Raw genomic sequence first — 48,621 nt, 5'->3', positions numbered from 1 at the left:
GGTAAAAACCTTGAAGCAGCATCCGCGCAAGAACAAAACGGCCATCAACATCGAATACATGAAAGCCAGCATCCGTGCCAGGGTGGAGCACCCGTTTCGCATCATCAAGCGGCAGTTCGGCTTCGTGAAAGCCAGATACAAGGGGCTGCTGAAAAACGATAACCAACTGGCGATGTTATTCACCCTGGCCAACCTGTTTCGGGTGGACCAAATGATACGTCAGTGGGAGAGATCTCAGTAAAAACCGGAAATANCGCCAGAAATGGTGGAAAAAATAGCCTAAATAGGCTGATTCGATGTGTTTGCGGGAAAAAAATCGGCCCAGATCCGCGAAATTTTAATCAGCGAGTCAGCTTGGGAAGAAATGACCTGCTTATTCGCACCTTCCTTAGTGAAAAACCTGCTAAAGCATGCAACTGGAGAGCACAGCTTCATGGAGATCGTGCAGGCTAGCCCGGAAATCCGCGCATCATTGTCTGTAGAGGAAATTACCGCTGCCTGCGAGCCGCTGTCATATATCGGGGCTAACGACGCGCTAATCGCTGAAACTATAGCTGAGTTCGATCGCGTGAAAACCGCAGAGATAGCTTGATTCGTCATGTTGCCAGGAGTGAGAATACTTCTGGCGGCTGGCGGAGCTAAGTGTTGTGTGCTGATGCAGAAAACGTTTCGAAAAAGACAAATAATTCCTCCAGTTGCGCAAAATTCCCCTCGTTATCTCCTTTCTCGTAAGCCAAATGCAATATGAGTTCGATAAAAAAGAAGCCGAGTATACGGCTTTGAAAAATGGACTGTACGTCGCTGGGAAGAACAAACTGCAGATCGCAGAACTTGCCGTAAGGGTTCGCTTCTGAATTGGTAACCAGTACCACGACGGCATTCTTTTTTCTGAACCACTTTGCAATATTGAGGGCAACCCGATTAAATCGATAGTAGGAGAACACAATCAGGACATCCTCTTCCTCAATATTGATGAGACATTTGGGGAGTTCGCTGATGTCCGTCGGTAACAGGGTGATGTCACTGCGAAAGTACTTTAGCAGTGTACAAAAATGCGTTGCCATTGCATGAGATGATGACGGGCCGACGACATAAATATGACGTTGATTGTTCAGTACCAGATCGATAAACGCATTAAGGCTTTCAATATCGATATTATTTTTAAATTGATTAAATAATTCTGATACTTTATGGGTGAAATCAGTAACGATACTTTCAGTGGTAATGCTGGGATTGTTACGTAGTTTGATGTTTTTCTCAAAAGGTGCGGATATTTTATTTTTTGACAGCGTAATGTCTAATGCTTTGCGAAAAGCGGCGTAACCCGTAAACCCAATCTTATTTAAAAATCGGCCAATGGTTGCTTTGCTTACCATCGCATTTTGCGAGAGGTCAACAATGCCATGATAGGGAAGTTCATTGAAGTGTTTATTAATGTACTCATTGAGTCGGCACTCAGATTCAGTTAGATCACCCATATTAAGAGTAAGTAAGTTATACTCATCCAGACTTAACGTGTTTTTTTTGTACATGGATAACATCCGATGACTATTGTATATCAACGTTGTTATAGGGTAATACACTTTCGACGTCAATCATAGAATGAATATGTTGGAAACCCGCACCCAGCCTTTTCTGAGGTCTGCGACTACATTCAGATGTAGTTGCGATCTTACTCACAAAAAGAGGTGGGAAAACACCTTTCCCGTATTTTACAACCACACAACCCATTACAATTAAATCTCAATATTTGAGTATGTAATACGATAGATTTACGTACATATTATAGCTGCTTATATATGGGGGTGATTTTTTACTATCCTATATAAGCTATGATGATATGACAGGTAACCCTACCCGATTTGTATGGCATAGGAATTGTTATTATGACGGCGTTTATTATAGCAATAGTGATAACAGTTATTGCTGCATGGTTAATTGTGAAAAATTATCAGCCGCAAACTGTTTTATTACTCGCAGGACTGGCATTATTGACCATTACCGTACTGTTTTATCCTGAAAACAGCATTCTCTACGATAAAGCAAAATCCACGGGGTCAACCTGGTTGGATATCTTTAGCTTTGCAAAAGAATCGCTCACCACACAAATTGCAGGTATTGGTCTTATCATCATGGCTGCGGGTGGATTTGCCAGCTATATGGATCACATTAAAGCGTCGAATGCGATGGTCAATATGTGCATTCGACCGCTGCAGGTGATTAAAGCGCCTTACCTGATCCTTGCGCTGGGGTATATCTGCGCACAGCTTCTGCATGTGGCAATTTCAAGTGCGGCGGGGCTGGCGATGTTGCTGTTGGTGACATTCTTCCCGGTTCTGGTTCGTCTGGGGGTCAGTAAAGCCTCTGCGGCCGCGATGATTGGTCTGTGCGCGTTTATGGATCTAGGGCCCGCGGTAGGTACTGCGAATCTGGCGGCTAAACATGCTGGCATGGAAAGCGCGATCTACTTTGCGCATTACCAGATGCCGGTGGCGGTGGTGGTGATGCTGGCCGTTGCGGTGGTGATTTACTTTACCGCGAAGTATTTCGACAAAAAAGATGGCTTCGTACCGGGAGCGCAAAGCGTGGCGCAAGCGGAAGAAGAAGGCCGAAAGGTACCCGCTATTTACGCGCTGTTACCCGTCCTGCCTGTCGTACTGGTGCTGGTCTTTAGCCCTTTGGTTATCAAGTCCATCAAAATAGACGTGGTCACGGCGATGATCCTTGGCGCTGTCGTCGCATTTTTCTTTGAACTGGTGGCTACTCGGGATTTCAAAAGCTGTTGCAAAGGAATACAGGTCTTTTTCAAAGGAATGGGTAGCATGTTTACCAGCATCGTTTCCTTGCTGGTGTGTGCGGATATCTATGCCCAGGGGCTGCAGAAAATTGGCGCGGTGGACTACCTGTTACAGTCAGTGCAAAACGCAGGACTGGGCTTTACCAGTATGACGCTGGTGATGACCGCGCTGGTGGGCGTCACCGCCGTCCTGACAGGCTCTGGTGTTGCCGCCTTTTTCTCCTTCTCCGGCCTGGCCCCCTCCATTGCGGCAAAATTTGGTGAGAGCGCCGTTAATATGATCCTGCCTATGCAGTTAATGGCGGGAATGGGGCGCTCAATGTCTCCGGTGGCTGGAATCATTATTGCGGTGAGTAAAGCAGGAGAATGTTCGCCGTTTATGATCGTCAGAAGAACGCTGCTTCCAGCGCTGGCCGGTATCGCGGCGATGCTGGTTGCCAACTATGTCCTGATTTGAATCCCGGGAGCCTGCTAATGCAGGCTCTTATTTTTTATCTGGTTGTAATTTATGGATGGCAACGTGACAAACGATGTTTTATACGTCCCGTTTACGGGGAAGTTACTGCTTGAATCTCCGTTATTAAACAAGGGAAGCAGCTTCACGCAGCAAGAAAGGCATGACTTTAACCTGAGTGGGCTACTGCCTTGTGCCATTGAGAATATTGATGAACAAGCCGAACGGGCGTATCAACAATATCTTGAGGCTGAATCCCACAACGCTCGACATATTTACCTGCGTAATATCCAGGATACTAACGAAACGTTATTTTATTACCTGTTGAAAAAGCATCTTCCAGAGATGCTGCCCATCGTTTATACCCCGGTAGTCGGGGCCGCCTGTGAAAAATTCTCGTGGATATATCGTCGTGCACGCGGTGTCTTTATCTCCTGGCCCGATCGTGATCGTATTGACGATATTTTGCATGATATTCCACGGCACGATATCAAGGTCATCGTCGTCACCGATGGTGAGCGCATTCTGGGGCTAGGTGACCAGGGCGTTGGCGGTATGGGGATTCCTATCGGGAAACTGTCGCTCTATACCGTCTGTGGCGGGGTAAATCCGGCGAATACGCTACCTATTTTACTGGATGTCGGTACGAACAATACGCGACTGCTTGACGATCCGCGCTATATCGGCTGGCGACATCCGCGCATAACTGGTGAAGACTACTTCGCATTTATTGGAATGTTTATTGCTGCCGTAAAACGGCGCTGGCCTAACGTTCTGCTGCAGTTTGAAGATTTTGCCCAGCATACTGCGGTGCCGCTGCTGGACCGTTATCGCGATGAGATGTGCTGTTTTAACGATGACATTCAGGGCACGGCGTCGGTGGCTCTGGCGACTCTGGTTGCGGCCTGCCGAGGCAGCGGTCGTGACTTCCGTCAGCAATCAATCGTAATTGTGGGGGCGGGTGCTGCAGGATGTGGGATCGCCCGGCATATTATTGCCTGCCGCATCAGTGAAGGAATGAGCGAGGCCGAAGCCAGACGGACCATTTTTATGGTGGATCGCGACGGTCTGGTGATGACCACCAATAATGCCTTAGCTGATTTCCAGCAACCGCTGGCGCAGTCTCCCGATGCTGTATCTGACTGGCAGTATGAGGGGCTGGCACCGTCGCTACTGGAGGTTATCCACAATGCCAAACCCACGGTGATGCTGGGTGTGTCGGGTCAGGCTGGATTGTTCTCGCAGGAAGTCATTAGCACGATGTACCAATACTGCGGCCGCCCGATCGTTATGCCGTTGTCGAATCCCACTTCGAGAATGGAAGCGCGACCAGAAGATATCATTCGCTGGACCGAAGGGCAGGCCATCATCGCGACCGGCAGTCCCTGCGATGCGGTTGAATTTAATGGACGCTCCATTCCGGTGGCGCAGTGCAATAACGTGTATGTTTTCCCGGCCATCGGTCTGGGGGCCATCGCCAGTGGCGCGACACGCGTAACAGAGGCTATGCTGATGGCGGCAAGCCGTGCGCTGGCCGATGCTTCCCCGTTAGTGCGTATCGGGGAAGGCGCTCTGTTGCCGGAGATTGGGACAATCGGTGAGGTGACCCGCAGCATTGCCTTTGAGGTCGGTAAGGCAGCGCAGCTGTCGGGCGTGGCAGAGAAGATGAGCGACGACGCGCTGTTGCAAAGCATAAAAGATAACTTTTGGTTACCACACTACCGTCCTTATAAACGCAGGGCAATTTAGCCGTTGTGACGAGTAAGCGGTACTCGGGTCTTGGTTACCTTCATGATTAAGGTGTATTATTTATGCAACTTAATTGTGGAGGCATCATGTCCGGCAAACGCATTGCACGTGAAAAAATGACGATCCAGAGAATGCTTTCGCTCTACGAGAGCCAGTGCCCGCAGGCTTCAGACGAGCCGGGGCATTACGATGCGTTATTTGCCTATGCGCAAAAGCGCCTCGACAAGTGCGTATTTGGTGAGGAAAAACCGGCCTGTAAACAGTGTCCAGTGCACTGTTATCAACCGGCTAAACGCGAAGAGATGAAGCAAATTATGCGTTGGGCTGGGCCGAGAATGCTCTGGCGTCACCCGATTCTGACCGTACGTCACCTGATTGATGACAAACGTCCAGTGCCGGAGTTACCCGAGAAGTACCAGCGGAAAAAATAAGGTCGCTGTGCGCCGGATGGCGGCTGCGCCTTATCTGGCCTACGAGAATAAGTGCATCTGCCGCGTAGGCCCGATGCGCATTGCGCCATCGGGCAACTTAGCCATGCGGTGATGAATGGCGATTACGCTTTGGTGGCAATCAGAATAGCTGAGGCTTTGATCAGCGCAACAACACGGCTTCCCTGACTCAGTTTCATCTCTTGCTGACTTTCGTTGGTGACGACGGCAACAATCTCGAAGCCTGCGTCAGTTTTGATATGTACCGTGGCGTTGACTGCGCCTTCTGTGACCTGGGAAACACTGCCAGCAAACCGGTTGCGCGCAGAGAACTTCAGACCACAGTCTTCAGTTGCCAGCGTCACCCATGGCGCTTTAATCAGAGCAATTGCTTCTTTCCCTTTCGCCAGACCCAGCGCCTGCTGGCTGCTATGGGTTACAATCGCGACCAGTTTTGCGCCGCCAGCCAGCGTCAGTTCAACTTCATCATTCACTGCGCCCGTAGCGACTGCGCTCACCGTTCCGGTTAATTGATTACGTGCTGATACCGCCATACTGCCTCCTTTCGTTGAGATATCACCCAGTATAGCCACACTAGCTAAACCAGTGCATCCTTATCAATACCCAATCTCTTCATGCGTGAGAGTAACGTTGTACGTTTCAGCCCCAGCCTTTGTGCCGCGCCTTTGGGACCGGCAACCACCCCGTTGGTTTCTTTCAGTACGCGCATAATCAACTGGTATTCATCTTCACCGTCCTGTGCAACTTCGGTTGCCACCGGAGGCGTAGACGGCGTCAAAGGGGCAATATCCGGAAGGGACAGTTGCAGTACGTTGCCCCGGGTAAGCAGAACCGCACGTTCCACCACGTTTTCCAGCTCACGCACGTTACCCGGCCATTCCATACAGCTCAGCGTGCGCAGAGCCTCGGCGGGAATACTGTCGATATTGCGTCCCATCCGACGAGCAATTTTAAAGGTGAAGGCTTTTACCAGCAGCGGAATATCTTCCGGGCGCTCACGCAGCGGCGGCAGATGGATCGGGAAGACGTTCAGTCGGTAATACAGATCGTTACGAAATTCGCGATCGGCAACCATCTTCTTCAGATCGCGGTTGGTCGCGGCGATCAAGCGAACGTCGGTCTGGATCAGCTTATTACTGCCCAGACGTTCAAATTCCTGCTCTTGCAGAACCCGCAGTAGCTTAGGCTGAAGCTCCAGCGGCATATCGCCAACTTCATCGAGGAACAGCGAACTTTTATCTGCCAGCTCGAAACGACCAATCCGCTGCGTGCTGGCACCGGTAAACGCGCCACGCTCGTGACCAAACAGATCGCTTTCCAGTAATCCGGCAGGCATTGCCGCGCAGTTCATCTTCACCATCCGACGGGCGTTACGTCCGCTCAGGTTGTGAATGGCTCGTGCGATCAGCTCTTTACCCGTTCCGGTCTCACCCAGAATCAAGACGGTGCTGTCGCTTTGCGCCACCATTTCGACCTGCTTGAGTACGCTGTACATCGCTTCGCTGCGACCAATGATTTCGCCGAACTCACTCTCTACGTTGTTGAGTTGTTCAGTCAACGCCAGGTTTTCATCGACCAGACGTTCCTTTAGGCGGTGGATCTCCTGATAGGCGAGGGCGTTATCCACGGCAATTGCCACACGCTCAGCAATCTGGCGCAATAGCTTGAGGTTGGCGGTAGTGAAAACTTTCTCTTCGCACTGTGCCAGTTTGAGTACGCCGAGCATAGTATTGCCGGACATCAGCGGTAGCAGACACAGGGTTTGTAGCTGGTTGCCCCAGGTTTCGAACAGCATCCGTTCGTAAGGGGCAAGGATGTCACGTTCGCTCAGGTTAATCAGCAGCATCTCTTTGCTTTTGAAGACCCGTTCAGAGAGCGTTCCCGCTTCGTCCACTTCACTCTGTTCGTGTGCCGGATGATGTTCATCCAGATAGTGGGTGGAATAGATACTGAGTTTATTTTTGCGATCGCTGCGTAACACGATGCTGATGGCATCGATGTCGAAGTAGTGGTGGATCTCTTTGGCGACTTCGCTGACCAGCTCATCAATATCCAGTCGGGAGAGCACGGCATTGGTGATGGCGACCAGGATGCGAAAGTTGTCACGCTCACGACACAGCAGATCGTAATCGACGTTGTTGCTGACTCTGCTTTGAATTTGTTCAGCAACGACGCCGACTATCTGAGTGAAGGTCTGTAGACGGTTATATTCTTTTTCACTCCACGGACGGTCTTCGTTACGGATGAATTCGCAACCGCCAAAGATGCGCCCATCTGCCGCCAGCGGCAGCAGGCAGTAGTGGCCAAATTCAGAATACAGTCCACCTGAAGCCAATTGTGGCCATGTTTCCGTAAACTCATGATAGTTGCAGTGCAACGCATCAGGGCGAGACAAAATACGGCGTACCGGACCATGTGCCAGCACCGTTTCGTCTTCATAATCGATGGGTTTACCATTTTCACGCGTTGCAAAATAACGCGCACGTTGCGTTTGTGCCTGCCATAAGACAATAGCCGCGCAGTCGGCCAGCGCTGAACGCTTGACCAGCTGCGAAAGCGCCTCGCTAAGAGACGGGAGATCGGGCTGCTGTAATAATGTACGAGTAATATCGAACAGGCCTTGCTGTCCGAGGTCACTCATCGGTGTATACGACATATTGCTTTTCCAGGGAAAGCACCGCAGAACGGTGCGAAAACGGTAAATGAATTATAGGTATAAGTCGTAAATTATTGCCGGATGGCCTGCCACTGAACTGGCCAGGATATACAATCCGTTGGCCCGATCAGCAAAGCGGTATCAGGCATAATGCAGCATTAACGCCGGATGTTGACGCTAATGCGTCTTATCCGGCCTACAGCATGCTGCCAACCGGCTGCTAGCATATACGAGGTAATGGTTCGGCGTGTGGTAAATCGAGGGTTCGTTTCACGCCGTAGAGTCCGGCAAGACGAACACCTTTGCGTTCGACCACTTCACCAATCATTGCAGCATCGCACCCTAACGGATGCGCGCGCAGCGCGGCAAGTACGGTTTCAGCGGCCTGGCGTTCAACGGCAATCACTAGTTTGCCTTCGTTAGCAAAGTTGAGCGCATCCAGACCCAGCAGCTCGCAAACGCCACGCACCGCAGGCTTCACGGGCAGGGCAGCTTCAGACAGCTCAATACCAAATCCGCATGCAGCGGCAAATTCATGCGTGACCGCATTCACGCCGCCACGGGTGGCGTCACGTAGCGCCTTCACGCCAGGAATATCACGCAGCGTCTGGATAAGCGGCGTTAATACCGCGCAATCGCTGACCAGTTCGCCATCCAGACCTAGCTGTTCACGTAGGTTAAGGATAGTTGCGCCGTGATCGCCAAGAGAGCCACTTACCAGCAGCACATCACCCACACTGAGAGTCTGTGCACCCCAGTGAATGTTGGCGGGAATTGCCCCCATTCCGGCAGTGTTAATGAACAGCTTGTCTGCTGCACCACGCTGCACGACTTTGGTATCGCCAGTCACGATGGCGATACCTGCTTCGCGCGCGGTTGCTGCCATGCTGTTAACAACGGTTTTCAGTGTCTCCATCGGCAGGCCCTCTTCGAGGATAAAACCGCAGGAGAGGTAGCGTGGAATAGCTCCGCTGACCGCCACGTCGTTAGCCGTACCGCAGATGGCCAGCTTGCCGATATTGCCGCCGGGGAAGAACAATGGATCGATAACGTAGCTGTCAGTTGAAAACGCCAGACGGTCGCCTTCTGCCACCAGTTGTGCCAGTTCCAGACGCGCTTGATCTTCTTGTTCCGCCAGCCACGGATTCGCGAAAGCCTCCATAAACAGACTGTTGATCAACTGCTGCATAGCCTGACCGCCGCTACCGTGGGCGAGTTGTACGCTGTTCATGCTTCACACTCCTGCTGACGATACTGATACCAGGCGGCACATGCGCCTTCTGAGGAGACCATCAGGGCGCCAAACGCGGTCTCCGGGTTACACGTTTTGCCAAATAACGGGCACTGATGTGGTTTACATCTGCCCGTCAGCACTTCCCCACAACGCGCGCGCGGATCGTCATACACCTGCTGCGGCGCTGGCTGGAAATGTGCTTCGGCATCAAAGCGCTGATAGTCCGGCGTCAGGTGAACGCCAGAAGATTCGATAACGCCCAGACCGCGCCATTCGCTGTCACCATTGACGCAGAACACCTCGGCAATGGCCTGTTGCGCTAACGCGTTACCGGCATCCGGTACCACGCGGCGGTACTGGTTTTCTACCTGGCTTTGGGCTGCAATTTTCTGCTCAATTAACATCACTACGCCTTGCAGGAGATCAAGCGGTTCGAAACCGGCGACCACCAGCGGGCGATGGAAATCTGAAGCAATGAAGTTGTAGGCGTCGGTGCCAATCACCATGCTGACGTGGCCCGGTGCTAAAAAGGCGTCGATACCGTTGTCCGGCTGTTCCAGCAGGCTACGCAGCGTAGGGATAAGCGTGATGTGCTGGCAGAAAAAGTAAAAGTTCTGCACGTCACGCTGCTTTGCCTGTTGCAGGGTGATAGCGGTCGTTGGCATTGTGGTTTCAAAACCCAGGCCAAAGAACACCACTTTACGCGTTGGGTTTTCCTGTGCCAGCTTCAGTGCATCCATCGGTGAATAGACAATACGGATATCCGCACCGCGCGCCTTGGCTTGCAGCAGGGAGCCTTGCTTACCCGGGACGCGCATAGCGTCGCCAAAGGTGCAGAAAATCACTTCTGGATGGCTGGCAATTTCTACACAGCTGTCGATTCTGCCCATTGGCAGAACGCAAACCGGGCAACCCGGACCATGAATAAACTCCACGTTTTCCGGTAACAACTGGTCGAGCCCGAATTTGAAGATAGCGTGGGTATGACCACCACAAACTTCCATGATTCGCAGCGGGCGTTCAGCCGTGTAGGAGAGGTGGGCGGCACGTTCACATAGGTGCTCTATCAACTGCATCACCTGCTCTGGTGCGCGGTATTCGTCAACAAAACGCATTTATTTTTCCTCGCCGTACAGCAACGCGCCGACATCCGGCTCAACGTCAAACATGTTTTGCAGCGCGTCGAGCGTATCGCGCGCTTCAGCTTCATTAATGATGCTCATGGCAAAACCGACGTGGACCAGCACCCACTGGCCGAGGCGCGGTTGGCCATGTTCATCACAGCTACCGACCAGCGTCAGGTCAACGTCGCGCTGAATACCGCAAACGTCGACTTTGGCCTGGTTGCCATCAATGGTGCGGATTTGACCCGGAACACCTATGCACATCGCTGCGTCTCCAGCCAGGAGAGCCATTGATCCATCCCTTCACCACTGGTGGCGGAAATTAGGATAATCTCAATCCCCGGGTTCACTTCCCGGGCGCTGGCGATGCATTTTTCAACGTCAAAATTGAGGTACGGCAGTAGATCCACTTTGTTGAGCAGCATCAGCGATGCGGCGGCAAACATATGCGGGTATTTCAGCGGTTTGTCTTCACCTTCGGTTACTGAAAGCACGGCCACTTTATGGCGCTCGCCGAGGTCAAAGCTGGCCGGGCAGACCAGGTTGCCGACGTTTTCAATGAACAGAATACCGTTATCGTCAAGCGGCAAACGCGGCGCGGCGTCAGCAATCATTTGTGCGTCAAGGTGGCAACCTTTACCGGTGTTGACCTGAATGGCGGGTGTGCCAGTGGCGCGAATACGGGCGGCATCGTTCACCGTCTGCTGGTCACCTTCAATAACGGCGCACGGCACGCTATCTTTCAGCTTCATCAGCGTTTCGGTCAGCAGGGTGGTTTTACCAGAGCCCGGGCTTGAAACAAGGTTCAGCACCAGATGCTGACGGGCCGCAAAGCGGGCACGGTTGCGCTCGGCGAGGCGGTTGTTTTTGTCCAGTACGTCAATTTCCACTTCCAGCATACGGCGTTGACTCATACCTGGTGCGTGGGTTCCTGCCTCACCGTGACCGTAGTGCAAATCGCCTTCTTCGGTCTGGCTCGGTGTGAAATTTGAGGTCTTCACACCGGTAATATTCAGCGCCGGACGAGCCGCTGGGGCAAATGGCGCGCTGCGAAACGCCGAGTGGGGATTATGCTCATCACCCTCTATATATAGGTTGCCTTCAGCGCAACCACATGTCGTACACATCGCTCACTCCTGATCTTTTTACTTGCGATACATCTGTTGCCGGATGGCTGCGTTGCCTTATCCGGCCTACAAACGAGCTCTTTCTGTAGGCTGGATAAGACGCTTAAGCGTCGCCATCCGGCGCTGGAGTTTCATCTATTTCAATACGTCGAATCTGTAAGCCGTCATCGGCCACAATTCTCAGCATATCGCTGTTGCATTGCGGACATCGGCGCACGCGTTGCGTCAGTAACGTGACGTATTGCTGACAAGATTCGCACCAACATTCGGCTTCTTGTTCTTCGAGGTGGAGTTTACAACCTTCTGCAAGGGTCCCGCGGCATACCAGATCAAAACAAAAGGAGAGAGCGCTGGTTTCTACGCAAGAAAATGCGCCAATTTTGAGCCAGACCCCAGTTACTCGCTGAGCACCGTGTTGCGTGGCCTGTTGTTCAATCAATTCCAGTGCCCGTTGGCAGAGGGTTATTTCGTGCATACCGCCTCCTGTGAAGTTGCCGTGTTAAAAGCAATAAGCATGCCAGGTTGAATTTTTTCATTTGTGACAATGACGACGATGACGAAATGACATGTCGTCACCCGCCTTTGATTTTTTATCTATATGAAAATTAAGTGATTTAATTTTGGCATGAAATGTGCTTAAGGCTGTTCATCTCTGCTAAACGGGTAACCTGACATGACTATTTGGGAAATAAGCGAAAAAGCCGATTACATCGCTGAACGGCATCGTCGCCTACAGGACCAGTGGCGTATTTACTGCAACTCGCTGGTTCAGGGGATCACCCTGTCAAAAGCGCGTTTGCATCATGCGATGAGCTGCGCGCCGGACAAGGATCTCTGCTTCGTCCTTTTTGAACACTTCACTATCTACGTCACGCTGGCGGACGGCTTTAACAGCCATACCATCGAATACTACGTCGAAACGAAAGACGGTGATGATAAACAGCTGATTGCACAGGCAGAATTGACTATCGACGGTAAGGTCGATGAGCGTATTAGCAACCGCGATCGCGAGCAGGTGCTGGATCACTATCTCGAAAAAATCGCCACCGTCTACGACAGCCTGTACACCGCGGTTGAGAACAATATGCCGGTGAATTTAAGCCAGCTGGTTGAGGGACATAGCCCGGCTTAAGCCTCGGGTGCTGCCCACTTTGTCATGGTGCGGTCTACATACTGCATCACGACGTTTTAGGGAATGGGCATGTCGAAAAATGTCGAAATGACATTTGGTAGACATGTTTTCGTCAAAAATGACTATCACCTGAGGAATGCCTGGTGAATCGTTTTGTAATTGCTGACTCCACTCTTTGTATTGGCTGCCACACCTGTGAAGCCGCCTGCTCAGAGACACATCGCCAGCATGGCCTGCAGTCAATGCCGCGCCTGAAAGTGATGTTAAATGAAAAAGAATCCGCGCCGCAGCTTTGCCACCAGTGTGAAGATGCGCCTTGCGCCACCGTGTGTCCGGTTAATGCCATTAACCGCGTTGATGGCGCCGTACAGCTGAACGAAAGCTTGTGCGTAAGCTGCAAACTGTGCGGGATCGCTTGTCCGTTTGGCGCGATAGAGTTTTCCGGTAGCCGTCCGCTACATATTCCGGCAAACGCCAATACGCCAAAAGCGCCTCCGGCTCCGCCAGCGCCTGCTCGCGTGAGTTCGCTGTTGGACTGGGTTCCCGGCGTTCGTGCCATCGCGGTGAAATGCGATCTGTGTAGTTTTGACGAGCAAGGTCCTGCCTGCGTGCGCATGTGTCCGACCAAAGCCCTGCATCTGGTGAGCAACATGGATATCGCCCGCGCCAGCAAACGTAAGCGTGAGCTGACTTTCAATACCGATTTCGGCGATCTCACCTTGTTTCAGCAGGCTCAGAGTGGGGATGCAAAATGAGCGCAATTTCACTGATTAACAGCGGCGTAGCCTGGTTTACAGCGGCTGCGGTTCTGGCATTTCTGTTTTCATTTCATAAATCGCTGAGCGGCTGGATTGCTGGAGTTGGCGGTGCGGTCGGCAGCCTGTGTACGGCAGCCGCGGGTTTTACCGTTCTGACTAATGCGCTGGCGGTGAGCGGCGTGATGCCGTTTATTGGTCACAGTCTGCAAATTACTCCGCTGAATGCTATCTGGCTGATTACGCTGGGCCTGTGCGGCCTGTTTGTCAGCCTGTACAACATTGACTGGCATCGTCATCCGCAGGTGAAAGCTAACGGCCTGCTGGTGAATCTGCTGATGGCCGCGGCGGTATGTGCGGTGGTTGCCAGCAACCTCGGTACGCTGGTGGTGATGGCGGAAATCATGGCGCTGTGTGCCGTGTTCCTTACCGGATGCAGTAAAGAAGGCAAACTGTGGTTTGCACTGGGGCGTATTGGTACGCTACTGCTGGCGGTCGCCTGCTACCTGGTGTGGCAACGTTACGGCACTCTGGAGCTGCGTCTTCTTGACCTGCGCACCCAGGAGCTGCCGCTCGGGTCTGACATCTGGCTGCTGGGCGTGGCAGGTTTTGGCCTGCTGGCCGGCATTATTCCGCTGCACGGTTGGGTGCCACAGGCACACGCCAATGCCAGCGCACCGGCTGCGGCGCTGTTCTCTACCGTCGTCATGAAGGTTGGTCTGCTGGGTATTCTCTCCCTGTCGTTGCTGGGCGGTAACGCGCCGCTGTGGTGGGGGATTACGCTGCTGGTGCTGGGCATGATCACCGCGTTTGTTGGCGGTCTGTATGCGCTGATGGAACACAACATCCAGCGTCTGCTGGCGTACCACACGCTGGAAAACATCGGCATTATTCTGCTGGGTCTGGGCGCTGGCGTGACCGGAATTTCCCTGAATCAACCGGCGCTGATTGCGCTGGGTTTGACCGGCGGTCTGTATCATCTGGTTAACCACAGCCTGTTCAAAAGCGTTCTGTTCCTGGGTGCAGGCAGCATCTGGTTCCGTACCGGTCATCGTGATATCGAAAAACTGGGCGGTATCGGTAAACGTATGCCGGTTATCTCGCTGGCGATGCTGGTTGGTCTGATGGCGATGGCCGCGCTGCCGCCGCTGAACGGTTTTGCCGGTGAGTGGGTTATCTACCAATCCTTCTTTAAGCTCGGCAATAGCGGCGCATTTGTCGGTAGCCTGTTAGGACCGTTGCTGGCGGTAGGGCTGGCAATTACCGGCGCGCTGGCGGTGATGTGTATGGCGAAAGTCTATGGCGTTACGTTCCTTGGCGCACCGCGCACGAAGGAAGCTGAAAATGCCTGCTGCGCGCCAATCCTGATGGGGGTGAGCGTCGTCGCGCTGGCTATCTGCTGCGTGATTGGCGGCGTTGCTGCGCCGTGGCTGCTGCCGATGATCTCCTCTGCCGTTCCGCTGCCGTTGGAAACCGCGAACACCACCGTTTCTCAGCCAATGATCACGCTGCTGCTGATCGCGTGTCCGCTGCTGCCGTTCATCATCATGGCCATTTTCAAAGGCAACCGTCTGCCATCGCGTTCACGCGGTGCGGCGTGGGTGTGTGGTTACGATCACGAGCAGTCAATGGTGATTACCGCGCACGGTTTTGCCATGCCGGTGAAAGAAGCCTTTGCCCCGGTACTCAAACTGCGTAAATGGCTGAACCCGGTATCACTGGTTCCGGGCTGGCAGAATGCGGCTGCACCGGTGCTGTTCCGTCGCCTGGCGCTGATTGAGCTGGCGGTGCTGGTGGTGATTGTGGTTTCACGAGGAGCCTGAGAATGAGTGTTTTATATCCGTTAATTCAGGCGCTGGTGCTGTTTGCCGTTGCGCCGCTGCTGTCCGGTGTTACCCGCGTGGCGCGTGCGCGTTTGCACAATCGCCGCGGTCCGGGCGTTTTGCAGGAATACCGCGACATTATCAAACTGCTGGGCCGTCAGAGCATTGCGCCTGCGGATTCCAGCTGGGTTTTCCGCCTGACGCCGTTTGTGATGGTGGGCGTGATGCTGACTATCGCCACTGCGTTGCCGGTAGTGACCGTTGGCTCGCCGCTGCCACAACTGGGCGATCTGATCACCTTAATTTACCTGTTCGCCATCGCCCGTTTCTTCTTCTCTATCGCGGGACTGGATACCGGTAGCCCGTTTACCGCCATTGGCGCCAGCCGTGAAGCGATGCTCGGCGTGCTGGTTGAACCTATTTTGCTGCTGGGACTGTGGGTAGCGGCACAGGTTGCGGGTTCAACCCATATCAGCAATATCGCCGATACCATTTACCACTGGCCTGCTGCGCGCAGCATCCCGCTGATTCTGGCACTGTGCGCCTGTGCTTTCGCCACCTTTATCGAAATGGGCAAACTGCCGTTCGATCTGGCGGAAGCAGAGCAGGAGTTGCAGGAAGGTCCATTGACTGAATACAGCGGCAGCGGTTTTGCCGTGCTGAAATGGGGCATTAGCCTCAAACAGCTGGTCGTTCTGCAAATGTTCGTTGGCGTGTTCCTGCCGTGGGGACAGATGGAAACCTTCACCGCCGGCGGGCTGCTGCTGGCGCTGGTGATTGCCGTCGTCAAGCTGGTCCTCGGCGTGCTGGTCATCGCCCTGTTCGAAAACAGCATGGCGCGTCTGCGTTTTTGCGCCACTTCACGCGTGACCTGGGCCGGTTTTGGGTTTGCGTTTTTAGCGTTCGTCTCCTTGCTGGTGGCGTGATTTAAGAGAGTTTGAGCATGTCTGAAGAAAAATTAGGTCAACAATATCTCGCTGCGCTGCACCAGGCCTTTCCGGGCGTGGTGCTGGATGAAGCCTGGCAGACCAAAGATCAGCTGACGATCACCGTCAAGGTGAACTACCTGCCGGAAGTGGTTGAGTTCCTGTACTACAAACAGGGCGGCTGGTTATCTGTGCTGTTTGGTAACGACGAACGTCAGCTGTGCGGTCATTACGCCGTTTATTACGTGATGTCGATGGAGCAAGGCACCAAGTGCTGGATAACCGTCCGCGTTGAAGTCGATGCCAATAAACTGGAGTTCCCGTCCGTCACGCCGCGCGTTCCAGCAGCGGTCTGGGGCGAGCGTGAAGTGCGCGACATGTACGGTTTGATCCCGGTTGGTTTACCGGATGAGCGCCGTCTGGTGTTACCGGATGACTGGCCGGATGAACTCTATCCGCTGCGTAAAGACAGTATGGATTATCGTCAGCGCCCGGCGCCGACTACCGATGCTGAAACCTACGAGTTCATCAACGAACTGGGCGACAAGAAAAATAACGTGGTGCCGATTGGCCCGTTGCACGTCACCTCCGATGAACCCGGTCACTTCCGCCTGTTCGTTGACGGCGAGAACATTATCGACGCCGATTACCGTCTGTTCTATGTCCACCGCGGCATGGAGAAACTGGCGGAAACCCGTATGGGTTATAACGAAGTGACGTTCCTGTCGGATCGCGTGTGCGGCATCTGCGGCTTTGCGCATAGCACCGCTTATACCACCTCCGTTGAGAATGCGATGGGCATCGTGGTGCCGGAACGTGCGCAGATGATACGCGCCATTCTGCTGGAAGTTGAGCGTCTGCATTCGCACCTGCTCAACCTCGGCCTGGCCTGTCACTTCACCGGTTTTGACTCCGGCTTTATGCAGTTCTTCCGAGTGCGTGAAACGTCGATGAAGATGGCGGAGATCCTCACTGGGGCACGTAAAACCTACGGTTTGAACCTGATCGGCGGTATTCGTCGTGACCTGCTGAAAGAAGATATGATCCAGACCCGTCAACTGGCGCAGCAGATGCGTCGTGACGTGCAGGAACTGGTCGATATGCTGCTCAGCACGCCGAACATGGAACAGCGTACGGTTGGTATTGGTCGTCTGGATCCGGAAATTGCCCGTGACTTCAGTAACGTCGGCCCGATGGTTCGCGCCAGCGGCCACGCACGTGACACCCGCGCCGATCACCCGTTTGTCGGTTATGGTCTGCTGCCGATGGAAGTTCACAGCGAGCAGGGCTGCGACGTTATTTCTCGCCTGAAAGTCCGTATCAATGAAGTCTACACCGCGCTGAATATGATCGACTTTGGTCTGGATAACCTGCCGGGCGGCCCGCTGATGGTGGAAGGCTTTACCTATATTCCTCACCGTTTCGCACTGGGCTTTGCTGAAGCGCCGCGTGGAGATGACATCCACTGGAGCATGACCGGCGACAACCAGAAACTGTATCGCTGGCGCTGCCGTGCGGCGACCTACGCCAACTGGCCGACGCTGCGCTACATGCTGCGTGGCAATACCGTTTCCGATGCCCCGCTGATTATCGGTAGCCTCGATCCTTGCTACTCCTGTACTGACCGTATGACCGTGGTCGATGTGCGTAAGAAGAAGAGCAAAGTCGTGCCGTACAAAGAACTTGAGCGCTACAGCATCGAGCGTAAAAACTCGCCGCTGAAATAAGGAATCGCCATGTTTACCTTTATCAAAAAAGTCATCAAAACCGGGGCGCCGACGTCGTCGTATCCGCTGGAGCCGATTGCGGTCGATAAAAACTTCCGTGGCAAACCGGAACATAATCCGCAGCAGTGCATCGGCTGTGCGGCCTGTGTGAATGCGTGCCCGTCGAACGCGCTGACGGTAGAAACCGATCTGGTCACCAATGAGCTGGCGTGGCAGTTCAACCTTGGGCGCTGCATTTTCTGCGCCCGCTGCGAAGAAGTCTGCCCGACAGCGGCAATCAAGCTGTCGCAGGAGTATGAGCTGGCGGTGTGGAAGAAAGATGATTTCCTGCAGCAGTCTCGTTTTGGGCTGTGCAATTGCCGCGTATGTAACCGTCCGTTTGCGGTGCAAAAAGAGATTGATTACGCCATTGCGCTGCTTAAGCACAACGGTGATACCCGCGCGGAAAATCACCGTGAAAGCTTTGAGACCTGCCCGGACTGTAAGCGCCAGAAATGTCTGGTGCCGTCTGACCGTATTGAACTGACTCGCCATATGAAAGAGGCCAGCTGATGAGCAATTTATTAGGCCCACGTGACGCCAACGGTATTCCGGTACCGATGACGGTGGATGAATCCATTGCCAGCATGAAAGCGTCGCTGCTGAAAAGCATTAAGCGTTCAGCGTATGTTTACCGCGTGGACTGCGGCGGCTGCAACGGTTGCGAAATCGAAATCTTTGCCACGCTTTCTCCGCTGTTTGATGCCGAACGTTTTGGCATCAAAGTCGTACCGTCACCGCGCCATGCGGATATTCTGCTGTTTACCGGCGCGGTAACTCGTGCCATGCGCTCTCCGGCGCTGCGTGCCTGGCAGTCTGCGCCAGATCCGAAAATTTGTATCTCTTACGGTGCCTGCGGTAACAGCGGCGGTATCTTCCACGACTTATACTGCGTATGGGGCGGCACGGACAAAATCGTACCGGTGGACGTGTATATTCCTGGCTGTCCGCCGACGCCTGCGGCAACGCTGTACGGTTTTGCCATGGCGCTGGGTCTGCTGGAGCAAAAAATTCACGCGCGTGCGCCGGGTGAACTGGACGAACAGCCGGCGGAAATTCTGCATCCGGACATGGTTCAGCCGCTGCGCGTGAAAGTGGATCGCGAGGCTCGCCGTCTGGCGGGATACCGCTATGGTCGCCAGATTGCTGATGACTATATGACGCAGTTAGGGCAGGGCGAGCATCAGGTGGCGCGTTGGCTGGAAGCGGAAAACGATCCGCGTCTGACCGAGATCGTCACGCATCTTAATCATGTTGTCGAAGAGGCGCGTATCCGATGAGTGAAACGGTGGTGTTCAGTCAACTGAGCCGTAAGTTTATTGATGAGAACGATGCGACGCCCGCTGAGGCGCAGCAGGTTGTCTATTACAGCCTGGCGATTGGTCACCACCTTGGGATCATCGATTGCCTGGAAGCGGCGTTAACTTGTCCATGGGACGAATATCTGGCATGGATTGCTACCCTTGCTGAGGGAAGCGAAGCCCGCCGGAAAATGGAAGGCGTGCCAAAATACGGCGAGATCGTTATCGATTTCAACCATGTGCAAATGCTGGCGCGCGCGTTCGATGATGCGCGTGCCGTGCAGACCCCGCAGCAGCAGGAGTGGAGCAAGCTGATGCTTAGCATGCTGCACGACATACACCAGGAAAGCGCCATCTATCTGATGGTGAGGAGACACCGTGACTGACGTTTTATTATGTGTGGGTAACAGCATGATGGGCGATGACGGCGCGGGCCCGCTGCTGGCTGAAATGTGTGCTGCAAATCCTCAAGGCAACTGGGTTGTCATCGACGGCGGTAGCGCGCCGGAGAACGATATTGTCGCCATCCGCGAGCTGCGCCCGCAACGTTTGTTGATTGTTGATGCCACCGATATGGGGCTGAACCCAGGCGAAATCCGCATTATCGATCCCGATGATATTGCCGAGATGTTCATGATGACCACCCACAACATGCCGCTGAACTACCTGGTAGATCAGCTGAAAGACGATGTTGGTGAGGTAATTTTCCTCGGCATTCAACCGGACATCGTCGGTTTTTACTACCCGATGACACAGCCGATCAAAGATGCGGTTGATACCGTCTATCAGCGATTAGCCGGTTGGGAAGGACTCGGTGGATTCTCCGAGCTGGAAGCGCCAGAAGAGTAAACCGTATCAGTGCCGGATGTGAACGACATCCGGCCTGTTTTCCCAGTGTATCCTCGTCATTCAATTGCCTGCTCAATAATTAACTTCCCCTGCATCACTGATACATTTACTGCCGTACCGGTCGGAAATCCAGCTTGTTCCAGCCAGTCGCCGTTCAGCGTGAGTGAGGCGTGACGACTGATTCGTCGCGTGTAACCCGTTTTTGGATCTTCATGGCGTTTTCTGACATAGCTGACTTTCAAGCGACGTACCGGTTTGGTGATTGCCACTGTTGTTTTACCCTTTTTATCAAACATGCACGCTTCCTTGTGGTGAATGGCCAGGATTAAAAACTACTGAATAAAATGCCAGTAAAAAAGGGGGAGGGCAAACCTGAAACTGGAAGGACGATTCCAAATCCGGAATGTAATAAATGAAATGAAAATATGTACTTTTGCCGGAAGGCTGTAACCCCCTCCGGTAGATCCGTCATGCCAGATCGGCACCGTTACTGGCGATGACTTTTTTGTACCACCAGAATGATTTCTTGCGTGTACGTGCCAGCGTGCCGTTGCCCGCATCATCGCGGTCAACATACACAAAACCGTAGCGTTTGCTCATCTCACCGGTTGAGGCAGAAACCAGATCGATACAGCCCCATGTGGTGTAACCCATCAGCGGCACGCCATCTTCAATCGCGTCTGCCATGGCGCGAATATGTTCGCGTAAATAGCTGATGCGATAGTCGTCATTGATCTCACCGTTAGCATCGATTTCATCTTTCGCTCCCAGCCCGTTTTCCACCAGAAACAGCGGTTTTTGGTAGCGGTCATACATCATATTCATGGTGATGCGCAGGCCGAGCGGATCGATTCCCCAGCCCCATTCGCTGGCGGCAATGTACGGATTACGCAGCGACTTCACCACGTTGGCAGCACTGGTATTGCCCGTGTTCATTTCAGCGGAGGCGCAGCGCGATGCGTAATAGCTGAACGAGACGAAATCGACGGTGTTTTTCAGGATGTCGTCGTCTTCCGGGGCTTTTTCGATTACCACGCCTTTTTCGCGAAACACGCGGGCAGAGTAAGCCGGGTAGGCCCCGCGCGCCTGCACATCAATAAAGAACAGGTTTTCACGGTCTTTTTCCAGTGCGGTCCACACATCTTCCGGCTTACACGAGTAAGGATAAAAATTACCGCCAGCCAGCATACAACCGACCTGGTTTTGCGGATTAATTTCATGGGCTATTTTAGTCGCAAGGGCGCTGGCTATCAGTTCGTGGTGAGCGGACTGATATTTCACCTGATCCTGATTTTCACCTTCTTCAAATACCAGCCCAGCGCCTGAAAAGGGGCTGTGCAGCATGATGTTGATTTCGTTGAACGTCAGCCAGTACTTCACCAGACCGTCAAAGGCCTCGAAGCAGGTACGGGCGTAGCGGGTAAAGAACTCCACCATTTTGCGGTTACGCCAGGAGCCGTACTCAGTGACCAGATGCATAGGCACATCGAAGTGACACAGCGTGACTAATGGCTCAATACCGTATTTTTTACACTCGGCAAACACGGCCCGATAAAACGCGATTCCGTCTTCATTCGGCGTCAGCTCGTCGCCGTTAGGGTAGAGGCGGCTCCAGGCAATGGAAGTACGAAAAACCGTAAACCCCATTTCCGCCATCAGCGCGATATCTGCTTTATAGCGATGATAAAAGTCGATCGCCTGATGGCTGGGATAAAATTCGTCATCCCGCAGCGTAAAGCGCCTTTCCTGACCCAGTTTGACGGGCATGCGGTGTGTGCCGTGGGGGATCATATCGACGGTAGTCAGCCCTTTGCCGCCTTCCCGGTATGCCCCTTCAGACTGGTTGGCGGCCAGTGCGCCGCCCCATAAAAATCCTTGCGGAAAAACAGACATAATTAACCTCAGTTCATACCAGTCAAATGCTGGCTCCATTGATATTGCCCGGTTGTGCGGCCTGGTTTTTTCTGGCCTGCGCGGCTGCATCTTCGACAGGAATATCTTCAAAGCCGAGAATCAGCGTTAGTACAAAAGAAAGCACTACCGCCAGCGCCATCACGCCAAATACCCAAACGATGGTCATCGGATTGGCCGGATCGAAAAACTGGACGCTGGTGAACAGACCTGGAGCCGCCATGGAGTGGCTTGCAAGCCCGGCCATTCCGGCAACAGCACCGCAGATAAAACCGCTGATAAGGCTCGCAATCAGCGGACGTTTCAGGCGGATTGCCACGCCATACAGCGCGGGTTCGGAAATGCCCGCCATGATGGCTGAGGCGGCGGCCGCTAACGCCGTCTGGCGCAGCTCCGGGTTTTTGGTTTTCCATGCCACTGCCAGCGATGAACCACCTAACGACAAATTGGCGCCAATTTCCGATGGCATTACCATGCCTTCTTTTCCGGTTTCGGCAATGGTCTGAATAATGGTTGGCGTAAAGACACGGTGCATACCGGTCATTACCAGCAGCGGCCACAGTGCGCCCATAATGGCTACCGACAGCCAGCCGAGATAGCCGTGGATGGTATAGACCAGCGCTGAAATCGCGCTACCGATCCAGATACCGATCGGGCCAATGATGACGATGGCTAGCGGGGCGGCGATCAGCACGATCAGCATCGGTTTGAGGAAGTTTTTGGTCACCGCCGGAGTTATACGATCGACCCAACGTTCGATGTATGACAAGCACCAGGTCATGACCAGCGCCGGGATCACCGTGTAGGTGTATTTCACCGCCGTCACCGGGATCAGGGCAAACTCAACGTGCTCACCCTGCGCGGCCTTCGCCATCAGGTCGATAAAGCTGGGATGCACCAGTACGCCCGCGATGGCGATAGCCAGCGACATGTTGGTTTTGAATTTGATAGCGGCCGACGCGGCGACCATCAGCGGCAGGAAGAAGAATGCGCCGTCACCGATAACGGTCAGAATGGTGAGTGTGGACGATCCTTTCACCAGCACGCCAGTCATTTCCAGAACCATCGCCAGCAGCTTGAGCATTGATCCGCCGATAATCGCCGGGATCAACGGCGACATAGTGCCGATCAGCGCATCAAGGATCCCCGCGCCAATCCGCTTCAGCGTCAGTTGGGGTTTGATTTGCGGCTCAGCAGGCTGCATGTTGGCAGGCAACAGGCTGACCACTTCACGATACGCCTGCGAAACGGTGTTGCCGATAATCACCTGACACTGGTTCTCGTTACGCACCACGCCGAGCACGCCAGTGAGGGTTTTCAGCGTAGCACTGTCGACCAGCGAGTCATCTTTGAGAACGAAACGCAAACGGGTCATACAGTGGGTCACTGCTGTGATGTTGTTGACGCCTCCCAGAGCCGTCACAACGGAGCGCGCCAGCGCCGCATAATTCTTGGACATCGGATTTAATCCTGTTTTATCAGTAGAGTACGTTATGTTTTATCCGTTTACGTGGGTCGCTTTTCTGAGTTGATGAAACGCAGATAGGAAACCGGTTCCACAAAATCATGTTTAAATTGCATTAATTGATCAAGGTTTAATTTTGATCATTTTTTGTAATTGTGACTCCGATCACCAGATGTCAGCGTCTGTGATTTAGCAGCAAGGACAGCGGCAAAACGGTGAAGTACACTGCGTCACATTGAGAGAAAAGGGATGAGTAATATGACCACGATGCTGGAGGTGGCGAAGCGTGCCGGGGTGTCGAAAGCGACGGTTTCCCGGGTGCTTTCCGGAAACGGCTATGTCAGCCAGGAAACCAAAGACCGCGTGTTTCAGGCCATTAAAGAGAGTGGTTACCGCCCAAATTTGCTGGCGCGCAGTCTGGCGGCGAAAACCACGCAGACGCTGGGTCTGGTGGTAACGAATACCCTTTATCACGGCGTCTATTTCAGCGAGCTGCTGTTTCATACCGCGCGGATGGCGGAAGATAAAGGACGCCAGCTGTTACTGGCTGACGGTAAGCACAGCGCTGAGGAAGAGCGCCAGGCGATCCAGTACCTGCTCGACCTGCGCTGTGACGCGATTATGATTTATCCGCGTTTTCTCAGCGTGGATGAGATAGACGATATCATCGATGCCCACAGCCAGCCGATTATGGTGCTTAATCGACGCCTGCGGAAAAACAGTAGCCACAGCGTATGGTGCGATCAAAAGCAGACCAGCTTTAACGCCGTTACTCAGCTCATTGCCGCCGGGCATAAAGAGATTGGTTTTATTACCGGCTCGATGGATTCGCCAACCGGCGTGGAGCGACTTTCAGGCTATAAAGACGCGCTGGCACATCATGGTCTCGCGCTAAATAATGATCTGATTGTTAAAGGGAAATGGACGCCAGCCTGCGGCGCTGCGGGTGTGGATACTTTGCTTTCGCGCAAGGTCAATTTTACCGCATTGGTGGCCAGCAATGACGATATGGCGATCGGCGCGATGAAGCAGTTGCACGGGCATGGTGTGAGCGTTCCCGCACAGGTGTCGGTGATTGGCTTTGATGATATCGCCCTCGCGCCATACACTATTCCGGCGCTTTCCAGCGTTAAAATTCCGGTAACAGAAATGATTCAGGAAACGATTGGGCGCCTGATCTTTATGTTGGGTGACGGGGCGTTTACGCCGCCAAAAACTTTCACCGGTGAACTCATTGCGCGCGACTCAGTTGCGCCTCCCGCTTCGCGCTGACGGCTGTCATTTGTCATCGTCACTAGTGACGATGACACACCCTTCTTGCGTACTTCAAAACAAAATTCCTTTAATAACAGCAAATTAAATTCTGGCACGATTTGTGTATGTTTCGGCAGATATTCTGTCATTGCTGGAGAAATTGATGAACCGTTTCATCATTGCAGACGCCAATAAATGCATTGGTTGCCGTACCTGTGAAGTGGCCTGCGTGGTATCCCATCAGGATAACCAGGACTGCGCATCGCTGACCCCTGAAACCTTTTTACCCCGTATTCACGTCATCAAAGGCGTTAATGTCTCCACGGCGACGCTGTGCCGCCAGTGCGAAGACGCGCCGTGCGCTAACGTCTGTCCAAACGGTGCGATCAGCCGTGATAAAGGTTTTGTTCATGTAATGCAGGAACGTTGCATTGGCTGTAAAACCTGCGTTGTGGCTTGTCCTTACGGCGCAATGGAAGTGGTCGTGCGTCCGGTCGTGCGTAACAGCGGCGCAGGTCTGAACGTCCGTGCAGAAAAAGCGGAAGCCAATAAGTGCGACCTGTGCCACCATCGTGAGGCCGGTCCTGCCTGTATGGAAGTGTGCCCGACTCACGCGCTGATTTATGTGGATCGCAATAAGCTTGAGCAACTGAGCGCGGAAAAACGTCGTCGCGCTGCGCTGGATTCCACCGCATCTTTGCTGTTCTGATATCTGAAAATCCGCGTAAAATACGGTAGTACTTATGCCGGATGGCGGCTTCGCCTTATCCGGCCTACTGTTCGCATCCACGTAGGCCTGATAAGCGTAGCGCTATCAGGCAAACCGGGATAGATGACTGCGGGAACGACTTAATGACAATAAACAACCACTCCGGCGTACAGCTGCGTATTCGCGGTAAGGTACAGGGCGTCGGATTTCGCCCCTACGTCTGGCAACTGGCGCAGCGGTTACAACTGCATGGCGATGTGTGTAACGACGGTGACGGTGTGGTTGTGCGCTTACAGGAAGATCCAGCGGAATTTATTGCGCAGTTGCATCAACACTGCCCACCGCTGGCGCGCATTGACAGCGTTGAAAGCGAACCATTCGCCTGGACGCAGCAGCCTTCCGATTTCTCGATTCGTCAAAGTGCTGGCGGTACGATGAATACGCAAATTGTTCCGGACGCCGCGACCTGTCCCGAATGCCTTGTTGAAATGAACACCCCCGGCGAACGTCGTTACCGATACCCCTTTATCAACTGCACCCACTGTGGTCCGCGTTTTACGATTATCCGCGCCATGCCTTACGATCGTCCGTTTACCGTAATGGCGTCATTCCCTCTCTGCGCACAATGCGATCAAGAGTATCGCGATCCGTACGACCGTCGCTTCCACGCCCAGCCAGTGGCTTGTCCGGCATGCGGCCCTCATCTGGAGTGGTTCTGTGCGGGTGAGCGAGCGGAGAAAGAAGAGGCGCTGCAGGCGGCGGTATCGCGGCTGAAAGCAGGCGGTATTGTGGCGGTTAAAGGCATTGGTGGGTTTCATCTGGTGTGCGATGCGCGAAATGATAGCGCCGTAGCGCTACTCAGGCTGCGCAAACACCGTCCGGCGAAACCTCTGGCAGTGATGCTGCCCTCTGATGAAGGATTGCCTGAACCCGCTCGTCGTTTGCTGACTACCCCTGCTGCGCCGATCGTGCTGGTGCAGAAACGCTATGTCGCTGCATTGAGCGAGGGTATTGCGCCAGGGTTAACGGAGGTTGGCGTCATGCTGCCAGCGAATCCGTTACAGCATTTGCTCTTACAAGAGATGAATTGTCCGCTGGTGATGACCTCTGGCAACCTCAGCGGCAGGCCTCCGGCCATTACCAACGCCCAGGCGCTGGAAGATTTACACGACATTGCCGACGGTTTCCTGCTGCATAATCGCGAAATTGTGCAGCGGATGGATGACTCCGTGGTGCGCGACAGTGGGGAAATGCTGCGTCGTTCCCGAGGATATGTGCCAGATGCGGTCGCACTACCGCCAGGATTTCGCGACGTGCCGCCAATGCTGTGCTTAGGGGCGGATCTGAAAAATACTTTCTGTCTGGTGCGCAGCGAGCAGGCGGTTATCAGCCAGCATTTGGGCGATCTCAGCGATGACGGCATTCAGCAACAGTGGCGTGATGCGCTACGCCTGATCCAGAACATTTATGACTTTATGCCGCAGCGTATTGTGCATGATGCACACCCTGGCTATGTTTCCAGTCAGTGGGCCAGTGAAATGGAGCTGCCAACTGAAACGGTGCTGCATCACCATGCGCATGCCGCTGCGTGTCTTGCGGAGCACGGCTGGCCGCTCAATGGCGGTGATGTGATTGCCCTGACGCTAGACGGTATCGGTATGGGGGAAAACGGCGCGCTGTGGGGTGGAGAGTGTTTGCGGGTTAACTATCGTGAATGCGAACACCTTGGCGGCTTACCGGCGGTAGCGCTGGCGGGCGGCGATCTGGCGGCAAAACAGCCGTGGCGTAATCTGCTCGCGCAGTGCCTGCGTTTTGTTCCTGACTGGCCGCGTTATCCGGAAACATCGGTGCTGCAACATCAAAACTGGAACGTGCTGGCGCGCGCGATTGAACGGGGAATTAACGCTCCGCTGGCGTCATCGTGCGGACGACTGTTTGATGCCGTTGCCGCCGCGTTGCAATGTGCACCGGAATCATTGAGTTATGAAGGTGAAGCGGCTTGTGCGCTTGAGGCGATGGCATCGCAATGTGATGGCGTTGATCACCCTGTCACGCTGCCGCTTGATGACACTCAGCTGGACTTAGCGGTTTTTTGGCAGCAATGGCTGAACTGGCAGGCCAAACCAGCAGAAAGGGCATGGGCGTTTCACGACGCGCTGGCGTGTGGGTTTGCCACTCTGATGCGAAAGCAGGCTGAAGTGCGCGGGCTCAAGACGTTAGTATTCAGTGGTGGCGTGATGCATAACCGCTTATTGTCGGCCCGTCTGGCGTTTTATCTGCGTGATTTTACCTTACTGTTCCCGCAGCGTTTACCGGCGGGCGACGGCGGGTTGTCATTGGGGCAGGGCGTGATTGCCGCGGCGCGAGCGTTGGCGCAAAAATAAAAAAAGCCCCGGGACTGGCGGGGCAAGAAAAACATGTCGGGGCATACCGACAAGTGGCAACGCACATCCATGTGCGTGAGGTTAATAAATCAGTAGCAGCGTTGCCGGGCAAAGTCGTAGGCCGGAGGCGCCATTCGGCATCCCAGACTTACACAGGCAACGTTTTCAGTAGCGCAAAGGCCTCTTTCATGCGGTCTTCACTGACGACAAACGCACACAGCTGGCCTTCGTCGTTCATCCCTCTGGCGACCATTCCCTGCGCTTCGGCGGCGATGTGCCAGTTCAGATCGCGGCGCTGGGTTTCCCCGGCCAAATGCAGAGGCAGTTCTGGCGTTTTGACTTTTACCAGCATGGCTGGCAGTTTCAATGGCGCATTGCCGCCGAGCAGGTTTTTCGCCAGATACATGGCACTCAGCTGAATCGGCTGCAGGAACGGGAGCACCTGACCGTTAATCTCCGCACAGTCGCCGAGAGCATAAATATCTGGGTGGCTGGTTTGCAGGTAGCTATCGACGCAGACACCACGATTGATGTTCAATCCGGCGCGACGCGCCAGTGCGGTCTCCGGGCGTAAGCCGGTGGCGGCGATCACCGCATCGACTTCCACGCTGCGGCTACGATCGAGCGTGGCACGAATACCTGGCGCCGTTTTCTCCAGCCCCTGAAGCTGTGATTTCAACAACAGGTGTACGCCCATATCGGTCAGACGATGCTGTAAGCGACTGCTGACTTCCGGCGGCATCAGTGAAGCCAGAATGCTGGCGGCGTTGTCGATAAGCGTCACCGCTTTACCGGCACGACAGAAATCCATCGCCAGTTCACTGCCAATCAAGCCGCCGCCGACAATCAGCACCCGCTGGGCGTCACGCAGCTGTGTTTCACAAGCGCGATACTCTTGTTGGCTGTTCAATGTGAGCATTAACTCACGTCCGGTAACCGGCGGTACAAAGGCTGAAGCGCCCGTCGCCAGCACCAGCTTGTCGTACTGCCACTGCTGATCCTGGCTTTTCACTACGTGGGCATCAGCATCGATGTCGGTTACCCAGGTGTGCGGGAACAGGCGCAAATTAAACTGTTCGGCAAACTCCCCCGCCGACTGGCGGGTGAGGTCGTCTGCACGCTGTGACTGACTGATAACATGGCTGAGATCGGGCTTGTTGTACTCATCCATGCTGTCCGCAGCAATCAAGGTCAGCGGGACATTTGCATCCTGCTTACGGATATTTTTGACTAACTGGCGGGCGGCGAAGCCCGAACCAATAATGACAATTCCGCGGCTCATTTTGCCTCCGTTGCCAGTACGTCGAAGACGTCTTTACCTAATGAACATTCTGGACACAGGAAGTTATCCGGCACGTCGCTCCACGGTGTACCCGGCGCGACATCCTGCAGCGGTTCACCTTTTGCTGGGTCGTAAATCCACTGGCACACGCTGCACTGCATGCTAGGGCCAAGATCGGCGGCAGCCGCAGCGGCGCAAGCGCACTCTTCTTCTTTGGAAGCTGCTTTCACGGTTGCTTCCGGCAGTGGAGCAAGCGCCCACTGACGAGCGATTTCACGGCCGTGCTGGCGGCACAGTTCCAGCGCATCCAGGTCCGGACGCCATTTTGCCTTCAGGCTCAGCGACATTTCGAAACCTGCATCCTGCAAACGCGTGGACAAACGGTCTACTGCACCGCCGCTCCAGCCGTGTGAACCAAAGGCGCTGGCGCGTTTGTTACGAAAACGCAGGCCGGTCATCTCTTCCACCAAACCAGCGATTTTTGGCATCATCACGTTGTTCATCGTCGAAGTACCGACCAGCACGCCTTTAGAGCGGAAGACGTTAGTCAGAACTTCGTTCTTATCGCTACGGGCGACGTTAAAGATTTTCACGGCCACGTTCGGGTCAACTTCGTTGATGCCCTGGGCAATGGCGTCGGCCATCATGCGGGTGTTGTTGGACATGGTGTCGTAGAAAATGGTGATGCGGTCTTCCTGATAATCCGCCGCCCATTTCAGGTACATCTCAACGATTTGCGTTGGGTTGTCGCGCCATACCACGCCGTGAGAAGTAGCAATCATATCGACCGGCAGGTTGAAGCCGAGGATCTCAGTGATTTTCGGTGTAACCAGACGGCTGAACGGCGTCAGGATATTGGCGTAGTAACGCTGGCACTGTTCGAACAGTTCGGTCTGGTCAACTTCGTCGTTAAACAGACGTTCGTCGCAGTAGTGCTGACCGAAGGCGTCGTTACTGAACAGCACCGCGTCGCCGGTCATGTAGGTCATCATGCTGTCAGGCCAGTGCAGCATTGGCGTTTCAACGAAGATCAGCTGTTTGCCGTTACCAATGTCCAGTGAATCACCGGTTTTCACCACGTTGAAATTCCACTCCGGGTGATGGTGATGCCCGTTGATGGAGTCAATGGCGTTGGCTGTGCAGTAAATCGGCGTGTCCGGGATGCAGGACATCAGCTCAGTCAGCGCCCCTGCATGGTCTTCTTCCGCGTGGTTAATAATGATGTAGTCGATATCCGCGAGGTCAATTTCACTGCGCAGGTTCTGCACGAATTCACGGCTAAACTTGTGGTCTACTGTATCGATCAGGACATTTTTTTCTTCACGGATGAGATAGCTGTTGTAGCTGCTGCCGCGCAGCGTTTTGTATTCAGTCCCGTGGAAATCACGAACTTCCCAGTCACGTTGGCCAACCCAATGAATGTTATTTTTAACCAGAATAGACATAGCAACCTCAGTAATTAATTCAGCGTTTTTCTAAAAAAGATGTTTTGCTTATTGCAGGTTGCGTGCCAACTTTTTATTTTATTGATTTTAATGGTTTTATTGTTTTCTGCTTATTAAGTGGTAGTCAAAATGACTATTCATTTTATTGTCAATATGACAATATGAATTGTCAAAATGACAATGAGGTAGTTATGAGCTTTTCCGTAGACGTGCTGGCGGGCATCGCCATTGAATTACAAAGCGGTATTGGACATCAGGACCGTTTTCAACGTCTGATAACCACCTTGCGTCAGGTGCTGGAGTGCGACGCGTCGGCGCTATTGCGCTACGAGTCGCGACAGTTTATTCCGCTGGCGATCGATGGGCTGGCGCAGGATGTCCTCGGCAGGCGCTTTACTCTGGAAGGGCATCCGCGTCTGGAGGCGATTGCCCGCGCCGGAGACGTGGTTCGTTTCCCTGCCGACAGCGATTTGCCAGACCCATATGATGGTCTGATTCCGGGGCAGGAGAGTCTGAAAGTGCATGCCTGTATTGGGCTGCCGTTGTTCGCCGGTCAAAATTTGATTGGTGCGTTAACCCTGGATGGCATGGAGCCCGATCAGTTCGATGTTTTCAGCGATGAGGAGCTTAGGCTGATTGCCGCGCTGGCGGCGGGCGCGCTGAGCAATGCGCTGCTGATTGAACAACTGGAAAGCCAGAATATGCTGCCAGGCTCATCAACGGCTTTTGAGCAGGTGACGGAAACCCAGATGATTGGCCTGTCGCCCAATATGATGCAGTTGAAAAAAGAAATTGAGATTGTGGCGGGGTCCGATCTCAACGTGCTGATTAGCGGCGAAACAGGGACCGGGAAGGAGCTGGTGGCTAAAGCTATCCATGAAGGTTCGCCGCGCGCAGTGAATCCACTGGTGTATCTGAACTGTGCGGCGTTGCCGGAAACCGTAGCCGAAAGTGAGCTGTTTGGTCACGTAAAAGGCGCATTTACCGGGGCTATCAGCAATCGTAGCGGTAAGTTTGAAATGGCCGACAATGGGACGCTGTTTCTCGACGAGATAGGCGAACTCTCGCTGGCGCTACAGGCTAAGCTGCTGCGCGTATTGCAGTACGGCGATATTCAGCGCGTGGGTGACGATCGCAGCCTGCGTGTGGATGTGCGGGTGCTGGCGGCGACGAACCGTGATTTACGCGAAGAGGTGCTGGCCGGGAATTTCCGCGCGGATTTGTTCCACCGTCTGAGCGTCTTCCCCCTTTCTGTACCGCCTCTTCGCGAGCGCGGCGAAGATGTGGTGCTGCTGGCCGGCTATTTTTGCGAGCAATGCCGACTGCGGCTGGGTCTTTCCCGCGTGGTGCTAAGCCCCGGCGCGCGTAGTCATCTGCTGAATTACGGCTGGCCCGGAAATGTGCGCGAGCTGGAACATGCCATTCACCGGGCGGTTGTTCTGGCAAGGGCTACCAGGGCAGGTGATGAAGTGGTGCTGGAGACGCAGCATTTTGCCCTGCAGGACGAAGGTCCGACTCCGCAGGCGGCGGAAGTTGTTGCGGAGATCCCGCAACATCACAATCTGCGTGAAGCAACAGAGTCGTTCCAGCGGGAGATGATCCGCCGGGCATTGGTGCAAAATAATCACAGTTGGGCGGCAAGTGCGCGGGCGCTGGAAACAGACGTCGCCAACCTGCACCGGCTGGCGAAACGTCTGGGTCTGAAGGATTAGATAATACCGGCCTGATAAAAATCCTGCAGGTTGATAGCACCGGTGAGTTTACCGTTTTCATCGACCACCGGTGCGGCAGTGATTTTACGCTTCATCAGGATCTCTTTGGCGTCAATCGCGCGGCTCTGCGCCTGTAGCGTAATGCCATTCTGAGTCATAGCTTCGCTAACCTGGGTGGTAAGCGCTCCGCCGCCAACCAGCCAGCGGCGCAGGTCGCCGTCGGTAAAGACCCCTTTCACCAGTGACTGATCGTCGCAGACCGCGACCAGGCCAAGACCCGTGCGGCTGAGTTCCAGCATCGCGTCCATCACGCTGGTGGCGAGCTTCACCTGAGGTATGGCATCGTCACGGCGCATCAGATGATGCACTTTATTTAACAGACGAGCGCCCAGCGCACCTGCCGGATGCGAGCGGGCAAAATCTTCTTCGTTAAAGCCGCGCGCCTGCATCACGGCGATCGCCAGCGCGTCGCCCATCATCAACGTATTTACGGTGCTGGACGTCGGTGCCAGGCGCATCGGACAGGCTTCGCGCTCAACGGAAATATCCAGCACGGCTTTGGCTGCCAGACCCAACGGTGAGGTCGGTTTTCCGGTCATTGCCAGCAGTGCGACGGATTTGTCTTCCAGGCGTGGGATGATGAGATCCAGCTCTTTCGCACCGCCGGAGTAGGAGATAAACAGCATGACATCACGGCTTTCGATCATCCCTAAGTCGCCGTGCAGCGCTTCCGCCGGATGCACAAAAAAGGCGGGTGTGCCGGTACTGGCGAGGGTCGCCGCAATTTTTTTGCCAATATGACCTGATTTACCAATACCGGAGACAATGACTTTGCCTTCACAGTGGATAATCGTATTGGCGGCGCGGACAAAATCATCGCCCAGGCGTTCTGGCAGTCGGCTGGCTTCCTGTAGTTCTAGCATTAACGTCTGACGGCCCGCGTTCAGTAGTGCATCACTCATTGGTTTCTCCGGTTATGATCACTTCAATCCCTTTTGCTTCCAGCGCCTGACGAAACGCAGGGTCGATGCCCGCATCGGTAATCAGCTTGTCGACGCTTTCCAGACTGCATACAACATTAGGGCTTTTGCGCCCAAATTTTGACGAGTCAGCCATCAGAATCACTTCGCGAGCGGCATTGCACATCGCTTTACTGACGCTAAACACCTCATTAAAGGTGGTCACGCCGGCATTGAGGTCAATGCCGTCGGTGCCCATGAAGAGTTTATCAAAGCTGAACTGCTCAAAGGCGTTTTCTGCCAGCTGACCGTGAAATGACGCAGATTTTTTGCGAAAGGTCCCGCCGGGCATCAGGATAGTTTGCTCGTTGTCCAGCTCCGAAAGGGCGTTAACAATGTGCAGACTGTTGGTCATGACGGTGATATTGCTAAAGCGGGTGAGCATCGGCACCATCTGCAATACGGTGCTACCCGCATCCAGAATAATAGAGTCGCCATCGTGTATAAAACGGACGGCGGCTTCGGCAATCTGCTCTTTTTTATGCGTATTGATTAGCGTTTTATGATCAATTGGCGGGTCGGATTCGTCTTTATTTAATACTACGCCGCCATAGGTACGAATGACGGTTCCGGCATTTTCCAGAATGACCAGGTCTTTGCGAATGGTCGTGCCGGTCGTGTCAAAGTAGTGGGCCAGTTCTTCAACCGAGCATTTTCCCTGCTTTTGCAGATGCTCCAGTATGGCAGCCTGACGCTGACGAGGTTTCATAGGCGTGATTACCCTGACTTAATAGGTTGCAAAATGATAATTTCGCAAGCTATTAGCATTCACAACGAAATTACCCATGTTTCAGTTTAAGCGCCAATGATAGTGCATTCTGCGCTAATGGATCATGGGGAAAGATCACATCAGGCTGTAAATCATCAAGATGTTTGCCCATTATTGTGGCAATTTTGCCGGGTCTGGCGAATACCGTAAGACCTTTCATAAACAACGTATCGGTAACCCGTTGCTGCTCATCCAGCGCAATGGCTACCACCACGCGCGGTTTAAAACGCCCACCGGAGCGACCAACACCAACCCGACCTTGCTGGCAGAGTTGATCAAACGCCCGGTTAAAGCGGGATATTTGCCAGCCACCAAGCGCCAGTTGCAGGCACCAGGCGATAGCGGCGACGGTAATCAGTGCGGAAACCATTATGTACTCCTTTGATTTTGCCGGATAAGCGCAGCCGCCATCCGGCAATTCAACATTAAAACATCACCTGACCGCCGGTCACGTTGATGGACTGCCCGGTGCAGTAAGAGGCTTTTGGACTGGCGTAAAACAGCAGCATGTTCAGTACGTCCTGATAATCGCAGCCGCGCTTGAGCGGAACCTTATCAATGTAATACTGCTCAACTTCGTCTGGCTTAAGGCCAAGCTTGGTCGCATATTGCGGCAATAACGACTGAAACATCGGTGATTTCAGCAGATTACCGAGCATCAACGAATGCACGGTAATCCCGTATTCCGCCAGATCCAGCGCCAGCGACTGGGTTAAGCCCACGCCGCCAAATTTTGCCGCGCTGTAGCCTGAATTGTGTTTGCTGCCCACTTTCCCTGATTTTGAGTTGATCTGGATAATGCGTCCCTGCACGCCATCGCGGATCATCAGGCGTGAAAATTCACGTGCACAGAGGAAGTAGCCGACCAGATTGACCTGCAGCGAGCGGTCGAAATCCCCAAGCTGAAAGTCGCTGATAAACGCGGCTTTAGCGATACCCGCGCTGTAAACCAGCAGATCGACACGACCGAATATTTCATCCACTCCGCGCGACAGCGCCAGCACGCTCTGTTCGCTGGTGGCATCTGCGCCAAAACCGTACGCGGTACCTTCGCCAAACTCGGCGTTAATTTCTTGCGCGACGTTGGCAGCTTTATCGCTTTGAATATCCACCACCGCGACGCGGTATCCTTCTGTCGCAAGCCCACGGCAAAGGAATGCCCCCAGGGTCTGGCCTCCACCAATGACAACGGCAACCTGATTCATTTTTATCTCCTTCAATCTTAAGCAACAAACTTCAAAATACAGCCCGGGGCGATACCGTCCGGGACGGGGCCCGCAACGTGTACAGTGCCGGGGAATTCCGCTTCGCTCTGCCCGTCAAAGCGCAGGGTTATATGCCCGAGTTCACGTAAGTTTTGTTCCGCAACGCTGCCAACGGCGGTGACCGGGTAGTGGTGCTGGCCCAGTTCAAACTGGATCCCTGCTTGTAAAGAGCCGCTCAGCTCTCCGTGGCAATGGATGAAACAAAACTCTTCGATATCCGCTGGCGCGCCTTCACGAAAGGTAATCAGCATCTGGTCGCACAGTGCATCCGGGGCGCTCTGGCCGATACGGGTAATGGTGGTTTGATAAATTACGGTCATTTTTGAGTGCCCCTTATTGGTAAATAAAGCCAGAAACAAACCAGGCGATGAGAACGGTAGGCGCGCCGGTCAGAAAACGGCTCACCAGTACGGATGGCACGCCGACGCGGACCGTGTCCTGACGCGCTTCGGCCAGCGACAACCCAACCGGAATAAAGTCACATGCAGCCTGGGCGTTAATGGCGAACAGGGCAGGTAGCGCCAGATGTGGAGGAATGTTCCCCAGACCAATCTGTACACCGATCAGCACGCCGATAACCTGGGCGATAACCGCACCGGGGCCGAGGAAAGGCGACAGCAGCGGGAAAGAGCAGATCAGCGCCAGAGTAACCAGTCCCAACGGATGGCTGGCCAGCGGCGCGAGTCCATGGGCAATCCAGTCTCCCAGACCCGAAGCCATAATGATGCCGATCAGTGCCGAGACGAACGCCATAAATGGCAGAATAGTTTTCAGGACGGTATCGATGGTGTCGCGCCCGGACTGGAACAGAACCGCAACGGCTGAACCCATGCCCATTCCCACTTTTGCCAACAGGCCGTCGCTTTGTTCGGTAATCTTTTTACTGGTGTCGTAATCGCGACCGATAGTGCTGCTTGCAGGTTGCGGCGCAGCGGATGCATCGCCGACAATCGTGATGTTTTCTTCTTTCACGCCAGAGACATAGATATCTTCGACAATGTACTGAGCCAGCGGGCCGGATTTACCAGTAGCGTGAATATTCACCGTCGGTATACGGCGTTTGGGATAGATCCCACAGCGCAGTGTGCCGCCGCAGTCGATGATCGCCACACCAATTTCGTTCTCCGGCGGCTCGCCTTCTTTGAAGCCATCAATAGCCTGCCAACCGGTCAGGCTTGCTATCCTGTCGACTATTGCGGGGCGAGTTCCGGCGGTGATATAGACAATTTTCTTGCCCGGTTCGGCATCTAGTTCAAGCGGGCCGCCCCAGCCGCCGGTGCCTTTTTCAATACGAATACGCGTCATGATGTTGCTCCCGCCAGATGCACTTTCTGCTCAAGTTGAATGCCCATTTTTTTCTCAAAGATGGCGGTGGTGAAATCAGTCACCCAGCCGCGGAAGAAGTTGGTCACCAGACCGACCAGCAAATAGCTCACCGCTAGCGGGCCAAGCGGAAGCCCCAGCGTGGTCAGTCCGCTGGCGATCCCCAGATAGACGAACAGTTCACCAGGGTTGATGTGTGGGAATAAGCCGTTCATGGAATGGCAACTGTATGAGGCGGCGGCGTAGTAGCTGGGCTTGTACTTTTCTGGCATAAAGCGGCCCAGGCTCAGCGTCATTGGGTTACAAAACACAAATGTGCCGATGCACGGCAGCAGCAGATAGCGGGACAGCGGGTTTCCGGCGCAGCGCTGGGCAAAACGTTCAATGCGCTGCTGACCGATAAAGTTAATTAGCGCATTCATGATGACCAGCAGACTGATCAGCAGAGGCAGAATACCGGTTACCATGCCGGTAAAGACCTCTCCGCCTTTCTGGAACAACCCGATAAACCACTCAGCACCGAGTGTGATGGTGTCGATCATTATTCTCTCCTGTAGAGTTTTTAGTTATCTTGCCAAACGGTAACTAATTTTAATCAGATCGAAAGATTTAAAAGTGTTATTTTGATCTCAAAATGAAAGATAAATATTTTAATTTGAAAGATTGTGCGTAAGAGATCGCAAATGTGCCGGCCGGGGGGCAAGAGGGGGGAAATTCTGTGAAGGAGAGTGACTACTACTTCCTTGTATGGAGGAGGATGCTTTACCATACTTCTCCCAGGCTGAATTTGTTTAATGGATGTCTCATGTTCAAGCGTCGTTATGTAGCGTTACTCCCCCTTTTCGTACTGCTCGCTGCCTGTAGCAGCAAACCTAAACCTTCAGAGACTCAAACGACTACGGGGGCGCCATCCGGCGGCTTCCTGCTTGAGCCACAGCACAACGTCATGCAAACGGGCGGTGATTTTGCCAATAATCCGAACGCGCAGCAGTTCATCGAGAAAATGGTGAACAAGCACGGCTTTGACCGCCAGCAGCTGCAGGAGATCCTGTCGCAGGCCAAGCGTCTGGACTCGGTATTGCGTTTGATGGATCGCCAGGCACCGACGACTCAGCCGCCAGCCGGTCCTAACGGTGCATGGCTGCGCTACCGCAAACAGTTCATCACACCTGACAACGTGCAAAATGGCGTGGCCTTCTGGAATCAATATGAAGATGCGCTGAACCGTGCGTGGCAGGTCTATGGTGTTCCGCCGGAAATTATCGTTGGCATTATCGGCGTTGAAACGCGCTGGGGCCGCGTGATGGGCAAAACCCGTATTCTGGATGCGCTGGCGACGCTGTCGTTTAACTATCCTCGTCGTGCGGAATACTTCTCTGGTGAACTGGAAACCTTCCTGCTGATGGCGCGAGATGAAAGCGACGATCCGCTCGATTTGAAAGGTTCTTTTGCCGGCGCGATGGGTTACGGCCAGTTTATGCCGTCTTCCTATAAACAATATGCCGTTGATTTTAATGGTGATGGCCACATTAACCTGTGGGATCCGGTTGATGCCATCGGTAGCGTGGCGAACTATTTCAAGGGCCACGGCTGGGTGAAAGGCGATACGGTCGCGGTTCCGGCAAATGGTCAGGCACCAGGGCTGGCGAACGGCTTTAAAACCCAGTACAGCATTTCTCAGCTTGCTGCCGCGGGTCTGACGCCACAGCAGTCGTTGGGTAATCATCAGCAGGCCAGCCTGCTGCGCCTGGATATTGGTACCGGCTATCAGTACTGGTATGGATTGCCGAACTTCTACACCATCACCCGCTACAACCACAGTACCCACTACGCGATGGCCGTGTGGCAACTGGGTCAGGCGGTCGCGCTGGCGCGCGTGCAGTAACCGCTCCACCGGCCTACAGGACGATATCGCTTGTAGGCCGGATAAGATGCTCTGACATCGTCATCCGGCAGGTCTTATTTCTGCAACGGAGCAATTTTTGGAATCCCCCTCGTAAAACGTTCTCTCCATCCCCACATTGGTTATGAAAGTGCTATCTTGTCCGGCATATTTTTTAACTGACAGAGGCTGAAATGACTGACAGTGAACTGATGCAGTTAAGCGAGCAGGTTGGCCTGGCGCTGAAAGCGCGTGGGGCGACCGTTACGACGGCGGAATCCTGCACCGGCGGCTGGGTGGCCAAAGCGATTACGGATATTGCCGGAAGCTCCGCCTGGTTTGAGCGTGGGTTTGTGACCTACAGCAACGAAGCCAAAGCGCAGATGATTGGCGTGCGCGAAGAGACGTTGGCCCAGCATGGGGCGGTGAGCGAGCCAGTGGTGGTGGAAATGGCGATTGGCGCGCTAAAAGCTGCCCGCGCGCATTTCGCGGTCTCGATCAGCGGTATTGCGGGTCCGGATGGCGGCAGTGAAGAAAAGCCCGTGGGTACCGTATGGTTCGCCTTTGCCAGCGTGAGCGGCGAGGGGATTACCCGCCGGGAATGCTTCAGCGGCGATCGCGACGCGGTACGTCGACAGGCGACCGTCTACGCGTTACAAACCCTGTGGCAACAATTTCTACAAAATACTTGATACTGTATGAGCATACAGTATAATTGCCTCAACAGAACATTATCTACCACGTTTCGCGGTTTAACCCGAAAGCGGCATGACAGGAGTAATTAATGGCTATCGACGAAAACAAACAGAAAGCGTTGGCGGCAGCGCTGGGTCAGATCGAAAAGCAATTCGGTAAAGGCTCCATCATGCGCCTGGGTGAAGACCGTTCCATGGATGTGGAAACTATCTCCACCGGTTCGCTTTCTCTGGATATCGCACTGGGCGCGGGCGGTCTGCCAATGGGCCGTATCGTCGAAATCTACGGGCCTGAATCCTCCGGTAAAACAACGCTGACCCTGCAGGTTATTGCCGCTGCGCAGCGTGAAGGTAAAACCTGTGCATTTATCGATGCGGAACACGCGCTGGATCCGGTCTATGCCCGTAAGCTTGGCGTTGATATCGACAACCTGCTGTGTTCTCAGCCGGATACCGGTGAACAAGCGCTGGAAATCTGTGATGCGCTGGCGCGCTCCGGTGCGGTTGACGTTATCGTTGTCGACTCCGTTGCCGCATTGACGCCGAAGGCAGAAATCGAAGGCGAGATTGGCGACTCTCACATGGGCCTTGCGGCGCGTATGATGAGCCAGGCGATGCGTAAGCTGGCCGGTAACCTGAAGCAGTCCAACACGCTGCTGATTTTCATCAACCAGATCCGTATGAAGATTGGCGTTATGTTCGGTAACCCGGAAACCACCACCGGTGGTAACGCCCTGAAATTCTATGCGTCTGTTCGTCTGGATATCCGTCGTATTGGCGCGGTGAAAGAAGGCGACAACGTGGTCGGCAGCGAAACTCGCGTTAAGGTTGTGAAAAACAAAATTGCAGCGCCGTTCAAACAGGCTGAATTCCAGATCCTCTACGGTGAAGGCATCAACTTCTACGGCGAACTGGTTGACCTGGGCGTGAAAGAGAAGCTGATTGAAAAAGCCGGTGCATGGTACAGCTATAACGGTGAGAAAATCGGTCAGGGTAAAGCGAATGCGACCAACTGGCTGAAAGAGAACCCGGCAACTGCGAAAGAAATTGAGAAGAAATTACGTGAGTTACTGCTCAATAACCAGGATTCAACGCCTGATTTCTCCGTTGATGACAGCGGCGAAGACGTAAAAGAAACGAACGAAGATTTCTGATAATCTGTTTTGAATCGCATGTTGTGAATCACATATAGTAAAGGGCTGCATATCATGCAGCCCTTTTTCATTTCTGAAGGCTTACTATGACAGAAGCAACTTCCCGCCGTTCTGCTTATTCCCGACTGCTTGACCGCGCCGTACGTATTCTGGCGATGCGCGACCACAGCGAGCAGGAACTGCGGCGCAAGCTGGCCGCTCCGGTGATGGGGAAAAATGGACCAGAAGAAATTGATGCCACGCCGGAGGATTACGACAAGGTCATCGCCTGGTGTATTGAAAGTCGTTATCTGGATGATGATCGTTTCGTGCGGCAGTTTATCGCCAGCCGTAGCCGCAAAGGTTATGGACCAGCCCGAGTGCGCCAGGAATTAAACCAAAAAGGGATCGCACGTGAAGCTATCGAGCGGGCCATGCGTGAGTGCGAAGTTGACTGGGCAGTGCTTGCACGCGAGCAGGCCATTCGGAAGTACGGTGAACCTTTACCTGTCGATTTTTCAGATAAGATAAAGGTCCAGCGTTTTTTGCTCTATCGCGGCTATCTGATGGAAGATATTCAGGCAATATGGCGAAATTTTGACGATTGACCGCATACGGGATTTTACTTCCCAGTAAAGAAAACTTATCTTATTCCCACTTTTCGATTGCCAGAGGCGCAGTTTGCGTGCCGATGCTGGTAATGACATTTCGTTAGCTTGATTTCTTCAGGATAATTATGAGCAAGAGCACCGCTGAGATCCGTCAGGCGTTTCTCGATTTTTTCCATAGTAAAGGACACCAGGTAGTTGCCAGCAGCTCCCTGGTACCGAACAATGACCCTACTTTGTTGTTTACCAACGCCGGGATGAACCAGTTCAAGGATGTTTTCCTTGGCCTCGACAAGCGTAATTATTCCCGCGCAACCACCTCGCAGCGTTGTGTACGTGCGGGCGGTAAGCACAATGACCTGGAAAACGTCGGTTACACTGCACGTCACCACACTTTCTTCGAAATGCTGGGCAACTTCAGCTTCGGCGATTACTTCAAACACGACGCTATTCAATATGCATGGGAACTACTGACCGGTGAAAACTGGTTTGCCCTGCCAAAAGAGCGTCTGTGGGTAACCGTCTATGAAACTGACGATGAAGCCTATGAAATCTGGGAAAAAGAAGTCGGTATTCCGCGCGAACGTATCATCCGTATCGGTGATAACAAAGGTGCGGCTTATGCTTCAGACAACTTCTGGCAGATGGGTGATACCGGTCCTTGCGGTCCATGCACAGAAATTTTCTACGACCACGGCGACCATATCTGGGGTGGACCTCCGGGAAGCGCAGAAGAAGATGGGGATCGCTACATTGAGATCTGGAACATCGTCTTCATGCAGTTCAACCGTCAGGCTGACGGCACCATGGAACCGCTGCCGAAACCGTCCGTGGATACCGGTATGGGTCTGGAGCGTATTGCGGCCGTGCTGCAACACGTTAACTCCAACTATGAAATCGACCTGTTCCGCTCATTGATCGAATCCGTGGCGAAAGTCACTGGCGCAACTGATCTGAGCAACAAGTCTCTGCGTGTTATCGCCGACCATATCCGTTCTTGTGCATTCCTGATTGCCGATGGCGTTGTGCCGTCGAATGAAAACCGTGGCTATGTGCTGCGCCGTATCATTCGTCGCGCGGTACGTCATGGCAACATGCTGGGCGCGAAGGATACCTTCTTCTACAAGCTGGTTGGTCCGTTGGTGGACGTCATGGGCTCTGCAGGTGAAGAACTGAAGCGTCAGCAGGCTATGGTTGAACAGGTTCTGAAAACCGAAGAAGAGCAGTTTGCGCGTACTCTGGAGCGTGGTCTGGCGCTGCTGGACGAAGAACTGGCAAAACTGTCTGGCGATACGCTGGATGGCGAAACCGCATTCCGTCTGTATGACACCTACGGTTTCCCGGTTGACCTGACGGCAGACGTTTGCCGCGAGCGTAACATTAAGGTTGATGAAGCGGGCTTTGAAGCTGCAATGGAAGAACAGCGCCGTCGTGCGCGTGAAGCCAGCGGCTTCGGCGCAGACTACAATGCGATGATTCGCGTTGATGGCGCCTCTGAATTTAAAGGCTACGAGCACCTGGAACTGAACGGCAAAGTGACCGCGCTGTTTGTTGATGGTAAAGCGGTAGACGCAATTAACGCAGGTCAGGATGCCGTTGTCGTACTGGATCAGACTCCGTTCTATGCGGAATCTGGTGGTCAGGTTGGCGACAAGGGTGAGCTGAAAGGCGCAGGCTTCGCGTTTGCCGTTAGCGACACGCAGAAATATGGCCAGGCCATTGGTCACATCGGCAAGTTGTCTGCGGGTTCTCTGAAAATTGGTGATGCGGTACAGGCTGATGTGGATGAAGCCCGTCGTGCGCGTATTCGTTTGAACCACTCCGCAACGCACCTGATGCACGCAGCGCTGCGCCAGGTTCTGGGCACACATGTGGCACAGAAAGGTTCGTTGGTTAACGATAAACTGCTGCGCTTCGACTTCTCTCATACCGAAGCAATGAAGCCTGCTGAAATCCGTGCCGTTGAAGATCTGGTGAACGCGCAAATCCGTCGCAACTTGCCGATTGAAACGAACATCATGGATCTCGAAGCGGCAAAAGCCAAAGGCGCAATGGCACTGTTTGGCGAGAAATATGACGACCATGTGCGCGTTCTGAGCATGGGTGATTTCTCTACCGAACTGTGTGGCGGTACTCACGCCAGCCGTACAGGTGATATCGGTCTGTTCCGCATTGTGTCCGAGTCAGGTACTGCGGCAGGCGTTCGTCGTATTGAAGCCGTAACCGGTGAAGGTGCTATCCAAACCGTGCATGCTGAGAGCGATCGCTTAAGCGATATTGCGCAGCTGCTGAAAGGCGATAGCCAGAATATCGGTGACAAAGTTCGTTCCGTGCTGGAGCGTACACGTCAACTGGAAAAAGAATTGCAGCAATTGAAGGAACAGGCTGCGGCGCAGGAGAGTGCAAATCTTTCCAGCAAAGCGGTTGATATCAACGGCGTGAAGCTGCTGGTCAGCGAACTCGCGGACGTTGAGCCGAAAATGTTGCGTACCATGGTTGATGATCTGAAAAATCAACTGGGGTCTACCGTTATCGTTCTGGCAACGGTAGTGGAAGGTAAGGTTTCTCTGATTGCGGGTGTGTCTAAGGACGTGACAGATCGCGTGAAAGCAGGGGAACTGGTTGGAATGGTCGCTCAGCAGGTCGGCGGCAAGGGTGGCGGTCGTCCGGACATGGCGCAAGCCGGTGGTACGGATGCAGCGGCTCTGCCCGCAGCGTTAGCCAGTGTGAAAGGCTGGGTCAGCGCAAAACTGTAATAATTATAAGCGTAAGTCGACGCTGCGGACTTCAATCCGCAGCGTTTGTATCAACGCTATCGACAACGATAAAGTCAGGTTGAAGTTGTGTATATCGGCTAAACTTAGGTTTAACAGAATGTGATGCCGTGACTGCTTACACTTAGGTGTTTGTCATCGCTTACTTTTTGGCGTTATATGATGGATAATGCCGGGATACAGAGAGACCCGACTCTTTTAATCTTTCAAGGAGCAAAGAATGCTGATTCTGACTCGTCGAGTTGGTGAGACCCTCATGATAGGCGATGAGGTCACCGTGACAGTTTTAGGGGTGAAGGGCAACCAGGTGCGCATTGGCGTAAACGCCCCGAAAGAAGTTTCTGTCCATCGTGAAGAGATCTACCAGCGTATCCAGGCTGAAAAATCCCAGCAGTCCAGTTACTAAGGTTTTCGCGTCTCACCTCTCTGGTGAGGCGCAACCTGATTGAGTGACCCTTTTTCTTCTCTTTTCTTCTTCGTCTTCCCCATTTTTTCGATTCCACTGCGCGTAATGCCTTTTCCTGCGAAGTTTCCGTTTGCTCACTCCTTCAGGAAATTGCCAATTTATCTGTTGATAAAACACTCTTTTTGCCGTTTTTGCAGACTAATTGCGCGTGAAATGTGCAAACGATAAAAGCTCTGGAAAAATTGTTTGACTTATAAGTCCCAGAAAGTAATATGTGCGCCACGCAGCGACGATGAGCAGAAACAAGTTCTTCGAAGCACTCGCAAGAGGCGTGTTGGTGAGGTGGCCGAGAGGCTGAAGGCGCTCCCCTGCTAAGGGAGTATGCGGTCAAAAGCTGCATCCGGGGTTCGAATCCCCGCCTCACCGCCATTTGCATCCGTAGCTCAGCTGGATAGAGTACTCGGCTACGAACCGAGCGGTCGGAGGTTCGAATCCTCCCGGATGCACCATATTACTTGATATCGCTTTAGCAGCGATATCAAATCTGCAGTAAAGTAAGTTTCCCTGATGCATCCGTAGCTCAGCTGGATAGAGTACTCGGCTACGAACCGAGCGGTCGGAGGTTCGAATCCTCCCGGATGCACCATCTCTTACTTGATATCGCTTATCACGGTATCAGTATCGGCAGTAAAGCAAGTTTCCCGATGCATCCGTAGCTCAGCTGGATAGAGTACTCGGCTACGAACCGAGCGGTCGGAGGTTCGAATCCTCCCGGATGCACCATCTCTTACTTGATATCGCTTATCACGGTATCAGTATCGGCAGTAAAGCAAGTTTCCCGATGCATCCGTAGCTCAGCTGGATAGAGTACTCGGCTACGAACCGAGCGGTCGGAGGTTCGAATCCTCCCGGATGCACCATCTTCTCCTAAATAACAGCGAAACTGTTGTTTCATGGTCTGCGAGATAATCGCGAACACCAGGGAGGATAACGTTGCTTCAGCAACGGCCCGCAGGGCGAACACGAGTGAGTAATCCTCCCGGATGCACCATCTTCTCCCTCCCTCTAAATCATTTCCACATACTCTCTGAACACCCCTCAATTCGCTGTCAGCGACAAAATCAATCAATTACGATAAAATAACGTCTGGTCACTCGGCTTGTGAGAAGACGATGTACGAACGTTATGCGGGTTTGATTTTTGATATGGATGGTACCATCCTGGATACCGAGCCTACGCATCGTAAGGCGTGGCATGAGGTATTGGGGCATTATGGACTACGGTTTGATGAACATGCCATGGTCGCCCTCAATGGCTCCCCAACGTGGCGTATTGCGCAGTCGGTAATTGAATTGAACCATGCCGATCTTGATCCTCATGCACTGGCACGTGAAAAAACCGACAAGGTGAGAAGCATGCTGCTGGATAGCGTCCAGCCTTTGCCGTTGGTTGATGTCGTGAAAGCCTGGCATGGTCGTCGTCCTATGTCGGTAGGTACGGGTAGTGAAAGCGCAATTGCAGAAGCGCTGCTCGCTCACCTTGGTCTGCGTCGCTATTTTGATGCTGTAGTCGCAGCCGATCACGTACAGCACCATAAACCGGCTCCTGATACGTTTTTGCTTTGTGCCGAACGTATGGGGGTTGTTCCGGCTCGTTGCGTCGTGTTTGAAGATGCCGATTTTGGAATACAGGCGGCGCATGCCGCGGGAATGGATGCCGTGGATGTCCGGTTATTGTGAGTGATGGACTGTCGCTCCTGTCACTGTTTGCCAGCAGTTTTCTCAGTGCCACGCTATTACCCGGTAATTCTGAAGTTGTTCTGGTTGCTTTGTTGGTCTCCGGGGTCAGTCATCCCTGGGTCTTAGTCTTAACAGCAACAATGGGTAATAGCCTTGGAGGGTTAACTAACGTTATCCTTGGGCGTTTCTTTCCATTGCGTAAAACATCGCGCTGGCAAGAAAAAGCCACTGGCTGGCTGCGGCGCTATGGCGCTGTCACACTATTATTAAGCTGGATGCCGGTTGTGGGGGATTTGCTGTGCCTGTTAGCCGGGTGGATGCGCATCTCGTGGGGCCCAGTTCTCTTTTTCTTATGCCTTGGCAAGGCGCTGCGCTATGTTGTTGTCGCAGCGGTTACGACACAAGGCATTATGTGGTGGCACTAATTGTGTTGTGGGATAGCCTTCAGGGTAACCAATACCATTATGCTAATTAAAACGATTTTGACAGGCGGGAGGTCAATTTGATCCCGGACGTATCACAGGCGCTGGCCTGGCTGGAAAACCATCCTCAGGCATTAAAGGGGATTCAACGTGGTCTGGAGCGCGAAACGCTGCGTGTTAATGCAGATGGGTCATTAGCAACGACAGGCCATCCTGAGGTGTTAGGCTCAGCGCTAACGCATAAGTGGATAACCACTGACTTTGCCGAAGCATTGCTGGAGTTCATTACTCCACCCGGTGACGACATTGAGAAAATGCTCACGTTCATGCGCGACTTACATCGTTATACCGCCAGAAACCTTGGCGACGAGCGTATGTGGCCGTTGAGCATGCCTTGCTATATTGCCGAAGGTCAGGATATCGAACTGGCGCAGTATGGTTCGTCGAATACCGGTCGCCTGAAGACGCTGTACCGTGAAGGCCTCAAAAACCGCTATGGCGCGTTGATGCAGACAATCTCGGGCGTCCACTACAACTTCTCGCTGCCTATGGCTTTCTGGCAGGCGAAATGCGGTGTAACCGAAGGTGAGGATGCTAAAGAGAAGATCTCCGCGGGCTACTTCCGTCTGATCCGCAACTACTACCGTTTTGGTTGGGTGATCCCGTATTTGTTTGGTGCCTCTCCGGCCATTTGTTCCTCATTCCTGCAAGGAAAACCAACAACTCTGCCGTTTGAAAAAACCGACTGTGGGATGTATTACCTGCCGTACGCAACGTCGCTGCGCCTGAGTGACTTGGGCTATACCAATAAGTCGCAAAGCAATCTCGGAATTACGTTTAACGATTTGCATGAGTATGTGGCAGGATTAAAGCGCGCGATTAAGACGCCTTCCGAGGAGTACGCGGCGATCGGTCTGGAGAAAGACGGTAAGCGTCTGCAAATCAACAGCAACGTTCTGCAGATTGAAAATGAGCTGTATGCGCCTATTCGCCCGAAACGCGTCACTCGTCGTGGAGAAACGCCATCAGATGCGCTTCTGCGTGGCGGTATCGAGTACATCGAAGTACGCTCGCTGGATATCAATCCGTTCTCGCCTATCGGCGTGGACGAGCAGCAGGTGCGCTTCCTCGATCTGTTTATGGTCTGGTGTGCGCTGGCTGATGCCCCGGAAATGAGTAGCGATGAATTGCTGTGTACGCGTAAAAACTGGAATCGCGTGATTCTCGAAGGGCGTAAGCCTGGGCTGACGTTAGGTATTGGCTGTGAAACAGCCCAGTTCCCGCTGCCTAAGGTTGGGAAAGATTTGTTCCGCGATCTGAAACGCGTGGCACAAACGCTGGACAGCATCGATGGAGGAGAGGAGTATCAGAAGGTCTGTGATGAACTGGTTGCCTGTTTTGACAATCCTGAACTGACTTTCTCTGCCCGGATCCTACGGTCTATGATTGATGAAGGCATTGGCGGCACGGGCAAAGCGCTGGGTGAGGCATACCGAAATCTGCTGCGTGAAGAGCCGTTAGAAATAGTGCAGGAAGCTGAATTTATTGCTGAAACCGAGGCTTCAAAGCGTCGTCAGCAGGAGATCGAAGCGGCTGATACTGAGCCGTTTAGCGTGTGGCTGGAAAAGCACGCTTGATACAAAAGAAAAAGGCCACTCGGGAGTGGCCAAAATTTCATCTCTGAAAACAGGGATGATGATAACAAATGCGCGTCTTTCATATACTCAGACTCGCCCCGGAACAAAGAGTTCAGATTATTTTTAAAAAATTTATCGGAGGTGGCTAAATGCCGTTGTTAGATAGTTTTACTGTCGATCACACCCGGATGGAAGCTCCCGCGGTCCGGGTTGCAAAAACGATGAACACCCCGCATGGCGACGCAATCACCGTGTTTGATCTGCGTTTCTGCATTCCGAACAAAGAAGTGATGCCTGAGAAAGGTATCCATACGCTGGAACACCTGTTTGCAGGTTTTATGCGTAACCACCTTAACGGTAACGGCGTTGAGATTATCGATATCTCTCCGATGGGATGCCGTACCGGCTTCTACATGAGCCTGATTGGTACGCCGGACGAACAGCGTGTAGCCGACGCGTGGAAAGCGGCAATGGCGGACGTGCTGAAAGTACAGGATCAGAACCAGATCCCGGAGCTGAACGTTTACCAGTGCGGTACGTATCAGATGCACTCTCTTAGCGAAGCACAGGATATCGCGCGTCATATTCTGGAGCGTGATGTACGCGTGAACAGCAATGAAGAGCTGGCGCTACCGAAAGAGAAAC

At 53.4% G+C, this 48,621-nt stretch carries 48 protein-coding genes and 5 tRNA genes (1 of these 53 cut by a window edge); 33 read left to right on the top strand and 20 right to left on the bottom strand.

What is annotated here, in order from left to right:
* A partial coding sequence (locus tag OGX94_RS19230) for an IS5/IS1182 family transposase (protein WP_031493805.1) occupies positions 1-241 on the top strand: 241 nt, incomplete at its 5' end.
* A gap of 192 nt (positions 242-433) precedes the next feature.
* The gene (locus OGX94_RS19225) at positions 434-592 is read left to right on the top strand and encodes a hypothetical protein (protein ID WP_286569773.1); all 159 of its coding nucleotides are present in this window, start codon (positions 434-436) and stop codon (positions 590-592) included.
* A 46-nt stretch (positions 593-638) separates the two neighbouring features.
* Here the strand turns inward: OGX94_RS19225 and OGX94_RS19220 are convergent, their stop codons facing one another.
* Entirely contained in the window at positions 639-1,532 is an 894-nt protein-coding gene (locus tag OGX94_RS19220) for a MurR/RpiR family transcriptional regulator (protein ID WP_003825882.1), read from the bottom strand.
* Between the two features lie 354 nt (positions 1,533-1,886).
* On the opposite strand from OGX94_RS19220, the gene dcuC reads away from it, so the two are divergent.
* The 3 genes from dcuC to OGX94_RS19205 all read left to right on the top strand — a co-directional run bounded on the left by dcuC (position 1,887) and on the right by OGX94_RS19205 (position 5,431).
* The gene (gene dcuC, locus OGX94_RS19215; protein WP_003825883.1) at positions 1,887-3,254 is read left to right on the top strand and encodes a C4-dicarboxylate transporter DcuC; all 1,368 of its coding nucleotides are present in this window, start codon (positions 1,887-1,889) and stop codon (positions 3,252-3,254) included.
* Between the two features lie 51 nt (positions 3,255-3,305).
* Positions 3,306-5,000 (top strand): NAD-dependent malic enzyme, encoded by a 1,695-nt coding sequence (locus tag OGX94_RS19210; RefSeq protein WP_257662034.1) that lies wholly within the window; start codon positions 3,306-3,308, stop codon positions 4,998-5,000.
* 86 nt (positions 5,001-5,086) lie between these two features.
* A complete protein-coding gene (locus tag OGX94_RS19205; RefSeq protein WP_257662145.1) occupies positions 5,087-5,431 on the top strand; it encodes a nitrous oxide-stimulated promoter family protein in 345 nt (114 codons plus the stop codon).
* A 122-nt stretch (positions 5,432-5,553) separates the two neighbouring features.
* Here the strand turns inward: OGX94_RS19205 and OGX94_RS19200 are convergent, their stop codons facing one another.
* The 7 genes from OGX94_RS19200 to hypA form a co-directional block, all read right to left on the bottom strand.
* Positions 5,554-5,982 carry a TOBE domain-containing protein gene (locus OGX94_RS19200; RefSeq protein WP_257662033.1) on the bottom strand — a complete coding sequence of 143 codons (429 nt, stop codon included), beginning with the start codon at positions 5,980-5,982 and terminating at the stop codon, positions 5,554-5,556.
* Positions 5,983-6,026: 44 nt separating this feature from the next.
* Complete coding sequence (gene flhA, locus OGX94_RS19195; protein ID WP_032944751.1) at positions 6,027-8,105, bottom strand: formate hydrogenlyase transcriptional activator FlhA; 2,079 nt, start codon at positions 8,103-8,105, stop codon at positions 6,027-6,029.
* A gap of 220 nt (positions 8,106-8,325) precedes the next feature.
* On the bottom strand, positions 8,326-9,336 hold the full coding sequence (gene hypE / locus OGX94_RS19190) for a hydrogenase maturation carbamoyl dehydratase HypE (protein ID WP_003825897.1): 1,011 nt from the start codon (positions 9,334-9,336) through the stop codon (positions 8,326-8,328).
* Positions 9,333-10,454: a hydrogenase formation protein HypD gene (gene hypD / locus OGX94_RS19185; protein ID WP_003825899.1), complete on the bottom strand. Its 1,122-nt coding sequence runs from the start codon at positions 10,452-10,454 to the stop codon at positions 9,333-9,335. Before hypD ends, hypE begins: the two co-directional genes overlap by 4 nt.
* The gene (gene hypC, locus OGX94_RS19180) at positions 10,455-10,727 is read right to left on the bottom strand and encodes a hydrogenase 3 maturation protein HypC (protein ID WP_003037411.1); all 273 of its coding nucleotides are present in this window, start codon (positions 10,725-10,727) and stop codon (positions 10,455-10,457) included.
* Positions 10,718-11,590 carry a hydrogenase nickel incorporation protein HypB gene (gene hypB, locus OGX94_RS19175; RefSeq protein ID WP_003037409.1) on the bottom strand — a complete coding sequence of 291 codons (873 nt, stop codon included), beginning with the start codon at positions 11,588-11,590 and terminating at the stop codon, positions 10,718-10,720. The genes hypC and hypB overlap by 10 nt, the downstream gene beginning before the upstream one ends.
* Before the next feature lie 103 nt (positions 11,591-11,693).
* A complete protein-coding gene (hypA, locus tag OGX94_RS19170) occupies positions 11,694-12,065 on the bottom strand; it encodes a hydrogenase maturation nickel metallochaperone HypA (RefSeq protein ID WP_003825904.1) in 372 nt (123 codons plus the stop codon).
* Between the two features lie 198 nt (positions 12,066-12,263).
* Between hypA and hycA the strand changes: the two genes are divergently transcribed.
* The 9 genes from hycA (at position 12,264) to hycI (ending at position 20,142) form a co-directional block, all read left to right on the top strand.
* On the top strand, positions 12,264-12,722 hold the full coding sequence (gene hycA / locus OGX94_RS19165) for a formate hydrogenlyase regulator HycA (protein WP_003825906.1): 459 nt from the start codon (positions 12,264-12,266) through the stop codon (positions 12,720-12,722).
* 143 nt (positions 12,723-12,865) lie between these two features.
* Positions 12,866-13,477 carry a formate hydrogenlyase subunit HycB gene (gene hycB, locus OGX94_RS19160; RefSeq protein ID WP_003825909.1) on the top strand — a complete coding sequence of 204 codons (612 nt, stop codon included), beginning with the start codon at positions 12,866-12,868 and terminating at the stop codon, positions 13,475-13,477.
* Complete coding sequence (gene hycC, locus OGX94_RS19155; protein WP_003825912.1) at positions 13,474-15,300, top strand: formate hydrogenlyase subunit 3; 1,827 nt, start codon at positions 13,474-13,476, stop codon at positions 15,298-15,300. The genes hycB and hycC overlap by 4 nt, the downstream gene beginning before the upstream one ends.
* 2 nt (positions 15,301-15,302) lie before the next feature.
* Complete coding sequence (locus tag OGX94_RS19150; protein ID WP_003825914.1) at positions 15,303-16,226, top strand: respiratory chain complex I subunit 1 family protein; 924 nt, start codon at positions 15,303-15,305, stop codon at positions 16,224-16,226.
* Positions 16,227-16,243: 17 nt separating this feature from the next.
* A complete protein-coding gene (hycE, locus tag OGX94_RS19145; protein ID WP_003037393.1) occupies positions 16,244-17,953 on the top strand; it encodes a formate hydrogenlyase subunit HycE in 1,710 nt (569 codons plus the stop codon).
* A 9-nt stretch (positions 17,954-17,962) separates the two neighbouring features.
* Entirely contained in the window at positions 17,963-18,505 is a 543-nt protein-coding gene (locus OGX94_RS19140) for a formate hydrogenlyase complex iron-sulfur subunit (RefSeq protein WP_003825918.1), read from the top strand.
* Complete coding sequence (hycG, locus tag OGX94_RS19135) at positions 18,505-19,272, top strand: formate hydrogenlyase subunit HycG (protein WP_003037388.1); 768 nt, start codon at positions 18,505-18,507, stop codon at positions 19,270-19,272. Before OGX94_RS19140 ends, hycG begins: the two co-directional genes overlap by 1 nt.
* Complete coding sequence (locus OGX94_RS19130) at positions 19,269-19,679, top strand: formate hydrogenlyase maturation HycH family protein (protein WP_003037385.1); 411 nt, start codon at positions 19,269-19,271, stop codon at positions 19,677-19,679. The genes hycG and OGX94_RS19130 overlap by 4 nt, the downstream gene beginning before the upstream one ends.
* Complete coding sequence (gene hycI / locus OGX94_RS19125; RefSeq protein WP_257662032.1) at positions 19,672-20,142, top strand: hydrogenase maturation peptidase HycI; 471 nt, start codon at positions 19,672-19,674, stop codon at positions 20,140-20,142. The genes OGX94_RS19130 and hycI overlap by 8 nt, the downstream gene beginning before the upstream one ends.
* Before the next feature lie 56 nt (positions 20,143-20,198).
* On the opposite strand, the gene OGX94_RS19120 is transcribed toward hycI, so the two are convergent.
* The 3 genes from OGX94_RS19120 to ascF form a co-directional block, all read right to left on the bottom strand.
* On the bottom strand, positions 20,199-20,438 hold the full coding sequence (locus tag OGX94_RS19120) for a SymE family type I addiction module toxin (protein WP_164562514.1): 240 nt from the start codon (positions 20,436-20,438) through the stop codon (positions 20,199-20,201).
* 172 nt (positions 20,439-20,610) lie between these two features.
* Complete coding sequence (locus OGX94_RS19115) at positions 20,611-22,035, bottom strand: 6-phospho-beta-glucosidase (RefSeq protein WP_197385558.1); 1,425 nt, start codon at positions 22,033-22,035, stop codon at positions 20,611-20,613.
* Between the two features lie 22 nt (positions 22,036-22,057).
* Complete coding sequence (gene ascF / locus OGX94_RS19110) at positions 22,058-23,512, bottom strand: PTS cellobiose/arbutin/salicin transporter subunit IIBC (protein WP_257662031.1); 1,455 nt, start codon at positions 23,510-23,512, stop codon at positions 22,058-22,060.
* A gap of 264 nt (positions 23,513-23,776) precedes the next feature.
* Here ascF and OGX94_RS19105 point away from each other — a divergent pair, with 264 nt between their 5' ends.
* The 3 genes from OGX94_RS19105 to hypF all read left to right on the top strand — a co-directional run bounded on the left by OGX94_RS19105 (position 23,777) and on the right by hypF (position 27,865).
* The gene (locus OGX94_RS19105) at positions 23,777-24,790 is read left to right on the top strand and encodes a LacI family DNA-binding transcriptional regulator (RefSeq protein WP_149334936.1); all 1,014 of its coding nucleotides are present in this window, start codon (positions 23,777-23,779) and stop codon (positions 24,788-24,790) included.
* A 145-nt stretch (positions 24,791-24,935) separates the two neighbouring features.
* Positions 24,936-25,481, top strand: coding sequence for an electron transport protein HydN (hydN, locus tag OGX94_RS19100; RefSeq protein ID WP_003037366.1), 546 nt, complete (start codon positions 24,936-24,938; stop codon positions 25,479-25,481).
* 143 nt (positions 25,482-25,624) lie between these two features.
* Positions 25,625-27,865: a carbamoyltransferase HypF gene (gene hypF, locus OGX94_RS19095; RefSeq protein ID WP_286569769.1), complete on the top strand. Its 2,241-nt coding sequence runs from the start codon at positions 25,625-25,627 to the stop codon at positions 27,863-27,865.
* 148 nt (positions 27,866-28,013) lie between these two features.
* Here the strand turns inward: hypF and norW are convergent, their stop codons facing one another.
* Positions 28,014-29,147 carry an NADH:flavorubredoxin reductase NorW gene (gene norW / locus OGX94_RS19090; protein ID WP_003825933.1) on the bottom strand — a complete coding sequence of 378 codons (1,134 nt, stop codon included), beginning with the start codon at positions 29,145-29,147 and terminating at the stop codon, positions 28,014-28,016.
* A complete protein-coding gene (gene norV, locus OGX94_RS19085; protein ID WP_003825935.1) occupies positions 29,144-30,592 on the bottom strand; it encodes an anaerobic nitric oxide reductase flavorubredoxin in 1,449 nt (482 codons plus the stop codon). The genes norW and norV overlap by 4 nt, the downstream gene beginning before the upstream one ends.
* A gap of 191 nt (positions 30,593-30,783) precedes the next feature.
* On the opposite strand from norV, the gene norR reads away from it, so the two are divergent.
* A complete protein-coding gene (gene norR, locus OGX94_RS19080; protein WP_003825937.1) occupies positions 30,784-32,304 on the top strand; it encodes a nitric oxide reductase transcriptional regulator NorR in 1,521 nt (506 codons plus the stop codon).
* Here the strand turns inward: norR and gutQ are convergent.
* From gutQ to srlA, 7 genes are all read right to left on the bottom strand, one after another.
* A complete protein-coding gene (gene gutQ / locus OGX94_RS19075) occupies positions 32,301-33,266 on the bottom strand; it encodes an arabinose-5-phosphate isomerase GutQ (RefSeq protein WP_257662029.1) in 966 nt (321 codons plus the stop codon). The two genes, norR and gutQ, sit on opposite strands and share 4 nt — an antisense overlap.
* Complete coding sequence (gene srlR / locus OGX94_RS19070) at positions 33,259-34,032, bottom strand: glucitol operon DNA-binding transcriptional repressor SrlR (protein WP_003037350.1); 774 nt, start codon at positions 34,030-34,032, stop codon at positions 33,259-33,261. The genes gutQ and srlR overlap by 8 nt, the downstream gene beginning before the upstream one ends.
* 70 nt (positions 34,033-34,102) lie before the next feature.
* Complete coding sequence (gene gutM / locus OGX94_RS19065; RefSeq protein WP_003825941.1) at positions 34,103-34,462, bottom strand: transcriptional regulator GutM; 360 nt, start codon at positions 34,460-34,462, stop codon at positions 34,103-34,105.
* 55 nt (positions 34,463-34,517) lie between these two features.
* The gene (gene srlD / locus OGX94_RS19060) at positions 34,518-35,297 is read right to left on the bottom strand and encodes a sorbitol-6-phosphate dehydrogenase (protein WP_003037345.1); all 780 of its coding nucleotides are present in this window, start codon (positions 35,295-35,297) and stop codon (positions 34,518-34,520) included.
* 17 nt (positions 35,298-35,314) lie between these two features.
* The gene (srlB, locus tag OGX94_RS19055) at positions 35,315-35,677 is read right to left on the bottom strand and encodes a PTS glucitol/sorbitol transporter subunit IIA (protein WP_123268084.1); all 363 of its coding nucleotides are present in this window, start codon (positions 35,675-35,677) and stop codon (positions 35,315-35,317) included.
* Between the two features lie 13 nt (positions 35,678-35,690).
* Complete coding sequence (srlE, locus tag OGX94_RS19050; protein WP_063940975.1) at positions 35,691-36,662, bottom strand: PTS glucitol/sorbitol transporter subunit IIB; 972 nt, start codon at positions 36,660-36,662, stop codon at positions 35,691-35,693.
* The gene (gene srlA, locus OGX94_RS19045) at positions 36,659-37,222 is read right to left on the bottom strand and encodes a PTS glucitol/sorbitol transporter subunit IIC (RefSeq protein ID WP_003825953.1); all 564 of its coding nucleotides are present in this window, start codon (positions 37,220-37,222) and stop codon (positions 36,659-36,661) included. Before srlA ends, srlE begins: the two co-directional genes overlap by 4 nt.
* Positions 37,223-37,485: 263 nt before the next feature.
* Between srlA and mltB the strand changes: the two genes are divergently transcribed.
* The 15 genes from mltB to luxS all read left to right on the top strand — a co-directional run.
* Positions 37,486-38,565 (top strand): lytic murein transglycosylase B, encoded by a 1,080-nt coding sequence (gene mltB / locus OGX94_RS19040; protein ID WP_003037336.1) that lies wholly within the window; start codon positions 37,486-37,488, stop codon positions 38,563-38,565.
* Between the two features lie 191 nt (positions 38,566-38,756).
* Positions 38,757-39,254 (top strand): nicotinamide-nucleotide amidase, encoded by a 498-nt coding sequence (gene pncC / locus OGX94_RS19035; protein WP_003825955.1) that lies wholly within the window; start codon positions 38,757-38,759, stop codon positions 39,252-39,254.
* Between the two features lie 92 nt (positions 39,255-39,346).
* Entirely contained in the window at positions 39,347-40,411 is a 1,065-nt protein-coding gene (gene recA / locus OGX94_RS19030) for a recombinase RecA (RefSeq protein WP_003037330.1), read from the top strand.
* 86 nt (positions 40,412-40,497) lie between these two features.
* Positions 40,498-40,998, top strand: coding sequence for a recombination regulator RecX (gene recX, locus OGX94_RS19025; RefSeq protein ID WP_003825957.1), 501 nt, complete (start codon positions 40,498-40,500; stop codon positions 40,996-40,998).
* 128 nt (positions 40,999-41,126) lie between these two features.
* On the top strand, positions 41,127-43,754 hold the full coding sequence (alaS, locus tag OGX94_RS19020) for an alanine--tRNA ligase (RefSeq protein ID WP_003825959.1): 2,628 nt from the start codon (positions 41,127-41,129) through the stop codon (positions 43,752-43,754).
* A gap of 238 nt (positions 43,755-43,992) precedes the next feature.
* Positions 43,993-44,178, top strand: a complete 186-nt coding sequence (gene csrA, locus OGX94_RS19015) for a carbon storage regulator CsrA (protein WP_000906486.1) — start codon at positions 43,993-43,995, stop codon at positions 44,176-44,178.
* Between the two features lie 336 nt (positions 44,179-44,514).
* Positions 44,515-44,607: transfer RNA gene (locus tag OGX94_RS19010), tRNA-Ser, on the top strand.
* A 3-nt stretch (positions 44,608-44,610) separates the two neighbouring features.
* Positions 44,611-44,687, top strand: a tRNA-Arg gene (locus tag OGX94_RS19005).
* A 60-nt stretch (positions 44,688-44,747) separates the two neighbouring features.
* Positions 44,748-44,824, top strand: a tRNA-Arg gene (locus OGX94_RS19000).
* Positions 44,825-44,884: 60 nt separating this feature from the next.
* Positions 44,885-44,961: transfer RNA gene (locus OGX94_RS18995), tRNA-Arg, on the top strand.
* A gap of 60 nt (positions 44,962-45,021) precedes the next feature.
* Positions 45,022-45,098 (top strand) — tRNA-Arg (locus OGX94_RS18990).
* A 252-nt stretch (positions 45,099-45,350) separates the two neighbouring features.
* Positions 45,351-45,917: a fructose-1-phosphate/6-phosphogluconate phosphatase gene (gene yqaB / locus OGX94_RS18985; protein ID WP_003825960.1), complete on the top strand. Its 567-nt coding sequence runs from the start codon at positions 45,351-45,353 to the stop codon at positions 45,915-45,917.
* Positions 45,914-46,342 (top strand): YqaA family protein, encoded by a 429-nt coding sequence (locus OGX94_RS18980; protein WP_003825961.1) that lies wholly within the window; start codon positions 45,914-45,916, stop codon positions 46,340-46,342. Before yqaB ends, OGX94_RS18980 begins: the two co-directional genes overlap by 4 nt.
* Before the next feature lie 77 nt (positions 46,343-46,419).
* Positions 46,420-47,976: a glutamate--cysteine ligase gene (gshA, locus tag OGX94_RS18975; protein WP_008785615.1), complete on the top strand. Its 1,557-nt coding sequence runs from the start codon at positions 46,420-46,422 to the stop codon at positions 47,974-47,976.
* Positions 47,977-48,125: 149 nt separating this feature from the next.
* Positions 48,126-48,621, top strand: partial view of an S-ribosylhomocysteine lyase gene (gene luxS, locus OGX94_RS18970; RefSeq protein WP_003037312.1) — the 5' portion only. Its footprint extends 20 nt past the window's final position; the window shows 496 of its 516 coding nt (coding positions 1-496); its start codon is at positions 48,126-48,128; its stop codon lies off the right edge, out of view.

The sequence above is a fragment of the Citrobacter sp. Cpo037 genome (assembly GCF_030332945.1).
In the GTDB taxonomy this organism is placed as follows: domain Bacteria; phylum Pseudomonadota; class Gammaproteobacteria; order Enterobacterales; family Enterobacteriaceae; genus Citrobacter; species Citrobacter portucalensis.
Note: the sequence above shows the minus strand (reverse complement) of the source record. Positions and strands in the feature narration are given on the sequence as shown.

Excerpts from the sequence above, each read along its gene's own strand:
- gutQ (WP_257662029.1), bottom strand. The coding sequence starts at position 33,266 with ATGAGTGATGCACTACTGAACGCGGGCCGTCAGACGTTAATGCTAGAA.
- hycA (WP_003825906.1), top strand. The coding sequence starts at position 12,264 with ATGACTATTTGGGAAATAAGCGAAAAAGCCGATTACATCGCTGAACGG.
- hycE (WP_003037393.1), top strand. The coding sequence starts at position 16,244 with ATGTCTGAAGAAAAATTAGGTCAACAATATCTCGCTGCGCTGCACCAG.
- OGX94_RS19120 (WP_164562514.1), bottom strand. The coding sequence starts at position 20,438 with ATGTTTGATAAAAAGGGTAAAACAACAGTGGCAATCACCAAACCGGTA.
- recA (WP_003037330.1), top strand. The coding sequence starts at position 39,347 with ATGGCTATCGACGAAAACAAACAGAAAGCGTTGGCGGCAGCGCTGGGT.
- OGX94_RS19130 (WP_003037385.1), top strand. The coding sequence starts at position 19,269 with ATGAGTGAAACGGTGGTGTTCAGTCAACTGAGCCGTAAGTTTATTGAT.
- hypD (WP_003825899.1), bottom strand. The coding sequence starts at position 10,454 with ATGCGTTTTGTTGACGAATACCGCGCACCAGAGCAGGTGATGCAGTTG.
- srlR (WP_003037350.1), bottom strand. The coding sequence starts at position 34,032 with ATGAAACCTCGTCAGCGTCAGGCTGCCATACTGGAGCATCTGCAAAAG.
- srlB (WP_123268084.1), bottom strand. The coding sequence starts at position 35,677 with ATGACCGTAATTTATCAAACCACCATTACCCGTATCGGCCAGAGCGCC.
- OGX94_RS19115 (WP_197385558.1), bottom strand. The coding sequence starts at position 22,035 with ATGTCTGTTTTTCCGCAAGGATTTTTATGGGGCGGCGCACTGGCCGCC.
- hypE (WP_003825897.1), bottom strand. The coding sequence starts at position 9,336 with ATGAACAGCGTACAACTCGCCCACGGTAGCGGCGGTCAGGCTATGCAG.
- norW (WP_003825933.1), bottom strand. The coding sequence starts at position 29,147 with ATGAGCCGCGGAATTGTCATTATTGGTTCGGGCTTCGCCGCCCGCCAG.
- recX (WP_003825957.1), top strand. The coding sequence starts at position 40,498 with ATGACAGAAGCAACTTCCCGCCGTTCTGCTTATTCCCGACTGCTTGAC.
- OGX94_RS19150 (WP_003825914.1), top strand. The coding sequence starts at position 15,303 with ATGAGTGTTTTATATCCGTTAATTCAGGCGCTGGTGCTGTTTGCCGTT.
- OGX94_RS19140 (WP_003825918.1), top strand. The coding sequence starts at position 17,963 with ATGTTTACCTTTATCAAAAAAGTCATCAAAACCGGGGCGCCGACGTCG.
- hycC (WP_003825912.1), top strand. The coding sequence starts at position 13,474 with ATGAGCGCAATTTCACTGATTAACAGCGGCGTAGCCTGGTTTACAGCG.
- gutM (WP_003825941.1), bottom strand. The coding sequence starts at position 34,462 with ATGGTTTCCGCACTGATTACCGTCGCCGCTATCGCCTGGTGCCTGCAA.
- OGX94_RS19205 (WP_257662145.1), top strand. The coding sequence starts at position 5,087 with ATGTCCGGCAAACGCATTGCACGTGAAAAAATGACGATCCAGAGAATG.
- alaS (WP_003825959.1), top strand. The coding sequence starts at position 41,127 with ATGAGCAAGAGCACCGCTGAGATCCGTCAGGCGTTTCTCGATTTTTTC.
- csrA (WP_000906486.1), top strand. The coding sequence starts at position 43,993 with ATGCTGATTCTGACTCGTCGAGTTGGTGAGACCCTCATGATAGGCGAT.
- srlA (WP_003825953.1), bottom strand. The coding sequence starts at position 37,222 with ATGATCGACACCATCACACTCGGTGCTGAGTGGTTTATCGGGTTGTTC.
- flhA (WP_032944751.1), bottom strand. The coding sequence starts at position 8,105 with ATGTCGTATACACCGATGAGTGACCTCGGACAGCAAGGCCTGTTCGAT.
- srlD (WP_003037345.1), bottom strand. The coding sequence starts at position 35,297 with ATGAATCAGGTTGCCGTTGTCATTGGTGGAGGCCAGACCCTGGGGGCA.
- yqaB (WP_003825960.1), top strand. The coding sequence starts at position 45,351 with ATGTACGAACGTTATGCGGGTTTGATTTTTGATATGGATGGTACCATC.
- hypC (WP_003037411.1), bottom strand. The coding sequence starts at position 10,727 with ATGTGCATAGGTGTTCCGGGTCAAATCCGCACCATTGATGGCAACCAG.
- OGX94_RS19225 (WP_286569773.1), top strand. The coding sequence starts at position 434 with ATGGAGATCGTGCAGGCTAGCCCGGAAATCCGCGCATCATTGTCTGTA.
- pncC (WP_003825955.1), top strand. The coding sequence starts at position 38,757 with ATGACTGACAGTGAACTGATGCAGTTAAGCGAGCAGGTTGGCCTGGCG.
- ascF (WP_257662031.1), bottom strand. The coding sequence starts at position 23,512 with ATGTCCAAGAATTATGCGGCGCTGGCGCGCTCCGTTGTGACGGCTCTG.
- OGX94_RS19210 (WP_257662034.1), top strand. The coding sequence starts at position 3,306 with ATGGATGGCAACGTGACAAACGATGTTTTATACGTCCCGTTTACGGGG.
- hypA (WP_003825904.1), bottom strand. The coding sequence starts at position 12,065 with ATGCACGAAATAACCCTCTGCCAACGGGCACTGGAATTGATTGAACAA.
- hypF (WP_286569769.1), top strand. The coding sequence starts at position 25,625 with ATGACAATAAACAACCACTCCGGCGTACAGCTGCGTATTCGCGGTAAG.
- mltB (WP_003037336.1), top strand. The coding sequence starts at position 37,486 with ATGTTCAAGCGTCGTTATGTAGCGTTACTCCCCCTTTTCGTACTGCTC.
- hydN (WP_003037366.1), top strand. The coding sequence starts at position 24,936 with ATGAACCGTTTCATCATTGCAGACGCCAATAAATGCATTGGTTGCCGT.
- OGX94_RS19200 (WP_257662033.1), bottom strand. The coding sequence starts at position 5,982 with ATGGCGGTATCAGCACGTAATCAATTAACCGGAACGGTGAGCGCAGTC.
- srlE (WP_063940975.1), bottom strand. The coding sequence starts at position 36,662 with ATGACGCGTATTCGTATTGAAAAAGGCACCGGCGGCTGGGGCGGCCCG.
- norR (WP_003825937.1), top strand. The coding sequence starts at position 30,784 with ATGAGCTTTTCCGTAGACGTGCTGGCGGGCATCGCCATTGAATTACAA.
- hycG (WP_003037388.1), top strand. The coding sequence starts at position 18,505 with ATGAGCAATTTATTAGGCCCACGTGACGCCAACGGTATTCCGGTACCG.
- norV (WP_003825935.1), bottom strand. The coding sequence starts at position 30,592 with ATGTCTATTCTGGTTAAAAATAACATTCATTGGGTTGGCCAACGTGAC.
- OGX94_RS19105 (WP_149334936.1), top strand. The coding sequence starts at position 23,777 with ATGACCACGATGCTGGAGGTGGCGAAGCGTGCCGGGGTGTCGAAAGCG.
- dcuC (WP_003825883.1), top strand. The coding sequence starts at position 1,887 with ATGACGGCGTTTATTATAGCAATAGTGATAACAGTTATTGCTGCATGG.
- hypB (WP_003037409.1), bottom strand. The coding sequence starts at position 11,590 with ATGTGTACGACATGTGGTTGCGCTGAAGGCAACCTATATATAGAGGGT.
- OGX94_RS19220 (WP_003825882.1), bottom strand. The coding sequence starts at position 1,532 with ATGTACAAAAAAAACACGTTAAGTCTGGATGAGTATAACTTACTTACT.